Annotated in this window: 53 protein-coding genes (2 of these 53 only partly in view); 19 read left to right on the top strand and 34 right to left on the bottom strand. The window is 70.5% G+C overall.

Going from position 1 to position 57,671, the window contains the following annotated elements; translation table 11 throughout:
* A protein-coding gene (locus tag VM938_01090; GenBank protein HVF73614.1) for a transglutaminase-like domain-containing protein crosses the window boundary here: on the bottom strand, positions 1-695 show its 5' portion. Its footprint begins 91 nt before the window's first position; 695 of the gene's 786 nt are visible here — the first part of the coding sequence; its start codon is at positions 693-695; its stop codon lies off the left edge, out of view.
* 21 nt (positions 696-716) lie between these two features.
* Here VM938_01090 and VM938_01095 point away from each other — a divergent pair, with 21 nt between their 5' ends.
* Both VM938_01095 and VM938_01100 read left to right on the top strand, forming a co-directional pair.
* Complete coding sequence (locus VM938_01095; protein ID HVF73615.1) at positions 717-2,267, top strand: gamma-glutamyltransferase; 1,551 nt, start codon at positions 717-719, stop codon at positions 2,265-2,267.
* Between the two features lie 29 nt (positions 2,268-2,296).
* On the top strand, positions 2,297-3,979 hold the full coding sequence (locus VM938_01100; GenBank protein HVF73616.1) for an EAL domain-containing protein: 1,683 nt from the start codon (positions 2,297-2,299) through the stop codon (positions 3,977-3,979).
* Between the two features lie 35 nt (positions 3,980-4,014).
* Here VM938_01100 and VM938_01105 read toward each other — a convergent pair whose 3' ends face one another.
* Positions 4,015-5,034 carry a PHP domain-containing protein gene (locus tag VM938_01105; GenBank protein HVF73617.1) on the bottom strand — a complete coding sequence of 340 codons (1,020 nt, stop codon included), beginning with the start codon at positions 5,032-5,034 and terminating at the stop codon, positions 4,015-4,017.
* Positions 5,035-5,046: 12 nt separating this feature from the next.
* Positions 5,047-6,465, bottom strand: coding sequence for a protein kinase (locus VM938_01110; protein HVF73618.1), 1,419 nt, complete (start codon positions 6,463-6,465; stop codon positions 5,047-5,049).
* Positions 6,466-6,528: 63 nt separating this feature from the next.
* Here VM938_01110 and VM938_01115 point away from each other — a divergent pair, with 63 nt between their 5' ends.
* The 4 genes from VM938_01115 to VM938_01130 are packed head-to-tail and all read left to right on the top strand — an operon-like array spanning position 6,529 to position 9,300.
* Positions 6,529-7,725 (top strand): PQQ-dependent sugar dehydrogenase, encoded by a 1,197-nt coding sequence (locus VM938_01115; GenBank protein ID HVF73619.1) that lies wholly within the window; start codon positions 6,529-6,531, stop codon positions 7,723-7,725.
* 17 nt (positions 7,726-7,742) lie between these two features.
* On the top strand, positions 7,743-8,249 hold the full coding sequence (locus VM938_01120) for an NTP transferase domain-containing protein (GenBank protein ID HVF73620.1): 507 nt from the start codon (positions 7,743-7,745) through the stop codon (positions 8,247-8,249).
* On the top strand, positions 8,246-9,061 hold the full coding sequence (fdhD, locus tag VM938_01125; GenBank protein HVF73621.1) for a formate dehydrogenase accessory sulfurtransferase FdhD: 816 nt from the start codon (positions 8,246-8,248) through the stop codon (positions 9,059-9,061). The genes VM938_01120 and fdhD overlap by 4 nt, the downstream gene beginning before the upstream one ends.
* Before the next feature lie 2 nt (positions 9,062-9,063).
* Positions 9,064-9,300 (top strand): ribbon-helix-helix protein, CopG family, encoded by a 237-nt coding sequence (locus VM938_01130; GenBank protein ID HVF73622.1) that lies wholly within the window; start codon positions 9,064-9,066, stop codon positions 9,298-9,300.
* 36 nt (positions 9,301-9,336) lie between these two features.
* On the opposite strand, the gene VM938_01135 is transcribed toward VM938_01130, so the two are convergent.
* Together VM938_01135 and VM938_01140 are read right to left on the bottom strand one after the other, a co-directional pair.
* On the bottom strand, positions 9,337-9,747 hold the full coding sequence (locus VM938_01135; GenBank protein ID HVF73623.1) for a PPOX class F420-dependent oxidoreductase: 411 nt from the start codon (positions 9,745-9,747) through the stop codon (positions 9,337-9,339).
* 4 nt (positions 9,748-9,751) lie between these two features.
* On the bottom strand, positions 9,752-11,944 hold the full coding sequence (locus VM938_01140) for a SpoIIE family protein phosphatase (GenBank protein HVF73624.1): 2,193 nt from the start codon (positions 11,942-11,944) through the stop codon (positions 9,752-9,754).
* A gap of 64 nt (positions 11,945-12,008) precedes the next feature.
* Between VM938_01140 and VM938_01145 the strand changes: the two genes are divergently transcribed.
* Genes VM938_01145 through VM938_01155 form a run of 3 tightly spaced genes read left to right on the top strand, consistent with a single transcriptional unit; the run spans position 12,009 to position 15,674 of the window.
* Positions 12,009-13,448: an NCS2 family permease gene (locus VM938_01145; protein ID HVF73625.1), complete on the top strand. Its 1,440-nt coding sequence runs from the start codon at positions 12,009-12,011 to the stop codon at positions 13,446-13,448.
* A 24-nt stretch (positions 13,449-13,472) separates the two neighbouring features.
* A complete protein-coding gene (locus VM938_01150) occupies positions 13,473-13,937 on the top strand; it encodes an SRPBCC family protein (GenBank protein HVF73626.1) in 465 nt (154 codons plus the stop codon).
* Between the two features lie 45 nt (positions 13,938-13,982).
* Positions 13,983-15,674, top strand: a complete 1,692-nt coding sequence (locus VM938_01155) for an ATPase, T2SS/T4P/T4SS family (protein HVF73627.1) — start codon at positions 13,983-13,985, stop codon at positions 15,672-15,674.
* 18 nt (positions 15,675-15,692) lie between these two features.
* Here the strand turns inward: VM938_01155 and VM938_01160 are convergent, their stop codons facing one another.
* Positions 15,693-15,962 (bottom strand): hypothetical protein, encoded by a 270-nt coding sequence (locus VM938_01160; GenBank protein HVF73628.1) that lies wholly within the window; start codon positions 15,960-15,962, stop codon positions 15,693-15,695.
* Positions 15,963-16,035: 73 nt separating this feature from the next.
* Positions 16,036-16,218, bottom strand: a complete 183-nt coding sequence (locus tag VM938_01165; protein ID HVF73629.1) for a hypothetical protein — start codon at positions 16,216-16,218, stop codon at positions 16,036-16,038.
* A 33-nt stretch (positions 16,219-16,251) separates the two neighbouring features.
* Here VM938_01165 and VM938_01170 point away from each other — a divergent pair, with 33 nt between their 5' ends.
* Positions 16,252-16,422 carry a hypothetical protein gene (locus VM938_01170; protein HVF73630.1) on the top strand — a complete coding sequence of 57 codons (171 nt, stop codon included), beginning with the start codon at positions 16,252-16,254 and terminating at the stop codon, positions 16,420-16,422.
* 5 nt (positions 16,423-16,427) lie between these two features.
* Here VM938_01170 and VM938_01175 read toward each other — a convergent pair whose 3' ends face one another.
* The gene (locus VM938_01175) at positions 16,428-18,755 is read right to left on the bottom strand and encodes a hypothetical protein (GenBank protein ID HVF73631.1); all 2,328 of its coding nucleotides are present in this window, start codon (positions 18,753-18,755) and stop codon (positions 16,428-16,430) included.
* Positions 18,756-18,861: 106 nt separating this feature from the next.
* On the opposite strand from VM938_01175, the gene VM938_01180 reads away from it, so the two are divergent.
* On the top strand, positions 18,862-19,998 hold the full coding sequence (locus VM938_01180) for a FecR domain-containing protein (protein ID HVF73632.1): 1,137 nt from the start codon (positions 18,862-18,864) through the stop codon (positions 19,996-19,998).
* Between the two features lie 13 nt (positions 19,999-20,011).
* Here the strand turns inward: VM938_01180 and VM938_01185 are convergent, their stop codons facing one another.
* A complete protein-coding gene (locus VM938_01185; GenBank protein HVF73633.1) occupies positions 20,012-21,838 on the bottom strand; it encodes a hypothetical protein in 1,827 nt (608 codons plus the stop codon).
* A gap of 43 nt (positions 21,839-21,881) precedes the next feature.
* On the bottom strand, positions 21,882-23,846 hold the full coding sequence (locus VM938_01190; protein ID HVF73634.1) for a hypothetical protein: 1,965 nt from the start codon (positions 23,844-23,846) through the stop codon (positions 21,882-21,884).
* Between the two features lie 173 nt (positions 23,847-24,019).
* Here VM938_01190 and VM938_01195 point away from each other — a divergent pair, with 173 nt between their 5' ends.
* Together VM938_01195 and VM938_01200 are read left to right on the top strand one after the other, a co-directional pair.
* Positions 24,020-24,955, top strand: a complete 936-nt coding sequence (locus VM938_01195) for a sigma-70 family RNA polymerase sigma factor (GenBank protein ID HVF73635.1) — start codon at positions 24,020-24,022, stop codon at positions 24,953-24,955.
* A 102-nt stretch (positions 24,956-25,057) separates the two neighbouring features.
* Entirely contained in the window at positions 25,058-25,648 is a 591-nt protein-coding gene (locus tag VM938_01200) for a GNAT family N-acetyltransferase (protein ID HVF73636.1), read from the top strand.
* 7 nt (positions 25,649-25,655) lie between these two features.
* On the opposite strand, the gene VM938_01205 is transcribed toward VM938_01200, so the two are convergent.
* The 5 genes from VM938_01205 to VM938_01225 form a co-directional block, all read right to left on the bottom strand.
* Complete coding sequence (locus VM938_01205) at positions 25,656-28,892, bottom strand: patatin-like phospholipase family protein (GenBank protein ID HVF73637.1); 3,237 nt, start codon at positions 28,890-28,892, stop codon at positions 25,656-25,658.
* A 219-nt stretch (positions 28,893-29,111) separates the two neighbouring features.
* The gene (gene bioB / locus VM938_01210; protein ID HVF73638.1) at positions 29,112-30,122 is read right to left on the bottom strand and encodes a biotin synthase BioB; all 1,011 of its coding nucleotides are present in this window, start codon (positions 30,120-30,122) and stop codon (positions 29,112-29,114) included.
* A complete protein-coding gene (locus tag VM938_01215) occupies positions 30,109-30,702 on the bottom strand; it encodes a dethiobiotin synthase (GenBank protein ID HVF73639.1) in 594 nt (197 codons plus the stop codon). Before VM938_01215 ends, bioB begins: the two co-directional genes overlap by 14 nt.
* Entirely contained in the window at positions 30,699-31,766 is a 1,068-nt protein-coding gene (locus tag VM938_01220; protein HVF73640.1) for an 8-amino-7-oxononanoate synthase, read from the bottom strand. Before VM938_01220 ends, VM938_01215 begins: the two co-directional genes overlap by 4 nt.
* The gene (locus tag VM938_01225) at positions 31,763-33,001 is read right to left on the bottom strand and encodes an aminotransferase class III-fold pyridoxal phosphate-dependent enzyme (GenBank protein HVF73641.1); all 1,239 of its coding nucleotides are present in this window, start codon (positions 32,999-33,001) and stop codon (positions 31,763-31,765) included. Before VM938_01225 ends, VM938_01220 begins: the two co-directional genes overlap by 4 nt.
* Positions 33,002-33,060: 59 nt before the next feature.
* Between VM938_01225 and VM938_01230 the strand changes: the two genes are divergently transcribed.
* On the top strand, positions 33,061-33,954 hold the full coding sequence (locus tag VM938_01230; protein ID HVF73642.1) for an SGNH/GDSL hydrolase family protein: 894 nt from the start codon (positions 33,061-33,063) through the stop codon (positions 33,952-33,954).
* Here VM938_01230 and VM938_01235 read toward each other — a convergent pair.
* From VM938_01235 to VM938_01290, 12 genes are all read right to left on the bottom strand, one after another.
* Positions 33,944-35,158 carry a PP2C family protein-serine/threonine phosphatase gene (locus VM938_01235; protein ID HVF73643.1) on the bottom strand — a complete coding sequence of 405 codons (1,215 nt, stop codon included), beginning with the start codon at positions 35,156-35,158 and terminating at the stop codon, positions 33,944-33,946. The two genes, VM938_01230 and VM938_01235, sit on opposite strands and share 11 nt — an antisense overlap.
* A gap of 63 nt (positions 35,159-35,221) precedes the next feature.
* Positions 35,222-36,055 (bottom strand): hypothetical protein, encoded by an 834-nt coding sequence (locus VM938_01240; protein ID HVF73644.1) that lies wholly within the window; start codon positions 36,053-36,055, stop codon positions 35,222-35,224.
* Positions 36,056-36,117: 62 nt separating this feature from the next.
* Positions 36,118-36,894 (bottom strand): ABC transporter ATP-binding protein, encoded by a 777-nt coding sequence (locus VM938_01245; GenBank protein HVF73645.1) that lies wholly within the window; start codon positions 36,892-36,894, stop codon positions 36,118-36,120.
* On the bottom strand, positions 36,891-39,017 hold the full coding sequence (locus VM938_01250) for a branched-chain amino acid ABC transporter ATP-binding protein/permease (GenBank protein HVF73646.1): 2,127 nt from the start codon (positions 39,015-39,017) through the stop codon (positions 36,891-36,893). The genes VM938_01245 and VM938_01250 overlap by 4 nt, the downstream gene beginning before the upstream one ends.
* Positions 39,014-39,919 (bottom strand): branched-chain amino acid ABC transporter permease, encoded by a 906-nt coding sequence (locus VM938_01255; protein ID HVF73647.1) that lies wholly within the window; start codon positions 39,917-39,919, stop codon positions 39,014-39,016. Before VM938_01255 ends, VM938_01250 begins: the two co-directional genes overlap by 4 nt.
* A gap of 4 nt (positions 39,920-39,923) precedes the next feature.
* Positions 39,924-41,504 carry an ABC transporter substrate-binding protein gene (locus VM938_01260; GenBank protein ID HVF73648.1) on the bottom strand — a complete coding sequence of 527 codons (1,581 nt, stop codon included), beginning with the start codon at positions 41,502-41,504 and terminating at the stop codon, positions 39,924-39,926.
* Complete coding sequence (locus VM938_01265; protein ID HVF73649.1) at positions 41,491-44,094, bottom strand: hypothetical protein; 2,604 nt, start codon at positions 44,092-44,094, stop codon at positions 41,491-41,493. The genes VM938_01260 and VM938_01265 overlap by 14 nt, the downstream gene beginning before the upstream one ends.
* Positions 44,095-44,302: 208 nt before the next feature.
* Positions 44,303-44,890 carry a hypothetical protein gene (locus tag VM938_01270; GenBank protein HVF73650.1) on the bottom strand — a complete coding sequence of 196 codons (588 nt, stop codon included), beginning with the start codon at positions 44,888-44,890 and terminating at the stop codon, positions 44,303-44,305.
* Between the two features lie 398 nt (positions 44,891-45,288).
* On the bottom strand, positions 45,289-47,034 hold the full coding sequence (locus tag VM938_01275; GenBank protein ID HVF73651.1) for a hypothetical protein: 1,746 nt from the start codon (positions 47,032-47,034) through the stop codon (positions 45,289-45,291).
* 78 nt (positions 47,035-47,112) lie between these two features.
* The gene (locus VM938_01280; protein ID HVF73652.1) at positions 47,113-48,411 is read right to left on the bottom strand and encodes an AMP-binding protein; all 1,299 of its coding nucleotides are present in this window, start codon (positions 48,409-48,411) and stop codon (positions 47,113-47,115) included.
* A complete protein-coding gene (locus VM938_01285) occupies positions 48,351-48,788 on the bottom strand; it encodes a hypothetical protein (GenBank protein HVF73653.1) in 438 nt (145 codons plus the stop codon). The genes VM938_01280 and VM938_01285 overlap by 61 nt, the downstream gene beginning before the upstream one ends.
* Positions 48,785-49,909: a Vms1/Ankzf1 family peptidyl-tRNA hydrolase gene (locus VM938_01290; GenBank protein HVF73654.1), complete on the bottom strand. Its 1,125-nt coding sequence runs from the start codon at positions 49,907-49,909 to the stop codon at positions 48,785-48,787. The genes VM938_01285 and VM938_01290 overlap by 4 nt, the downstream gene beginning before the upstream one ends.
* 325 nt (positions 49,910-50,234) lie before the next feature.
* On the opposite strand from VM938_01290, the gene VM938_01295 reads away from it, so the two are divergent.
* The 5 genes from VM938_01295 to VM938_01315 are packed head-to-tail and all read left to right on the top strand — an operon-like array spanning position 50,235 to position 55,337.
* Positions 50,235-51,335, top strand: coding sequence for a glutamate-cysteine ligase family protein (locus tag VM938_01295; protein HVF73655.1), 1,101 nt, complete (start codon positions 50,235-50,237; stop codon positions 51,333-51,335).
* Positions 51,336-52,586, top strand: a complete 1,251-nt coding sequence (egtB, locus tag VM938_01300; GenBank protein HVF73656.1) for an ergothioneine biosynthesis protein EgtB — start codon at positions 51,336-51,338, stop codon at positions 52,584-52,586.
* Between the two features lie 2 nt (positions 52,587-52,588).
* On the top strand, positions 52,589-53,329 hold the full coding sequence (egtC, locus tag VM938_01305) for an ergothioneine biosynthesis protein EgtC (protein ID HVF73657.1): 741 nt from the start codon (positions 52,589-52,591) through the stop codon (positions 53,327-53,329).
* Entirely contained in the window at positions 53,326-54,276 is a 951-nt protein-coding gene (gene egtD / locus VM938_01310; protein HVF73658.1) for an L-histidine N(alpha)-methyltransferase, read from the top strand. The genes egtC and egtD overlap by 4 nt, the downstream gene beginning before the upstream one ends.
* Positions 54,273-55,337, top strand: coding sequence for an aminotransferase class V-fold PLP-dependent enzyme (locus VM938_01315; protein ID HVF73659.1), 1,065 nt, complete (start codon positions 54,273-54,275; stop codon positions 55,335-55,337). Before egtD ends, VM938_01315 begins: the two co-directional genes overlap by 4 nt.
* On the opposite strand, the gene VM938_01320 is transcribed toward VM938_01315, so the two are convergent.
* The 7 genes in view from VM938_01320 to VM938_01350 are tightly spaced (at most 43 nt apart) and all read right to left on the bottom strand, a layout consistent with a single transcriptional unit that may run on beyond the window.
* Positions 55,319-55,702, bottom strand: coding sequence for a DUF695 domain-containing protein (locus VM938_01320; GenBank protein ID HVF73660.1), 384 nt, complete (start codon positions 55,700-55,702; stop codon positions 55,319-55,321). The genes VM938_01315 and VM938_01320 overlap by 19 nt on opposite strands.
* Positions 55,591-56,538 (bottom strand): hypothetical protein, encoded by a 948-nt coding sequence (locus VM938_01325; protein HVF73661.1) that lies wholly within the window; start codon positions 56,536-56,538, stop codon positions 55,591-55,593. Before VM938_01325 ends, VM938_01320 begins: the two co-directional genes overlap by 112 nt.
* 43 nt (positions 56,539-56,581) lie before the next feature.
* Complete coding sequence (locus tag VM938_01330) at positions 56,582-56,713, bottom strand: hypothetical protein (protein ID HVF73662.1); 132 nt, start codon at positions 56,711-56,713, stop codon at positions 56,582-56,584.
* Between the two features lies 1 nt (position 56,714).
* Complete coding sequence (locus VM938_01335; protein HVF73663.1) at positions 56,715-56,846, bottom strand: hypothetical protein; 132 nt, start codon at positions 56,844-56,846, stop codon at positions 56,715-56,717.
* A gap of 1 nt (position 56,847) precedes the next feature.
* On the bottom strand, positions 56,848-56,979 hold the full coding sequence (locus VM938_01340; protein HVF73664.1) for a hypothetical protein: 132 nt from the start codon (positions 56,977-56,979) through the stop codon (positions 56,848-56,850).
* Between the two features lie 14 nt (positions 56,980-56,993).
* Positions 56,994-57,512 carry a hypothetical protein gene (locus VM938_01345; protein HVF73665.1) on the bottom strand — a complete coding sequence of 173 codons (519 nt, stop codon included), beginning with the start codon at positions 57,510-57,512 and terminating at the stop codon, positions 56,994-56,996.
* A protein-coding gene (locus VM938_01350) for an HIT domain-containing protein (protein ID HVF73666.1) crosses the window boundary here: on the bottom strand, positions 57,497-57,671 show its 3' end. 305 nt of this gene lie beyond the right edge of the window; only the last 175 of its 480 coding nucleotides appear in the window; the start codon falls outside the window, past its right edge; its stop codon occupies positions 57,497-57,499. Before VM938_01350 ends, VM938_01345 begins: the two co-directional genes overlap by 16 nt.

The following is a 57,671-nucleotide window of genomic DNA, read 5'->3' on the forward strand; positions in this document are numbered from 1 at the left end:
TCGGCCGCGGCCCGGAAGTGGCCGATGGCCGCCTGCGCACCGGCCAGTTCCCCCAGTTCCCGGGTGTCGACCTCGGGGATGGCTGTGCGCAGCCGCAGCGCCCACTCGGCGCCCATCACGTCGCCGGTCAGGGCGAAGCGTTGCTTCAGGTTGGCCAGCATGCGGGCCAGGATGGCGCGGGTGCCGACCGGTTGCAGCATGTCGGGCGTGAACGCCACGGCGTCGCCGTAGATCGACGCCACCCGCTCGGCGCAGTCCTCCGGCGTGAGGAGGCGCCCGCCTTCGAACGGGTCGAGCAGCACTCGGGGCACCGCCTCGTGGCGCACCACGAAGTGGCCCGGCAGCCCGATGCCGACGAACGGCACGCCCAGCCGCCGTCCTACCTCGAGCACGAGCACCGACAAGGTGATGGGCAGGCCCACCCGACGGTCGAGCACGTCGTTGAGGTACGAGTTGCGCGGGTCGCCGTAGTCCTCGACGTTGCCCCGGAACCCGAGGGTGCCGAACAAATGCGTGCGCAGCGCCTCGAACGTGGGCGCCGGACAGGCCGCCGCCAAGGCATCGATGCGCGCCACCTCGGCATCGACGTCGAGGCCTGGATGCGCGTGGGCGGCGATGAGCAACGCGCCCTCGTCAAGCCGCACCCCCGATTCGGAGCCCTGCACCAGCCGTTGGAAACGGGCCGCGGGGTCCATGGGCCTGCCAGGCTACTGCCCGTGTACGCACCTTTCGTCACCACCTACGCCCCGCGGGGCATGGTGTGCGCCGTCGACCACTTGGCGGCGGCCGCAGGGGTCGAGGTGCTGCGCCACGGCGGCTCGGCGGCCGACGCTGCCATCGCCACCAACGCCGTCCTGGCCGTCACCACCCAGCACATGTGCGGCATGGGCGGCGACCTCTTCGCCCTGGTGCACGACGGCCGCGGTGACCCCGCCGCGCTCGTCGCCTCGGGCCGAGCCGGGTCGGGCGCCGACCCCGAACGGCTGCGCGCCGAAGGCCACACGGCCATGCCGGCTCGCGGCGACATCCGCAGCGTGCCCGTCCCCGGGTGCGTGGACGGCTGGCTGGCCCTGCACGAGCGCTTCGGCCGCCTCGCCCTTCGCGACGTGCTCGCCCCCGCTCGGGCCTACGCGATGGACGGCTTCCCGGCCAGTGCCACCTTGCCCGCAGCCGTTGCCCTCCTGCCCGACCCGGCCGACTACGCCCATGTCCGCCGACCGGGCGAGATGGTGCGCAGGCCGGGCGTGGCCCGCGCCCTCGACGCCATCGTCGAGCACGGCCGCGACGGCTTCTACGGCGGGGCCTTCGGCGAGGGCCTGCTCGCTCTAGGCGACGGCGAGTACAGCGCCGACGACCTCGTCCGCTCACCAGCCGAATGGCGTCGGCCCCTCACCCTCGACGCGTGGGGCCACCGCCTCTGGACGGTCCCGCCCCCGTCGCAGGGCTACCTCAACCTGGCGGGCTCGTGGATCGCCGAGGGGCTCCCCCTACCCGCCGACCCCGACGACCCGCAGTGGGCGCACCTGTTGATCGAGGCCGCCCGCCAAGCGGGCTACGACCGCCTCGACGTGCTTTTCGAACACGCCGACGGCCATGCCCTGTTGGCCGAGGAGCGGCTCCGCCCCCGGCGCGCCGCCGTCGACCCCGAACGCGCCGCCGTGCTCGGCGACCCCTACCAACGGGGCGGCACCATCTACCTGTGCGCCGTCGACAGCGACCGCATGGGGGTGTCGCTCATCCAGTCGAACGCCAACGGCTGGGGTTCGCACCTCTACGAACCCAACACCGGGATCTTCCTGCAGAACCGCGGCATCGGGTTCTCGCTCACGCCGGGGCATCCCGCCGAGTACGGCCCCGGCCGCCGCCCGCCCCACACGCTCAGCCCCGCACTGGCCACCCACCCGGCCGACGACACCCTCACCGCCGTCGTCGGCTCCATGGGCGGCGACGCCCAGCCCCAGGTCATCCTCCAGCTCCTGGCCCGGTGGCTCCACGCGGGCCAGTCTCCCGGCGACGTCGTCGCCGCCGGACGTTGGGTGCTCGGCATGGGCTTCGACACGTGGGACGCAGGCGGCGACGTCACCGTGCACGTCGAGGGCCACGCACCGCCGTGGGACGACGACCTGCGCCGGCGCGGCCACAGGGTCATAAGGGACGAACCGTTCGGGCACGGTTTCGGCCACGCGCACATGATCACGGTGGGCGACGACCGCTTGGCCGGCGCGTCCGACCCTCGCGCCCGGGGCGGTGCAGCCACGGGCTGGTAAGTACGCCATCCTGGTACCTCATGGAGGGAATGAGTCGGGCGCTGCTCGACGCATTGCCGGCACATACGGCGGTGCTCGACCACACCGGCGGCGTGTTGGCAGTGAACCGGGCATGGGTGCGTTTCGCCGACGAGCACCCCGACGATCCTTGGCGCCCGCCGGTCGGTGCCGACTACCTGGCCGCGTGCGAGGAGGCCGCCCGGGCGGGCTCGGTGCAGGCCCCGCTGGTGGCTGACGGCGTGCGTGCCGTGCTGACCGGCCGCACCCGCGCCTTCCACCTCGACTTCGCCGAGACGATCGCCGACGACGAACTGTGGTTCAGCTTCCGGGTGAGCCCGCTCGACACCGACGGCAACGGCGGCGCCCTCGTCTCCTATACCGACATCACCAGCCGCAAGCGGGCTGAGACGCAGTTGGCGCACCAGGCCCTGCACGACCCGCTGACCGGGCTGCCCAATCGCACGTTGTTCCTCGACCGGCTGAGCCTGTCGTTGGCCCGGCTGGACCGGCGCTCGACCACCGTCGCCGTGCTCTTCCTCGACCTCGACCGCTTCAAGATCGTCAACGACAGCATGGGCCACGAGGTGGGCGACCAGCTCATCACCGCCATGGCCGGCCGCCTGCGCGGCGTACTGCGCCCCGGCGACACCGCAGCGCGTTTCGGCGGCGACGAGTTCACCGTGTTGTGCGAGGAGATAGCCGAGCCCCAGGACGCCATCGCCATCGCCGACCGCATCATCGCCGCGGTGGCCAAGCCCTTTCAGATGGAGGACGCCGAGGCCTACCTCAGCAGCAGCGTCGGCATCGCCTTGGCCACGAGCTCGGCCGACCAGCCCGAGGCCTTGGTGCGCGATGCCGATGCCGCCATGTACCAGGCCAAGCAGCGGGGCAAGGCCCGCTGGGTGCTGTTCGACGACGAGATGCGGGCCGGGGCGGTAGCCCGCCTGGAGATCGAGAACGCCCTGCACCGGGCGCTGGAGCGCAACGAGTTCACCGTGCACTACCAGCGCATCGTCGAGCCCCTGTCAGGACGGGTGGTCGGGGCCGAAGCCCTGGCCCGATGGCAGAACGAGTCGCTCGGGTCGATGGCCCCCGATGTGTGGTTGCCGCTGGCCGAGGAGATCGGGCTCATCGTGCCCATCGGCGCGTGGGTGCTGGCCGAGGCGTGCCGCCAACTCGCCACCTGGCGGGCCGAGGGCGTGGCCGACGACAGCTTCTACATGGCCGTGAACCTGTCGGCTCGCCAACTGGCCCAGCCCGACCTCGACGGCATGGTGCGCCGCACGCTCGATGCCGCTCGGTTGTCGGGCCGCGACCTGTGCCTCGAAGTGACGGAAGGCGCGCTGCTGGTCGACGTCGAGCACGCGGGCGGTCGCCTGCAGGAGCTACGCGACTTCGGCGTGCGGGTCGCCCTCGACGACTTCGGGACGGGCTATTCCTCGCTCGCCCACCTGCGCCACTTCCCCATCGACTTCCTGAAGATCGACCACACCTTCGTGCACGACCTCGATCGGGAAGGCGCACCGGCCGCCGTCGTGTCCGCCGTGGTCGAACTGGCCCACGCCCTGGGGTTGCGGGCAGTGGCCGAAGGCGTCGAGACCGACTTGCAGCGCAAGCTGGTGGAGGCCATGGGCTGCGACGCCGCCCAGGGCTCCGCCTACGGCTCGCCGACCCCCGCCGAGTCGTTCTGGTCCGGGAATCCCGCGCTCTGACGCGGGATTCCCGGACCAGAACTAGTGCCCCGTCACTAGCCGGCGCGGTGTGACTGGGTCCAGGCCACGAGCTCGTCGGCCGGGAGTGTGTTGACCACCCGATCCTCGGTCACCCCGCATTCGGCGGCCCGGTCACAGCCGAACGGCTGCCATTCCAACTGGCCAGGCGCGTGGGCATCGGTGTCGATGGAGAACCGGCACCCGACCTCGACCGCCTGTGAGAGCAGCCGCCGCGGCGGATCGAGGCGCTCGGGCCGGCAGTTGACCTCGACGGCCTTGTCGTAGGCGGCGGCCACCGTGAAGACGGCATCGGCGTCGAAGGTCGACTCCGGCCGCCCCCGGCCGACGACGATGCGCCCGGTGCAGTGGCCGAGGATGTCGACGTAGGGGTTCTCCAGCGCCCGCACCATCCGGTACGTCATGCCGATGGGTTCCTGGCGCAGCTTGGAGTGGACGGAGGCCACCACCACGTCGAGGCGGTCGAGCAGTTCCGGTGACTGGTCAAGGCTGCCGTCCTCGAGAATGTCGACCTCGATGCCGGCGAGGATGCGGAACGGCGCCAGCTTCTCGTTGAGCTCGTCGATGACGTCGAGCTGTCGTCGTAGGCGGTCCTCCGACAACCCGTTGGCGATGGTCAGCCGGGGCGAGTGGTCGGTCAGCACCACGTACTCGTGGCCCAGGTCGCGAGCGGCCTCGGCCATCACCTCGATGGGGCTGCCCCCGTCGGACCAGTCCGAATGTGTGTGGCAGTCGCCTCGCAGGGCGGCCCGCAGGGCGGCGCCGATGCCTTCGGCCGGGTCGGGGCTGTGCTCCTCCAGGCGGGCCAGGTAACTCGGTACGTCCCCCGCCAAGGCCTGCACGATGACCCGTTCGGTCTTCTCCCCCACCCCCGACAACGACCGCAACTTCCCCGCCGCCGCCAAGGCTTCGACGTCGGCCCGGGAGAGGTCACGGATGGCGTCGGCCGCGCCACGGAAGGCCCGCACGCGATAGGTCGGCTCTCGCGATCGTTCGAGCAGATAGGCGATGCGGTCGAGGGCTTCGACGGGTTCCAACGGCGTCAGAGGCTAATCGTTGCCCTTGCCCCTGCCCTTCTTCTCACCTTGGTCGTCGTCCTTGTCGGTGTTGTCTGCGGGCGGCGGCACCACCACGGGCGCGGCAGTGGTGGGCGGCGTCGTGGCGACCGTGGGCGGCGCCGCGCCGGGGATCTGACGCAGCAGGTCGATGGTCTCGTTGGCCGCGGTGTCAAAGAGCTGGCGCTGTTGGTGCCACGTGGCCACATCGACGAGCAACCGGTTGGCAGCGTCGGAGCCGCCCCCCGCGTCGACATCGCTCGCCACCTGGCCGAGCCGCTGGCTCAGTTCCGGTCCCTTGGGCCCGTCGCCCACCTTCACGCGTTCGGCCAGGTCGCGGATGCGTCCCGCCAGCGACCCGCGGTCGACGCCGCCGTCGTCGCCGTTGCGGCCCGCGGCCATGGCGAGGAACAGGATGAACAGCACCACCGCTGCCGCGCCCAGGAGCATGGTGGGCGACACGACGGGGTTGCGCGACTGGCGATGGCGGACCCCCGCGGCGGCGGGGGCAACCGGCACCACCGTGGTGGCGTCGCCCGTGGCCATCATGGTCGTGGCGTCCATGCCGACGCCCTCGGCGGCCAAGCCCGCTCCCAACGCGTCGGCCATCTCGGCGGCGTCGCTGAACCGGTCGGCGGGCTCCCTGTCCATGGCCCGTTCCACGGCGGCCACCAAGGCAGGGTCGAGGTCGGGTCGTAGGGACGAGAGGGCGGGGGGCTCGGCGTGGCGGATGGCGCTGGCGACGGCGAGGGGCGTGTCGGCCTCGAACGGCTTGCGGCCGGCCAGCGCCTCGTAGAGCACGATTCCCAACGAGTAGAGGTCGGACTGCGGCGTGGCCGGCTGGCTGTCGATGCGTTCGGGCGCCAGGTAGGCCGGGGTGCCGAGCAACATGCCGGTCGCCGTGGTGTCGTTGCCCGTCGCCGCCTCTGCGCTCTTGGCGATGCCGAAGTCGGCCACCTTGGCGCAGCCGTCGGCGCCGAGGAGGATGTTCCCGGGCTTGACGTCACGGTGCACGACCCCTGCGGCGTGGGCCGCGGCCAGCGCGCCGAGCACGTCGCCCGCCACCCGCACCACCCACTCGGGCTCCTGTGGCCCCCCCAAGCGGTCGGCCAGGGTCTCGCCCGGCAACCGCTCCATCACCAGGTAGGGCAGGCCGTCGTCCTCGCCGGTGTCGAAGATGGCGACGACGTTGGGGTGCGAGAGGCGGGCGGCGGAGCGGGCTTCCTGCTCGAAGCGGGCCCGCACGTCGGGGTTGCGCAGCAGCGGGCGGCGCAGCATCTTGACGGCCACCGGCCGACCCAGGCGTTCGTCGACGGCCTCGAACACGTCGGCCATCCCGCCCCGGCCGAGCGGCGGGCCCAAGCGGTAACGGCCCCCCAGCAGCCGCGGCGCAGTTGTCGACGTGGTCTCCACGAAGCGCTCCTACCCCTCGTCCGCCTCGACCACGCCGGGCCGCGTTTGCCATCCTTCCCGCCCATGCCGCTTCCCCGCCTGCGCATCCTCCTCGTCGTGGCCGCCCTCGTGGCGGGTGCCTGTGGCGGCGGGGGTGACGACGACACCTCGTCCGAGACCACCACGTCGACCACCGGCGGGCCACCGGCGGCGCCCGCGGGCCCTCCCACGCAGCAGCAGCTCGACGGGCTCAACGTGCAGTGGACCCACATCGCCACGGCCAAGTTCCCCACGGTGGTGACGCATCGCCAGGGGGCGTTGTACGTCGGTGAGCGGGAGGGCACGGTGCGGGCCATCAAGGACGGCAAGCCCGTCGACCCGCCCGCCCTCGACATCGCCTCCGAGGTGGGCACCACAGGGGAAGGCGGCTTCCTGGGCCTGGCCTTCTCGCCCGACGGCACCACCATGTACGTCAGCTACACCGACAACAAGACAGACAGCCGGGTGGCCGCCTACACCATGGCCGGCGAGCGGGCCGACCCTGCGTCGCGGCGCGAGTTGCTGTTCGTCGACCAGCCCGCGTCGGTGCACAACGGGGGCAACCTGGTCGTCGACGGCAAGGGGCTGTTGTGGGTGTCGTTCGGCGACGGCGGCGTGCGCACGCCGACAGGGCGCCAGGCGGCGCAGGACCTCGGCAACTTGTTGGGAACCATCGTGCGCATCGACCCCAAGCCGTCGGGCGGCAAGCCCTACACGGTGCCCGCCGACAACCCGTACGTGGGGCGGGCGGGCGCCCTGCCCGAGATCTACGCCTACGGCTTGCGCAACCCGTGGCGCTTCTCGCTCGACCGGGCGACGGGCGACCTGTGGATCGGCGACGTGGGCGAAGCCAACGCCGAGGAGATCGACTTGCTGGCCGCCTCGGCCAAGGGCGCCAACTTCGGCTGGCCCGCTTTCGAGGGCGCCGTGCGCTTCACAGGCTCGCCGCCCGCCGACCACGTGCCGCCGCTGAAGTCGATCGCCCGCAGCAAGACGTTCTGCGCGGTGACGGGTGGCTACGTCTACCGAGGCAAGGCCATCCCCGACCTGGTGGGCACCTACGTCTACGGCGAGCTGTGCGGCGGCAACGTGTCGTTGCTCAGCCAGAAGGACGGAAAGGTGGTGGCCGAACGCCCGCTCGGCGTGTTGCTCGACCAGTTGGTGTCGTTCGGCGAGGACGCCGACGGCGAGCTCTACGCCATGTCGCTCGTCGGGCAGATCTGGAAGCTGACGCCGGGCTGACCCGCGACAATGGCGGGGTGACCGTTGCCGGGGTGCTGCTGACCGGGGGTGCCAGCCGGCGCCTCGGGCGCGACAAGGCCCGGCTGCCCGTGGCGATGCGCTTGGCCGCGGTGCTGCAAGAGGCGCTCGACGGACCGGTAGTGGAGGTCGGTGCAGGAACCACCGGGCTGCCGTGCATCGACGACGTGGGGCGCGAGGGGCCGCTGGCCGCGCTGGCCATGGTCCCGGCCGCGGACACGGTGGTGCTGGCCTGCGACCTGCCGTTCGTGTCGGTCGACTTGGTGCGTCGGCGCGCCGCCCGGGCGGCGACGGCGGTCCCGGTGGTCGGCGGTCGGGCGCAGCCGCTGTGCGCTCGGTACAGCGCGGCCGCTCTGGCGGCGGTGCCCGCGCTGGTGGCGGCCGGTGAGAGGCGCATGACGGCGCTGCTCGATGCCGTCGAGGTCGAGTGGCTCTCCGACTTCGCGCCGGCCGGCGAGTTCGCCGACGTCGACACGCCCGACGACCTGGCGCGGTTGGGCCTGTGACCCGTCGCACCGTCACGTCCACCCGCATGACGGCGGTGCGCGACGGACGGGCCGTGGAGTTGCCCGACACCCTTGTCACCGAGGAGCCGCTGCAGATACAGGTGAACGGCGAGGCGCTGTCGGTGACGATGCGCACGCCCGGCCACGACTTCGAGCTCGCCGTCGGGTACCTGTTGAGCGAAGGGCTGATCGCTTCGGCCGACGAGGTATCGACGATCAAGTACTGCGAACTGGGGGCCGACGAGCCGCAGGAGTTCAACGTGGTGTCGGTGCGGCTGACGCACGAGGTCGAGCTCGACGGCATCGCCCGGCGTACGACGACGACGGCCAGTTGCGGGGTGTGCGGCACGACCACGCTCGACCGGTTGCAGCTTCGGTGCGGCGTGCTGCCGCCGGGGCCGCCGGTGGCCATGTCGACGGTGTTGGGGTTGTCGGACAAGCTGCGTGCCGCGCAGGCGCTGTTCGACCGCACCGGTGGGCTCCATGCTGCGGGGCTGTTCACTCGTGACGGCGATCTGGTCGAGGTGCGCGAGGACGTGGGGCGCCACAACGCCCTCGACAAGCTCATCGGGCGGGCGGTGCTCGACCACCGGTTGCCGCTGAGCGACCACGTCGTCGCCCTGTCGGGCCGCGTCAGCTACGAGCTGGTGCAGAAGGCCGCCGTGGCAGGCGTGCCGGTGCTGTGCGCCGTCTCCGCGCCGTCGAGCCTGGCGGTGGAAACGGCCCGCCGCGTGGAGATGGGCCTGGCCGCCTTCGTCCGCAACGGCACCGCCAACATCTACGCCACTCCCGCCCGCTTCGAGGTTGAGTGAAAGTGCCCAAGGTCCGCATCGAAGCCCGGCTCACCGACGACCAGGCACGCGCCGTACAGGTGGCAGCCGCGGCCCGCGGGATCTCGATCGCCGAGGTCATCAGAGAGGCGCTCGACCAGCACCTAACAACGCACTCCCGGCGCCAGCGCGCCGTACGAGCGATCGGCGGCTACCGGTCAGGCCGGACCGACATAAGCATCAGCCACGACGACGCCTTCGAGGCCGTCCCGAGTACATAGCTCACCGAATCGGTGAGCTATGTACTCGGGAGTGGCCTAGCCGGCGCGGGTGGGGCCGGCGGAGTCGACGGCGATCCGGAGCACCACTCGCTTTTCTCGTCCCATGGCGGTGCGGTACTCGTCCCAGTCGGGGTGTTCGCCTGCCATGCGCCGGTACAGCGCCACCAGCCGGTCCATGGCCTCGGGCAGAGACACCACTGAGGCGACGCCGTCGACCTGCACCCACGAGCCGAAGAACCCGTCGGGGAACACGCACAACGACACCGCCGGGTCACGCCGGGCGTTCAGCACCTTCATGGCCGTCTCCCGGCTGCTGATCTCGACGAAGCCCTCCTCGTCGACCCCCGCCATCACGGGCGACATCTGCGGCCGCCCGTCGGCCCGGCGGGTGGCCAGCACGGCTCGGTGGTTCTCCCGGATGAAGTCCAGTGCCTCGGCGATCTCCATGGGATCAGCCTGGCACTCGCAGGCACACGAGCGCGAGGTCGTCGCCCGCCTCGCCTTCTTCGAACTCCGCCACGCTTGCCACCACGGCCGCCACCAGCTCGTCGGCCCGCATGCCGGCGCACGACGCCAGCAACGCCTCCAGCTTCGCGTCACCGAACTGCTCGCCCGTCCGGCGGGCCTCGACCACGCCGTCGGTGAAGAACAGCAGCGCATCCCCCGGCCCCAGGTACACGCCTTCGTCGTGCAGCTCGACCTCATGGAACAGCCCGATCAGCGACCCGGCCCGCCCCACCTGCTCGACCCGGCCGTCGACCCGGAGCACCATCGGCAGCGGGTGCCCGCCGCACGCCACCGTGCAGATCACCCCGTCACCATCGGGCACCACCAGCCCGTACACCGCGGTGCAGAACCGCTCCCCCGTCTCGGCCGTCAGCACCGCCTCGTTCAACAACCGCAGCACCCGGCTGGGCAGCCGCTCACGAATAGCGGCGGCCCGCACCGTGTAGCGGGTGAGTGCGGTCAGCGCCGCGGCCTCGGCGCCCTTGCCGCACACGTCGCCCATGACGACGCCCCACCCGTCGAGCCCCACCTCGAACAGGTCGTAGAAGTCGCCGACCACGTCGACGCCGTGCCCGGCGGGCCGGTAGTGGGCCGCCACCTCCAGGCCGAAGATCTCGGGCAGGTGCGGCGGCAGCAGGCTGGCCTGCAAGGTCCGCGCCAACTCGGCGAACTCGGCCCGGCTGGCCCGCAGCTCGTCTTCCCACTGGCGCCGCTCGGTTACGTCGACCATGAGCCCGAGCAACCGCTCCGACTGGCTCTGCTCGTCGGCGGCCACGTAGACGATGTTGCGCAGCCACCGCACCCGCCCGTCGGCGGCCAGCATGCGGTACTCGAACTCGTAGTGGTCGCCCGCGTCGGTGGCCGCCCGCCAGAAGTCGGCCACCCACTCCCGGTCGTCGGGGTGCACGTGCGAGGACCAGAAGTCGACCTCGTCGACCCAGCGCGATGCCGGGTAGCCGAGCATGGCTTCGGCCTGCTGGTTGACGAAGGTGAAGCGCAGCGTGGCGGGCTCGGCCTCCCACACCACGGCGCCGAGGCTGTCAACGAACGAACGGAACCGTTCCTCGCCCTCGCGCACCTGGCGGTGCAAGCGGGCGTTGTCGACGGCCACCGCAGCCCGCCGGGCCAGCTCCTCGGCCAGCGCCAGGTCGGCGGGCACATAGGCCACGCTGTCGTCGCCCCGCACGAAGGTGATCGCCCCGACCGTCCGGCCGCGGGCGTTCATGGGCACGATCATGGTGGAGCGGAACCCCAACGTCCGCAGGGCTGCGAGGTACTCGTCGCCCATCGACGTCGACACCAGCAACGAATCGGGCACTTCGGCGATGAACTCGGCTTGCCCCGAACCCACCACTTTGGCCACCCCGGTGGCGGCAGTCGGGTCGACGGGGAAGCGGTCCTCCAACGACGCCGCCAGCGCCGCCTTGGCCGGATCGGCATGGGCCACCGCCACCCGTGTGATCGCGCTGTCGTCACCCACCACGCTGACTGCGCACCAGTCGGCCAACGCCTCGACGGCCAACGCCGCCACGTTGCGCAGCGTGACCGTGTAGTCGAGCGACGCCGCCAGCAACTCGCCTGCTTCGGCCAGGAAGGCGAACCGCTGCTTGCTCGCCCGCTCGCGCACCAGCAACCCGGCGGTGTTGAACGACGCCGTCACCACCGACATGAATGCGGCCAGCACGTCGGCCACCTCCACCGGGATGGGAACCGCCGAGTAGGCGACGACCACCGCCTGCAGTTCGTCGTCGAGCGCGATGGGCGACAGTGCGGCGGCCCGGTGCGGCCCGCCCAACTCGTTGACGACCACCGGCAACTGCGTGCGCGCCGTGTCGGCCACCAACGTGGCGCCGGTCTCGACCTCGACGGTGTCGCCCACCACGCCGGTGCCGGTGCCCGCAACCGCCACGAGCCGCAGGCGTACCGCCTCGCCATGCTCGGCCAGCCACACCTCGGCGCCGTCGAGGTCGAGGTCGTCGACCACGGCGTCGGCCGCCACCCGGGCCACTTCCGCCAGGTCGCGCACCGGCGCCAGGCGAGCGGCGACCTCTGCGGTGGCCCGCAAGCGACGGGCCACGGCCATCTGGCGCTCGAGCTCCGCGCGGTCCCCGGTGGGCCGGTCCTGTCCTTGCTCCAACGCCGTCCTTCCGCCGTCTCACAGTCCGCGGGCGACATGGTAGGGCGCCGTACACTTCGCGGCCATGGCCCCCACCCTTGATCGCTGGTTCGGCGTCTCGGCCCAAGGGTCCGACGTGCGCACGGAAATCCGTGGCGGCGTCGCCACCTTCTTCACGATGGCCTACATCGTGGTCCTCAACCCGATCATCCTCTCCAGCGGCCAGGACGCCGACCAACGGCGGTTGGCCTTCGCCGCGGTGGCCGCGTCGACCGCCCTGGTGGCCGCCGTCATGACCATGCTCATGGGCATCGTCGGCCGCTACCCCTTCGCCCTCGCCGCAGGCCTGGGGCTCAACGGGGTGGTCGCCTTCCAACTGGCGCCGCAGATGACGTGGGCCGCAGCCATGGGCATCGTCGTCATCGAAGGGCTCGTCATCACCGCCCTCGTCCTCACCGGCTTTCGCGAAGCGGTGTTCAACGCCATCCCGCTGTCGATCAAGCGGGCCATCAGCGTGGGCATCGGCCTGTTCATCGCCCTCATCGGCTTCGTCGACGCGGGCTTCGTGCGCCGCAACCCCGACGCCCTCAACACCCCCGTGCCCGTCAACCTCGGCATCGGCGGCCGCCTGCTCGGGTGGCCCACCGTGGTCTTCGCCTTCGGCCTCATCCTCACCGCCGTCCTGGTGGCCCGGCGCCAGAAGGGCGCCATCCTCATCGGCATCCTGGTGACGACGGCCTTTGCCATCGCCCTCAACGCCGTTGTCGACGTGCCCGCCCAGATCGGCGCCGACGGCACCATCACGCCGACCGGTTGGGGCCTCAACGTGCCCGACGTCCCCAAGTCCGTGTTCGACATGCCCGACTTCTCGCTGCTGGGCGAGTTCAGCCTGGGCGGCTCCTTTGCCCAAGTGGGCGTCGTCAGCGCCCTGCTGTTCATTTTCACCCTGATGCTGGCCGACTTCTTCGACACCATGGGCTCGGTCGTCGGCGTCGGCTCCGAGGGCGACCTGCTCGACGAGAACGGCCGCCTCCCCGGCGTGCGACGCGTGCTGCTGGTCGACTCGCTGGCCGCCGTCGCAGGCGGTGCCGCCTCGGCCTCGTCGAACACCACCTACATCGAGTCCGCCGCGGGTGTGGGCGACGGTGCTCGTACCGGCCTGGCCTCGGTGGTCACCGGCGTGCTGTTCATCGGGGCGCTGTTCCTCACACCGCTGGCCGCCGTGGTGCCCTACGAAGCGGCCTCGCCCGCCCTCGTGGTCGTGGGCTTCCTGCTCATGACCCAGGTGCGCGACATCCCGTGGGACGACTACGACCTGGCCATCCCCGCCTTCCTCACCATCATCCTCATGCCGTTCACCTACTCGATCACCAACGGCATCGGCGCAGGCTTCATCAGCTTCGTCGTCATCAAGCTGCTGCGGGGCCGGGGCCGCGACGTGCATGCGCTGCTCTACGTCATCGCCGCCTTGTTCGTCGTCTACTTCGCCATCGAGCCCGTGGAGCAATTGCTCGGCGTCAAGTGACGGCGCACGGGGAAGAACTCCCCTATGGCGAGCATCGAACAGAGCATCGAAGTCGACGTGCCCGTGCGCACGGCGTACAACCAATGGACCCAGTTCGAGTCCTTCCCGAAGTTCATGGAAGGCGTGGAGTCGGTGACGCAGGTGACCGACACGACGAACCACTGGGTGGCCGAGATCGGCGGAGTCAGCCGTGAGTTCGACACCGAGATCACCGAACAGACCCCGGACCAGCGCGTGGCCTGGAAGACCGTCGACGGCCAGGCGCACGCCGGCGTCGTCACCTTCCACCGCCTCGACGAGAACCGCACCAAGGTCATGCTCCAGATGGAGTACGAGCCTGAAGGCTTCGTCGAGACCGTGGGCGACGCCCTCGGTTTCGTGGAGCGGCGCACCAAGGGCGACCTGGCCCGGTTCAAGGAGTTCATCGAGTCCCGCGGCACCGAAGAGGGCGGCTGGCGGGGCGAGGTCGACCAGTCGGCCACCAACTGAGCCTCCCTACAGCTACGCCCGTCCTGCGCCAGGCAGAATGGGGACATGCAGGGTGAAGACATCGAGGTGACGCGCACCTCGCCCCGCCTTCGGCTGGGCGAGGTGCTGCTCAACTCGGGCTTGGTGACCGAGGACCAGCTCATGCTGGCCTTGGCCGAGCAGAAGCGCACCGGCGACCGGCTGGGGCGCATCCTGGTGGAAAAACGCGTCATCACCGACGGCCAGCTCACCCGCATCCTGGCCGGGCAGTTGGGCGCCGAGTTCGTCGACCTCGACGACCGCGCCCTCGACTTCACCGCCGCCCGCTTGGTGCGCGAGTCGTTCTCCCGTCGTCACCAGGCGCTCGGCATCGGGTGGGAGGACGGCCGCTTGGTGGTGGCCATGGCCAACCCGGCCGACGTCTTCGCCGTCGACGACATCCGCTCGATGACCGGCCAGGAGATCAAGCCGGTCATGGTCGAGGCGGCCCCATTGAAGCGGGCCATCGACCGAGTGTGGTCGACCAAGGCCGAAGACATCATGAAGCTCGTCGAGGTCGACGACGTCGACGATGCGCCGGTGCAGAACGCCACCGAGGACGCCCCCGTCGTCCAGTTCGTCAACGAGCTCATTACCCGGGCCGTGCACGAAGGCGCCTCCGACATCCACCTGGAGCCGGGCGAGTCGGAACTGCGCATCCGCTTCCGGGTCGACGGGGTGCTCCACGACATCATGCGGGTGCCCCGCTCGATCCAGGCCAGCGTGATCAGCAGGCTCAAGATCATGGGCGACATCGACATCGCCGAGCGCCGCCTGCCCCAGGACGGCCGCATCACCGTGCCCCTCGAAGGGCGCCGGGTCGATTTCCGCCTGGTGACCCTGCCCACCGCCCAGGGCGAAGCGCTGGTCATCCGGGTGCTCGACCGCAAGAGCGGCCTGGTGGGCGTCGACGAGATGGGCTTCCTGCCCGAGACGGGCGACCGCTACCGGGAGGCGTACCGCCGCCCGTGGGGGGCCATCCTCGTGACCGGGCCTACCGGGTCGGGCAAGTCGACCACCCTCTACGCCACCTTGGCCGAGATCAACGACCCCCAGAAGTCGATCATCACCGTCGAAGACCCCATCGAATACCGCATGGCGGGCATCAAGCAGGTGCAGGTCAACCGCAAGGCGGGACTGACCTTCGCCAACGCCCTGCGTTCGATCCTCCGGGCCGACCCCGACATCGTGCTGGTGGGCGAGATCCGCGACCAGGAGACGGCCACCATCGCCGTCGAGGCGGCGCTGACCGGCCACCTGGTGTTGTCGACCCTGCACACCAACGACGCCGCCTCCACGCCGGCCCGACTGCTCGACATGGGGGTGGAGCCGTTCCTGGTGACCTCGGCCGTGTCGTGCGTGGTGGCCCAGCGGCTGGCCCGCGAGCTCTGCCAGCGGTGCAAGGCCGCTTACACGCCCACCGAGGCGGAACTGGCAGCGGCCGGGTGGCGCGATGACTGGCCGCTCGAGGGCACGACGTTCTTCCGTCCCGAGGGCTGCGGGACGTGCGGCAAGACCGGCTACCGAGGGCGCTTCGCCGTCCACGAGGTCATGCCCATGAGCGAGGCCGTCAGCGGCCTGGTGCTGCAGCACGCGCCCACCGAGCGAGTGCGCGAGCAGGCGCGGGCCGAGGGCATGCTGACGATGCGGGAGGACGGCCTGCGCAAGGTGGCGCAAGGTCGCACGAGCTTCGAGGAACTGTTCCGGGTCGTCGCCTGAACCGGCGACGCCTCGGCGTCAGGCTTCGAGCGCGTCGGTAAGCAGCGAGAGCTCGTCCATGAGGGCGGCCGACCCGTCGCGGCGCACGTAGGTGACCGGGGTGGCGTCGGCGCACCAGCGGCGCAGGAGCTCGGCACGCTCACCCAACTCGACCGGATCGGTGAACCGGTAGATCAGGGTGCCGCACACGCAGTCTTCGCCGCCGTAGATGTCGACCCGCAGCTCTTCGCCCTCGGTGTCGACGCCGTACACGAGCAGGTTTTGGATGACTTCGATGTCGTTGTTCATTGTTGTCCCGCCCCCTTGCTGCTGTCTGGATCGGCAGTCCACACCAGAAGATGAGGACTTATCAGCAACCCGGTTACTCCTTCGTGGCCACCGCATTGGGCGTGACGTTCATCTTCGGCTCGTAGGCCGCGACCTCGACGTCGCGGGCGGTTCCGCCCATGGCACGCAAAGCGTCCCGGCACTCGACGCAGGGCCCGTAGAAGCGGGCGGTTACGTCGGACGAACAGCGGGGACAGGTGAAGGCGAGCACGTCCACACCCCCAGGATGGCCTACCAGCCGGAGGTTTCGATGGATCCCACGATCCGCTTTCTCTTCTACCTCGCAGCGGCAATCTGCTTCGCCATCGCCGCCTTCGCCGCGGGGCGGGCAGGCCGCGGGAACTCCATCGGCTTCCTGCCACTGGGCCTGCTGCTGTGGATCGCCCCCAGCGTCTGGGACGCAGGCTCCGCCGCCTTCTAGACCGGCTAGACCGGCTCTTCCTGGCGGCGGAGCAAGTCCAGGTTGCGGGTCAGCGCCCGCACCCCGTCGACGATCTCGTGGAGGCGGGCGTCGAGCCTGCCGATGACGTCGGTCATCGAACCGGCCCGTCCTGCCACCTCGGCCACTTGGCCCCGGAGAACTGTCTCCAACCGGGCCATGTCGTCGCGGGTCCCCGCTGCGTGGCGGGCCAACAACTCGGGCACTTCAGGGCCGTCGAGGTCGGCTCGCACCGCCTCGATAGCCTGAGCGAGCGACGAGACGCCGCCGTCGTGGCGCTCGGCCAGCACGACCATGGCCTCGTCGAAGGCCCGACGTAGGGCTGCTTCGGCCTTCGCCACCTCCGACGACAGCGACCGCACGGACGCCTCTTGCACCGAGGTGAACGCGGCGCGTACCCGGTCGCCTTCGGCGGCGACCACGGCGGCCACGTCGACCTCAGGTTCGTCGTCGGCCTGCAGCACGTCGGTGAGCGACGACACGCCGAAGGCGATGGCGTCGACCGAGGAAGCCAGTTCGGCGAGGCGGGCCAGCACGGCATCGGTGCTTTGGCTGATCGGCCCCCGCACGGCGTCGGGCAGCGCCGAGGCCACGGCCACGCTCTCGCGCACAGCGGCTGCCAACTCTTCCTGGGCGGCGGCCATGCGGCCCGCGGCGTGTTCGGCCACCTGTGCGGGCAGCCATCCGGCGAAGGCGCCCACCACGTCGGCCACCCGCTCGGTAACCAGTTCGTTGGAGGCCGACAGTTGGGCAGCCAGTTCCTCGCGCACCGATGCGGCGACCTGTTCGGCCACGCCCGTGCCCAACGGACCGGCGAGGCTGTCGACGTGGCCCCGCAAGGCGCCCGCCACTTCGTCGGGCAGGAAGGCGGCCAGCCCTGTGACCTGTTCGGCCACCACCCCACTGACCGACGCCGCCACCTGGTGCGCCATGCCCTCGACGTGTTGCCGGACAGCACCTTCGAGCTGTGCCGCCGTCGTGCCGCCCACGCTGTCGAGATGCGAATGGAGTTGGGCGGCCTCCTCGGCCACCTGGCCCGCGACGGCTTCGACGTGCTCGCGCACGGCGGCGGCCACCTGCTCGGGGAGGTGGGCGGCGACGCCCGCCACGTGTTCGCCGACGCCCGCCACCTGCTCGCGCACCGCGGCCGCCACTTGTTCGGGAAGGAAGGCAGCCAGCCCGGCCACCTGTTCGGTCACCGACTCGTGGACGGCGGCGGTAACGCCTGCCACCTGCTCGCGCAACGCCCCCGCCACCTGCTCGGGGAGGAACGCAGCCAGGCTCGCCACCTGGTCGGCCACCGCGGCGTTGACGACACCGGGCATGGCCTCGGCCTGCCGGCGCAACGCATCCCCCACCTGGTCGGCCACGAGGGCGTCGACGGTGCCGGGGATGGCGGCAACCTGTTCCTGCAGCGCGCCCGCCACTTGTTCGGGCAGCAGCGCGGCCACGCCCGCCACCTGTTCCCCCACGCCTGCGACCTGCTCGCGCACGGCGGCGGCCACTTGCTCGGGGAGGAAGGCAGCGAGGCCTGCCACCTGTTCGGCCACGCCTGCACCCAACCCGGCGGCCAGGTCGTCGACGCGATGGTGCAGGGCGGCGACCACCTGTTCCGACATGGCATCGAGCCGCTGGCGAACAGGCCCGCTGACCTCCTCGGGCAGGTAGGAGGCGAGGCTCGTCACCTGTTCGGCCACGGCGGCGTTCACCGACGCCACCATGCGGGCCGTCTCGTCGTGCAGCGCAGCACCGATGCCGTCGACCTGGGTGCGAAGGGCCGCGGCCACCTGTTCGGGCAACGAGGCGGCGATGTAGGCCACCTGCTCGCCCAAGGCGACGGCCACCTGCTGGGGCAGGGCCACCACGGCGGGGGCCAGGCGTTCGGCCACCTCTTCGGCCAACCCGCCACGCACGCCCTCGATCCGTTCCACCAATTCGGCCCGTTCCGCCGCCTGACGGGAAGCGTCGGGCACCAGCGAGTCGAGCACGGCCAGCCGATCGTGCAAGCGCTGGACGACCGCCCCGGCCACGGCGTCGAGGTCGATCGCCGGACCGTCGTCGTCGGCCGACGCCAGTTCCTCGAAACGGTGCGTAAGGGACGAGACGCTCACCCCCAGGGCGGCGACGGCGTCGGCGGCGCGGTCGCGGCTCCCCACGACCTGGTCGAGGCGGGCCTCCAGGCGGTCGAGGCGGGCGTCGAGGCCGCCCAACACCTCCGAAAGGGTGGCCAGCATCCCCTGGAGGACGGCCGTGGCTCCCGACCCCCCGTCCGCGTCGATGACGGCAACCTGCTCCCCGGCGTAGTAATCGGGCACGGCGGCGCCTCCTGTGACGTCCCTGCTCGGCGTCCCATTGTCCCGCGCCGGCCCCCCGGAGCGGAGGATGGTCAACCTCGCCGCTCGACGCGCCGATAACCGGAGGATGGCCGGACCGCGCGCGCTGCACGAAGGGGACGATGTCCTCGCCGGTGCGGAGTCCGTCGCGGAGCTCGAGCACTTCGACGGGTCGTCCACCAGGCTCGATGCCAACGCCACCGCCGCCCTCGACCGCATCGCCGACCCCGACGGCCGGCCCCACCTGGTGCTGCGCCTGGGGCCGGGCAACAGCTTCCACCGCACCGCCCCCGACCGCTCCCGCCGAGGCCAGTACGAGGCCCGCACCCCCACCGCCGCCGCCCTGGCCCGCAACGCCACCTTCGTGGCCCGCTGCGCCGCAGACGGCGCCAGTGAGTTCACCGTGCTGACCGGCACCGTCGTGGTGCGGGGAACCACAGGCGGGACCGTCGTCCTGCGGGCCGGCGAGGCCGTAACTGTGGCCGCCGACGGGGCCGTGGGCGACGTCAGCAGCGCAGGCGACGACGCGCTCGCCGACGACGAGTGGATCGCCGTCAACGCCTGGCTCGACGCCGAGGCCGCTCCCCCGCCCGAGCCTGAGCCCGCACCCGAGCCCGAGCTTGAACCGGAGCCCGAGCCGGCCGCCGCCGCTCCCGAGGACCGCCCCATCTTCATCCCCGAGCCCGACGACCACCCCTGGAAGGTCGGCGTGGCTGCGGCCGTGGCCATCAGCATCGGCATCTTCTCGGTGATCATCGGCCGGGCGGGCTCGGCCCGGCCGGTGGACAACTCGGCCGACCCCGACATCGCCGTGCCCGGTCCGCCTGCCTTCTCCAGCCCCGCCTACACGGCGCCAGGCCCGGCGATGACGGCACCCCCGACCACCGAAGTGGCGGCCCCGCCGACCACCACGGCGCCGGCAGTGCCGGCCGCCGCCGCCTCGGTCGACACCGGCGCCTACGACGTGGCCAGCAAGTCGTGTTCCCGAGGCGGCACCAACGTGATCACCTTCACCGGCGCCTTGCGCAACAAGTCGTCGGCCCCGCACACCTACTCGGTGCGGGTGAAGTTCTCCGGGCCCCGCAACGACACGGTGACGACAGTGACCACCACCGTCGAGGTGCCCGCAGGCACCACCAAGACCTTCCGGGTCTCGACCCCGCCGCTGCGCAACGCCGCGGCCGCCACGGCCTGCGACGCCGACCGCGTCGACGTCGTTTCCTGAGCAACCCTGGACGCTAGGGGCGCTGCGCCCTGAACCAGCCGGCCCACCCGGCCGTGCGGTCGAGGTAGACCCGGCGGGCGGCAAGCCCTGTGGCCCCGTAGTCGCCCTCGTAGCCCGACGTGCAGAAGCCGTCGGGGAAACACCACGGCATGGCGGGCTCGATCTGGGTGCCCTCGTGCCACTCGTTGTAGCTGGTGATGGCCACGGTGTCGGCGTCGGCGGCGATGGCGTCGAGCCATGAGGCGTCGTAGCGGCGGCCACCGCCCCGGCCCACCTGGGTGCGGCGCGGGAAGGTGCGCTGGGTGGCGTGGCCGGGCGAGATGGCCGGCGCGCACAACAGGCGGAACCGATGGGCATGGCCGCAGGCTGGGACCAACTGCTCCCGGTTGTAGCGGATGGGGTTGTACGTGTAGATGCCGTCAAACCCGCTCTGGCGGGCGTACCAGGCGAAGTCGCCGTCGAGCACGTCGGCGAAGCGCGAGGTCTCCATCCACAAGCGCATGCCGGGGAACCGCTTGGCCACGCCCAGCCAGTCGCCCACCGGCGGCCCCATGCCGTCGTAGACGTAGGCCTCGTTGATCCCGAGGCGCGACAGCCGGGCGAGGTCGTCGCCCACGGACCCGGGCGAGCGGCCCGCGTAGGGCTCGATGTGGGCGGCCACCCGCAGCCCGTGCCGCCGGGCCGAGTCGACGACGACCGGGAGCACGCTGTCCTCGTACGTCCCCCGGCCCCACCATGAAGCCACGACCACGTTGATGCCACTGCGGGCCATCTCGGTCATGTGGGCGTCCACGGTGTCGGGGTCGCCACTGTTGTACACCCCGCGCTCGGGATAGAAGTCGGCGGGGATGTCGGCGGGCGGCGTCTCGTGCCCGTAGCCGGTCCAGTGGCGCCACGGCCCCGGGGGCGTCTCGTACCACGGGTAGTAGAAGATCGACACCTCGGCCGGGTAGCGAACAGGCCGGGCGGCCATGCCCACCACGGGCTGGTTCAGGGGGAGGTGGTTGGCGCTGCCCGAGTACGGGGCTTCGCCGAAGGTGAACACGCCCCCGTTGGAGGTGGCGATCCAATAGCCGTTGCCCCGAGGCGTGGGGGTGATGCCGACGACCTGCCCGCCGACGTTCACGCCCGCCGTGGAGCCGTAGAACACAGCATCGCCGTAGGAGTAGACGGCACCGTCGGCGCCCACCAGCCAGTAGCCCAGCCCCGAGGGCGACGACGCCATGCCCACCACGTGCGAGGACAGGCGGATGCCGCCCGCGTCGCCATGCCAGCGGGCGTCCCCGAAGGTGAAGACCCGGCCGTCGGACGAGACCAGCCAGTACCCGTAGCCGGTCCCGGTGGGCACCATGCCGACGATGGGCTGGCTGTGCGGGGCGCCGCCCAGTGAGCCGAAGAAGAGGGCGTCGCCGAAGGTGAAGATGCCGCCGTCGGACGCCACGAGCCAGTAGCCCCCGCCGGTGTTGGTGGGTGCCATGCCGACGATGGGCCGGTTCAGGGGCGCCCCGCCGGTCGAGCCGTGGAAGGGCGCGTCGCCGAAGGTGAAGATGCCCCCGTCGGTGGCGACGGTCCAGTAGCCGTTGCCCTTCGGCGTGGGCGCCATGCCGATCATGGGCTTGTTCAGGTGGCGTCCGCCCATGGAGCCGTGGAACGGGGTGTCGTAGCTGAAGATGCCGCCGTCGGTGGCCACCAGCCAATAGCCGTGGGCGATGCCCGTCCCCGGTCCCGCCGCTTGGGCGCCGACATCGCTGGAGCGCGCCGAAGTCGGTCCCAAGGTCAAGCTGGTCGCCACCACGCTGATGGCCGCCACTATCCGCCGTGCCCGCGTTCGCCGTTGCATCTGCTTCCAGGGTCGCGCACGGCGGCCCTCGAAGCGGACGCGATCAGGGAGCGGCGGCCGCCATGCCGTCGACGGAGACGTGCAGGGCGTTGCGCAGGGCTTCGACCGTGGCAGCCAGGGCGACCACCCGCTGGGCCACCAACGCCGTCTCCCGCTCGACGACCTCGGTCACGCCCGAAGCCACCTGGGCCATGCGGGCCTGGTCGTGCTGCTGGCGCTTCACGCTGTCGAGGTGCAGGCCCGACTCCAGCCGTTCGACGTCGCTGCGCATGGCGGAACGGGTTTCGAGCACAAGCTCGGCCACCCGACTGCCCACCGCGGCCTGCTGCTCGACCGCCCCGACGACCGACTGGCACAACGACTGGACGGTCTCCAGCCGACGGTGTTCGTCGTTGAGGGCGGCGGCCACCTGCTCCAGCAGGCGGGTGGCGCTCGCCTGGCGGTCGGTGAGGTCGGTGGCCAGCTGGTCGACGTCGATGGTGTCGAGCTTGTGGGCGAGGGCTGCGGTGCGGCCGTCGATGCGGCGGATCAACGACGTGTGCAACGAGTTGAGGGCGTCCTGCTGCTCTCGCGAGGCGTTCTCGACGGCCGCCAGCACGGGACGGCTGCGGTCCTCCGCGGCCAGGCGGGCCACGGCGTCGGCCATGCCGTTGACGGTGGACGAGAGCGAGTCGAGGTTGCCCGCCATCTCGCTGAGCCTGCCCAGCGACGAGCGGACGTCGGCCGCCACCAGGTCGTCGTGGGCGGTGGCGTGCGTCAGCAGCCGCTCGAGCCCGGCGCCGAGGGTGGAGTGGATCTCGCTGGCCAACGTGGTGGCCCGGGCTTCGTCGTGTTCGAGGCTGGATGCCAACAGGGCCTCGATGCGGGCCAGTCGGGCCCCGGCGTCGTCGCCCTTGGGAACGTTGCCGTTGCCCGAAGCGTTGGCTTGGGTATGCGCCACGACCGCCTCGACCGCAGCCACGGCGCGCTGCAGCGCGTCGCCTTGGTCGGCGCGCGAGGCGAGCAGCGCCTCTTCCAGGCGCTCGGCCACGGCGTGCACGGCCATGGTCGATTCGGCCCGGGCTTCGGCCAAGTCGGCCTCCAGGCGGGCCAGGCCCAGGGCCACGACGGTGGGGTCGGCGGGCGGGGTGCCCGCTGTGGTGAGCAGTTCGGCGATGCCTGCGGTGACGGCGGCCAGACGCTCGTCGAGCAGGGCGCCGAACTCGGGGCCGACAGACGGGGCCGTGGCTTCGGCCATGGCCTCGGCCATGGCGGCTCGGACTTCGGCGGCGACCAGGCCGGGCGACACCGAGGTAGCGGCAACCGCACCGGCCAAGGCGTCGAGCCGGGCTTCCAGGGCCGACATGTCGGGCTGCGGGAGGCTCGCGACAGCGGCGGCCAAGCTCTCGACGCGGGCTTCCAGTACAGCCGTATCGGGCGCGGGCAGGCCGGCCAGGGCCTCGACCGCCTCCGTGAGCCCGTCGAGCCTGGCCTGCAAGGAACCCAGGTCGGGCTGGGGCACGGCGTCGACGGCGTCGGACAATTCCTCGAACCGGGCCTCCAAGGCGGAGGTGTCCGGGGCGGGCAGCGAGGCGACGGCCTGCGCCAACGCGTCGAGCCGGGCTTCCAAGGCGGAGGTGTCGGGGGCGGGTGCCTCACGAACCGCCTCGGCCAGAGCGTCGATGCGGGCCTGCAGCGCCGAGGTGTCGGGCTTGGTCACGGCCGCTTCCACCCCGGCCAGGCGGGCGTCGAGCCCGTCGAGGCGCTCCAATCGTCCGCGGAGGGGCTCGATCACCGCTTCGGGCAGTTCCGTGGCCAGGCGCTGGGCGGCCGTGCGGGTAGCCGTGGTCTGGCCCACTACGGTGGCTTCCAGCGTGGAAAGCCGGTCCTCCAGCCGTTCCAGCACCTCGGCCATGGTGGCCAACATGCCGTGCACGACCGCGCTGGTACCGGGGTCGGCCTGCCAGTCGGGCGGGCTCGAATCCTCTCCGCCGTCCATCACCAACGCCTGGGGACCGGTTCCGGACACGGGACCATGATCGCCCTGGCGGGCAGAAAAGTGGCGGATACCACACTTTCCGTGGGACAGAACGGGTCCACCTGTTTTACACTGGACCTTCGGTCTTTGCCGCTTCCGGCGCGCGCCCAAGCGGCCGTCTTCCCCCTTCCATCCCCCAGTCCAGCACCACAAGAGGTGACGTAGTGCCCAAGCAACGGCCTGAACGTGAGGAAGAAGACCTCGTTCGGCTCTACCTCAACGACATCGGGAAGCATGGCCTCCTGACCAAGGACGACGAGGCTCGCCTCGGACAGGCCATCGAAACGGCCACTGCGGCGCGGGACGAGCTCAACTCGGGCAAGACCCTCACGGCGGCCGAGAAGCGCAAGCTCCGCCAGGCCATCCGGGAGGGCGAGCGGGCCACCCAGATCTTCATCGAGTCCAACCTGCGGCTGGTGGTGTCGATCGCCAAGAAGTACCAGGCGTCCGACCTCCCGCTGCTCGACCTGGTGCAGGAGGGCAACCTGGGCCTGATGCACGCGGTCGAGAAGTTCGACTACCGCAAGGGCTTCAAGTTCTCCACCTACGCCACCTGGTGGATCCGCCAGGCCATCACCCGGGGCATCGCCAACACCGGCCGCACCATCCGGCTGCCCGTCCATGCGGGCGACCTGCTGTCGAGGCTCAAGAAGGCCCGGGTGCAGCTCGAGCTGGAGAAGGGCCGTCGCCCCACCCTGGGCGAACTGGCCAAGGAGCTCGACCTGCCCGAGCGGCAGGTGGCCGAGATCCTGCGCTACGCCTCCGAGCCCATGTCGCTGTCCGACCCCCTGCGGGAGGACTCCGACACCGAGCTCGGCGACATCGTCGAGGACCGCGGTGCCGTGTCGCCCTTCGAGGCGGCTGCCGAGGCCCTGCTGCCCGACGAGCTGTCGCGGCTGCTGGCCCCCTTGGGCGAGCGGGAGCGCGAGATCCTGCGGCTGCGCTTCGGCCTCGACCGGGGCGAGCCCCGCACCCTGGAAGAGGTGGGCGACAAGTTCAACCTCACCCGGGAGCGCATCCGCCAGATCGAGGCCCGGGCCATGTCGAAGCTCCGGCACCCCTCGGCCGACACCGGCGCCCGCGAACTCCTCACCGGCTGAGGCGGCGCACCAAGACGCAGACCACAAGGGCGGCCTCCGGGCCGCCCTTCGTCGTACGTAGGCGGTGTGCCAGCATTGCCGGCCGTGGCGCAGCCTCCCGCCTTGACGATCGTTGCGGCGAACGAGGCGTCGTGGGACGACGTCGCTGCTGTGGTCCAGCCCGCGAGGTGCCATGGCGGGCACTGTTTCTGCCAGCGCTTCAAGGTCGGCGTACGCGACTGGGGCTCGGTGAGCGACGAAGAGCGGGCGTGGCTGCTTCGAGAGCAGACCGATTGCGGGAACGCCGGGTCGGCGACGACGAGCGGGCTGTTGGCGTACCGCGACGGCGAACCCGTGGGCTGGTGCAACGTCGAGCCCCGCAGCGCCTTTCCCGGCCTGCGCGGCTCGCGGGTGGTCTGGGCGGGACGCAACGAGGACACGTCGGCCGACGACGTGTGGGCGGTCACGTGCTTCGTGGTGCGGGTGGGCCATCGCCGCTCGCGGATCACCTACGCGCTGGCGGAGGCCGCTCGCGACCATGCCTTCGCCCAGGGGGCGCGCGCCGTCGAGGGCTACCCGATGGTCACCACGCCCGGACACGACGTCACGTGGGGCGAGTTGCACGTCGGCAGCCACAAGGTCTTCGCCGCCGCGGGCTTTGTCGAGGTCACCCGCCCGAGCGTCCGGCGGGCGGTCATGCGCATCGACCGCTGAAGACGCCTCAGTCGCAGTCGAGGGCGTCGCCGACGCAGCGGGCCGCCTTCTTGACCTTGTCGAGGCAGGTGGGGTCCTTCGGCGGCTTCGACAGGGCTACCGCGGCGGCGGCCTGGTGGTGGCCGAGCGCCCGGTACGACTCGAACTGGCGGTGGTTGAAGACCTGGTCGCTGGTGGGGTCGTCGGGGAAGTCGGGCTCGGATTCGGCGAAGGCGTGCACGTCGAAGGGCATGTCGGCCGTCAGGTCGGCCTCGACGTAGTAGATAACGCCTTCGGCGGCCTTGGGGTGCCTGGTGTAGCGGAACGTGCCCTTGACCGCGCTCGCCGGAGCGAACGGCGCCACCTTGCTGTCGTCGGGCCTGCGGCGCAGCTCCCGCGTCGGTGCCGGGCTCGATGCCGCTGTCGGCCCTCGCAACGGCGAGGGGTCGAGTGTGAACTCCACCCCCAGTTCCTCGCGTGCGAGGGCCATGGCCTCGCCGATGGTGCCGAACGACATCGGCCCGTCGCCCGCACCCGAGATGCAGTAGATCTCGGTGCACCCGCGGCGGAGCAGTTCGACCAGGCCGAGGTTGTCCCAGTGGCCGCCGTCGGTCACGTAGAGGTAGCGCCGGTTGAAGGCGTATTTGTTGGTCAGCTCTCGCAGGAACCAGACCCAGTGCGGCCGGCGGAAGCGCCACCAGTCCCACTCGCTGTTGGCCTTCTCGGGCACGCGCACCCGGCACGGGTGCGGGATCCACACGCCGAGGCGGAGGTTGGCCAGGGCCAGCACGGTCCCGATGGGCCCGAGGTTGAACTTGCCCACGGCAGGCGAGAAAGCGGCGCCGGAGATGGCCATGGCCGATGCCAAGGTGACGTCGCGCTGGCGGCTCAGCGGCAACTGGTCGTAGTCGGTGGGCCGGTTGTAGCCCACCAGTGGCCCGCCGATCTCGGTGCTGCTGAACGTGAACGACGCGGCGCGTCGGCCCGGTGGCACCCTGCCGTACTCGTTGAGGTTGACCGCGCAACAGGCGACGAGCTGGGGGCCGCCGGACGCTCCCAGGTCCTTCAGCTTGACCAGGGCGTCGTAGCGGCGGGGTGTGGCCTCGTCACCGTCGCGTCGGAGCAGGAAGGCCGACGACAGGCGCTCCTTGTAGAACGGGAACAGCGACCACGAGTGGGCGTCGGCGGCCAGCGCGAACACCACCAGGCCGACGACGATGACGAGGAGCTCTTGCCAGTCGGTGAGGAAGGCCCACCACGGCAGCAGGTCGCGGATGAAGGCCAGCCCCATGAGCCGCCCGTTCGGCCCGTTGGCCGCCGCGAACTGGAGCGAGTTCACGAAGATCACGACGACCGAGACCAACGAGCCCAAGGCCACCGCGATCTTCATGGGGCTGGTCTCGTACCACTTCAGCTCTTTCTTCTTCTTCGACAGGCGCTCCCACGCCCGCTTGTAGAACGGCTTGGTGTCACCGGTCCCCGAGCCGTCCTTGCTCTTCGACGACGCCATGTACTGCCGGGCCGCGGTGAGCATCAGGGCCGCCAGGCCGCCGCCGGGGAGCAGGTAGTCGTAGAAGGCCGACCCGGCCACCGACTCGGCGGTCGCCTCGCCCGGCGATGCCAACGCCCGAGGCAGCCAGATGACGAGCCACGGCAGGGCCACGATCACCACGAAGGCGACCAAGGCGGCCCCGCCCAGTGCCCGGCCGAGCGCACGGGTGACCTCGCCGTTGCGTCCTCGGGGGCGGAAGGCGGTGGCGCCGAGCGAGACGAGCAGGGCCGCGCCCACCAGCCCGCCGACGAGCCCCCACATCCAGCCCTCGTACCCCGGGTACTTCATGGCCGCCGTCCCGCTGTGCACGCCGACCAGCGGCTGGCGGGCCACCTTGAACTGCCCCGGGCCCGGCACGTCGTTGCCGGTCACGAGCTCGTCGACGACGGCGACCTCGGGCTGCGTGTCGATCTCGGCCTTGCCCTCCAGCGCGGGGGTCCTGGCGGCGGCGACCACCACCTTGGGCTGGCGGACGACCTTCGCCTTGCCTTCCTGCACCTCGACGATGCCGGGCTCCTCCGGTATCTGTGTGGCGCCCACGCACAGGTCGACCTGCGTGGCCCGGTGCGGCTCGTAGAAACAGGCGGTGTCGCCCTTGTCGGTGGGAACCAGGGTGATCGCATAGCGGGTGATGCCGGGCTTGTCGGCACCGGTGTCGACCGTGCCCTGGCGGGTGAGCGGGGCCACTGCCATCTCGACGTCGGCGTTGCGGGCAAGCAGGGCGGGCTTGCCACCCCGCAGCTCGGGATGCAGGCCGTGCATGGCCCATCCGACCGGGCGCGACACGCCGGCCACCAGGACAACGACGAGCAGGAGGTTCACGATCAGGCCCGAGAGCAAGCGCGAGACCCCGGCGATGCCGCCCTTGGTGTCGGGCACCAGGTACGAGGAGTGGTTGCGGAACCACCGCTCCTCCGGCGACCCCGGTGCCCAGCGGGGCGGGTCCGCGGGCGCCGTCTCTGTCTGCGACAGTGCCCAGCCGGCGGCCAGGTAGCCGCCACCCGAGGCGGCCGTCAGGTACTTGGCCTTGTCGAGCTTGCCCTCGGCACGGAGGAGTTGCAGGGCGCCGAGGGAGAACGCCGCCGAGCGCACGCCGCCCCCCGACAGGCAGACGCCGACGCGAGGCTCACCGGCCTTGTTGGCACACCGGCACCCATCGGCGCACTTCTTCTTGGTGCACTTCTCCGGCGGGTCCCAGTCCTTGGCGTTCAGGTGCTCAGGCCTGTCGGTGGAGTGGCCCAGCCGCAGAGGGGCGCGCCACGAGCGCACCAACGCCAGGGTCAGCAACGTCAGGATCGCGGACCCGAGCAAGGCCCACTTCACCAGCCCTGCGGCCAGCATCCAGTCGAGGTTCTGCTCGATCGCCCTGCCGTCGACGGCGGCCAGGAGGTAGCCGTTCTCCACGACGTCGGCCAGCACGCCGCCGGTCAGGAGCAGCGCGCCCGCCGTGGCGCCCGGGTGCCGTCGGCTCCGATGGCGGGGGTCACGCACGAGCGAGAACAAGGCCCAGCCGAAGGCGAGGTAGGCAGCCATGAAGGCGAAGTCGACGGTGGCCGCCCGTCGCAGCTTCACCTGGTCGAAGGCGCCAAAGGCTTCCGGCGATGTCGTCAGCTGTGCCCGGGCAAGGTCGGGTGACGCCTTGGCGAGGACGACGAGCACGACGACCGTCACGGCGCCGAAAAACGCCGCGGTGGCCACCCGGTGCTTGCTCATCAAGGTCCGCATCGGCTTCGCCCCCTCTGTGCGCTCGGCTGGCGGAAGGGTAGTGCCGACGCCCTACGCGACATCACCATGGTCGCGGCAGCGCGAGGTCATCGACCCGGGGGTGACGTAGACGGTGAGGCGGCGGCCGCACGTCGGGCAGAAGCGCGGCGGGTCGAGCTCGCGGCCACAGCCCTCACACGACGCCGAGCCGCACCCTGTGCAATGCACCTACAACACCTTGGAAAGCACGCCCACTGGCATGCGCAGGTCGGCCAGCATCTGCAGGTCCTCCTCGGGCTTGCGGCCCAAGGTGGTGAGGTAGTTGCCCACGATGAGGGCGTTGATCCCCGACGTCATGCCCAGCGCCTGCAGTTCCCGCAGGGTGATCTCGCGCCCGCCCGCCAGCCGCAGGATGACGCCGGGCAGGGCCAGGCGGAACAGGGCGATCCAGCGGATGGCCTCAAGCGCCCCCACCGGGCGGCGCACCTGCAGCGGCGTGCCGGGTCGCGGGTTCAAGAAGTTGATCGGCACCTCGGCCGGGTCGACGGCCCGCAATTGCTCCAGCAACTCGATGCGTTGCTCGTCGCTCTCCCCCATGCCCAGCAAGGCGCCGCAGCACAGCTCCATGCCGTGCTCGCGCACCAGGGCGCAGGTATCGAAGCGCTCCTCCCACGAATGGGTGGTGACGACCTGCGGGAAGAACGAGCGAGCCGTCTCCAGGTTGTGGTTGTAGCGGTGCACGCCCGCATCGGCCAGGCGCTGGGCCTGCGAGCGGTCGAGGATGCCCGCCGAGACGGCCACGTTGAGCCCGGTCTCCTCCCGCACCAGCGGGACCATCTCCAAGATGTTGGCCAGTGTGTGCTCGTCGGGGCCGCGCACGGCGAGCACGATGCAGAACTCCGACGCGCCCAGCTCCTTGGTCTCCTCGGCCGCCCGCAGCACTTCTTCCTTGGTGAGCAGCGGCGTAGCCTTCACCGGCGACTCGAACTTGGCCGACTGCGAGCAGAAGTGGCAGTCCTCGGGGCACCCGCCGGTCTTGGCCGAGAGGATTCCTTCCACCTCGACGGCGTCGCCGCACCAGGCCAGGCGCACCTCGTGCGCCAGCGCGGCGAGCGCGGGCACCGAGGCGTCGGGCACGGCAGCCAGCGCTCGCAGCTCGTCGCCCGACAACTGGCGGCGTTCGTCGAGCAGGGCCGTGGCGGCGGCGGCGAACAAGTGGCGGGGGTCAGACCCTGACATGCAACAGCCTTTCCAGGTCGGCGACGTCGACGGCGACTTCGAAGCCGTCGCGGCGCAGGTACACGAGGTTGCGGCGACAAGCGAGGTCGTTGTCGTCGTAGCGGTTGAGGAACACGACGACCGGGCCGGGCAGCACGCCCGCCGAGAGGCGCACGTCGTTGATGGCGCCGAGGCCCCCATGCGCGACCAGCACGGTGACGTCGGGGCGCACGGCCTCGACCAGTGCCACGGTGTCGCCGTCGCTCGCCAACGGCGAACGCACGCCGCCCGCGCCCTCGACCAGCAACGCGTCGGCCGTCGGTTGTTCGGCCACCAGGTCGGCCAGGGTGAACGGCGGCTGGCCCAACTCGTCGGCTGCCTCAGGCGGCGCCAAGGGCACGGGGTACCACCGGTGCGGCGGGCATACCTCGTGCGGCGACTGGCCGGTGGCGGCGGCCAGCACCTCGGCGTCGGTGAGCCCGTTGCCGGGCACGAACGACTGGGCGGGCTTCCACGCCGTGGCACCGAGCAGCGGCGCCAGTTGCGCTGCGAGCCACGTCTTGCCGACGTCGGTGCCGGTGCCTGCCACCACCACCTTCATCGCGCCACCGCGGCGAAGTGGGGCGCCAGTGCGGCCACCAGGCGGCTGACCTGCTCGTCGGTGTGGGCGGCCGACAGGGCCACGCGCAGTCGCGACGTGCCCGGCGGGACGGTCGGCGGCCGGATGGCCGGCACCACCAGGCCCTCGTCGAGCAACGCGGCCGAGGCGGCCAGCGCCGCCTCTTCGGAGCCGAGCACCACGGGCACGATGGGCGACGGGTTGCCGGGCGCCACTCGCTCGACCGAGGTGCGAAGGCGCGTACGCAACGCCTCGCCTTCGGGCGACCGGACGATGCGCAATGCGGCGCCCGCCGCCGCCGCCACTGCGGGGGGCAGTGCGGTGGAGAAGATGAACGGGCGGGCCCGGTTCACCAACAGGTCGACGAACACGCGGGGGCCGACCACGAAGCCGCCCACGCTGCCCAGCGCCTTCGACAACGTGCCCACCCGCAGCACGTGCGGCGGCACCGAACGGCCGAACACGTCGTGGGCTTCGTCGAGCACGAGGAGGGCGCCCGCCCGGTCGCACAAGGCGACCAGCCCGTCGACATCGGCCACGTCGCCGTCCATGGAGAACACCGAGTCGCTGACCACGATCGAGCGCGGGCCGATCATCGACGCCAGGTGGTCGAGGTCGTTGTGCCGGTAGACCGCCACCTGGGCGCGGGCCAGGCGGGCGCCGTCGACGATCGACGCGTGGTTGAGCTCGTCCGACAGCACTCTGGCGTCGGCGGCGCCGAAGGTGGCCAGCACCCCAACGTTGGCCGCATAGCCGGTCGGGAACAGCAGAGCCGCCTCGGTCCCCTTCCACGCCGCGAGTTCGGCTTCGAGCTCGTCGTGAACCGGGCGTGAACCGACCACCAGGCGAGAGGCGCCTGCGCCGGTCCCCCATCGAGCCGTGGCCTCGCAGGCGGCGGCCACCACCGCAGGGTGCGACGACAGGCCCAGGTAGTCGTTGGACGCAAACGAGACCAACGAGTCCCAGTCGTAGGTGCGCACCTGGCGCCACCGGCCGGCGGCACGGATGGAAGCGGCCTCGGCGGCCGCCCACGACGCCCAGCTCATGGCGCGAGCGCGGCGGCCACGCGGTCGAGGTCGTCAGCGGTCGAGGTCAACGGCGGCACCAACACCACGCACTCCCCCAGCGACCGCAACAACACGCCGCGTTCCACGGCGCGGGCGCACACGGCGCGGGCATCTCGTCCGGACGGCGCGTCGAAGGCGGCCAGCAGGCCACACGTCCGGGCGCCCGGTCGACCCGCGAGCAACGCGGCCAGTTCCACCGAACGGGCGCGCACGTTGGCGAGCACGTCCCACTCGTCGAGCAGTTGCAGGTGCCGCAGGGCCACGGCGGCGGCCAGTGCGTTCCCTCCGTAGGAGTGCCCGTGGTACAGCGTCTTGGGGCCGAGGTCGTCGCCCACGAAGGCGTCGAACACGCGCTGCGAGGCGACGGTGGCCGACATGGGCAGGTACCCGCCGGTGATGCCCTTGCCCAGGCACAGCAGGTCGGGGCGCACGCCGCACTGCTCGGAGGCGAACAGCGTGCCGGTGCGGCCGAAGCCCACGGCCACCTCGTCGCAGATCACCAGCACGCCCGCCCGTTGGGCCGCGTCGACCACTCGTCGCACGTCGTCGGGGGCAGCCATGCGCATTCCGGCCGCCCCTTGTACCAACGGCTCCAGCACCACCGCCGCCAGCGTGGAGGCGTGCGCGTCGATGGCGGCGACGGCAGCGGCGGCCCAGTCCGGTGACGCGTAACCAGGGGTGCGCACCACGGGGAAGCGCAGCGGGTCGAAGAGGTCGACGCCGAAGCCGTCGTCGCCCACCGACATCGAGCCCACCGTGTCGCCGTGGTAGGCGCCGCCGAGGGCGAGGTAGCGCGTACGCCCGCCGACCCCGCAGTTGACCCAGTACTGGAAGGCGATCTTCAGGGCTTGCTCGACCGCGGCGGCGCCGTCGGAGGCGAACAGCACATGGGCGCCGTCGACCGGCACCCGGGCGGCCAAGGCTTCGGCGAACTCGACCACCACCCGGTTGCCGTTGCCCAACATGGTGGAGTGCGCCACTCGGCCCACCTGCGCCACCAAGGCGGCGTCGAGCTCGGGCACGCGATGGCCCAAGGTCGTCACCCACAACGACGAGATGGCGTCGAAGTACCGCCGGCCGTCGACGTCTATCAGCTCACGGCCTTCGGCTCGTTCCACCATCAACGGGGCGTTGTCGGCGTAGGCCGCCATCTGCGTGAAGCCGTGCCACACCACGGCGGCGTCCCGCTTGATCCACTCGTCTCCGGACTCCACGAGCGGCGATGCTTACGACCGCGCCACCTCGCGGGCAACTCGGCCCGGCGGTGGCTACGATGCCCCGACCGGTCGCCGCCCTCTTGTCGTCCTTGCCCGCCGGCATCCATACCTACGACAAGGGGGGAACCTTGCGACGTCACCTGTACGGCCTTGCGGCCGTCGTCCTGCTGCTCACGCTTGCTCCGCAACCTGCGGCGCACGCCGTGCCACCGATCCCGAGCTCCATGGCTTCGCTCGGCGATTCCATCACCCGCGGCTTCAACGCCAACGGCTGGTTCGTCGACCATCCCAGCCGCTCGTTCTCGACCGGCGACAACAGCACCGTCAACAGCCACTACCTACGCATCAAGTCGAAGAACTCGGCCATCACCGGCAAGAACTTCAACTACGCCACATCGGGCGCCGAGATGATCGACCTCAACGCCCAGGTGCAGAACGCCGTCAACGCCGGCGTGCAGTACGTCACCATCGAACTCGGCGCCAATGATGTCTGCGCCTCGACCGAAGCCGGGATGACGCCGGTGGCGACGTACCGCAGCCAGCTCGACCAAGCGCTGGCGACGCTCAAGGCGGGGCTGCCAAACGCTGCCGTCGCCGTCATCAGCATCCCGTCGGTGTACCGCCTCTGGGACATCGGCAAGAACAGCTCCTCGGCCCGTTCGGCGTGGAGCGGCTACAACATCTGCCAGTCGATGCTGGCCAACCCGCAGTCGACCGCCCAGGCCGACGTGGACCGCCGCAACCGCGTTCGCCAGCGCAACATCGACTTCAACACCCAGTTGGAGCAGGCGTGCACGGCGTACGGGGCCAACTGCGACTTCGACGGCAACGCCGTTTTCAACTACCCGTTCGCGCTCAGCCACATGAGCAGTTGGGACTACTTCCACCCCAACACGAGCGGCCAAGCAGTGCTGGCGCAGCAGTCGTACGCCAACGGGTTCAACTGGTAGTCACGGATGCGTGGGGCGGTCGGTCGGAGCCGGCCGCCCCCATCCACCGCACGGCCAGCAGGGTGGCGTCGTCGCGCAGCTCTGTGCCCTCGTGGGCGAGGATGGCGTGCACCAGGCGTCGCATCATCTCGGGCAGCGGCTCCCGCGACACGGCAGCGCGGGTGAGGTGGTCGACCAAGCGCCACTCGCCGAACAGTTCCCCGTCGGGTGAGCGCGCTTCCACCACGCCGTCGGTGAAGAACAGCACGGTGTCGCCCGGCTCCAACTGCGTCTCGGCCACCTCGGCAGGCACGTCGCCGAGGCCGATGGGAAGGCACGTCTCCGCTTCCAGCTCGCCGATCACCGAGGCGTCTCGCAGGAGGAGCGGCCGGGGGTGGCCGGCATTGGCCCACCGCAGCACCCCGGAGATCACGTCGAGGCGGGCGAGGTGGCCGGTAACGAACTTCTCGGGCCCGAACTGGGAGGCGATCGTCTCGTCCATGCTGCGGAACATGTCGATCAGCTCGTAGTCGTGCCTGCGGGCGTGCCGGTACGTGCCGATGGCCAGGTTGGCCATGCGGCTGGCTTCGAGGCCGTGGCCCATGGCGTCGATGACGGCCAGGTGCATGCAGTCGCCGTTGAGGGCGTAGTCGAAGGCGTCGCCCGCGATGTCGTAGGCGGGCTCCAGCACGCCTGAGACGGCAACCTGCTTGGTGCTGAACGTCAACGGCGGCAGCAACGCCCAGCGCATCTCGGAGGGTATGCCCATGGGACGGGTGCGTTTCAGCAGTTGCAGTTGATCGCCGTAGGCCAGCTTGCTGACCAGTAACTCGCCCACCAACGAGGCGATGTGGCCGGCGTCGGCGACGGTTTGGGGGTCGGCCGCCTCCACGTCGACCGACAGCACGCCCATGCGTTCCGACCCGTCGAGGATCGGCACCCACAGCCGGCCCAGGTCGCCTTCCTCGTTGCGTGCCGTGACCACCTCGACATGACGGAAGGCCCGGCCCCCCATGGTGCTGTCGATGTCGAGGGAGGCGTCGCCGGGCGGGAGCGCTCGCATGCTGCGCTGCTCGTAGTCGACGACGTAGATGGTGGCGTTGGCAAAGCCCGCTTCGGCCACGACATCGCGGACCGTTGTTCCCAGCGCATGGGGAGCGAGGTAGTGCGACAGTTCGAGGAGGGTGGCCAGCGCATTGCCGGCAGCCGGGCGTGTCTCAGCCATCGTCGACGCGCAACGCTAGTGCAGGCTGCTGCGCTCGGAACCGCCGTGGTAGACGGGGGATCGTCACGGACAGGTGGCGCCCGCAGTGAACGAGGCCGACACCACTACGCCTGCCACTGCGGCGACGACAGCCGTCGACCCAGGCGGGACGTCGGCAGGGACCCGCCACTCGATGCCGAAACGGGCATCGAGGTCGGCGCGACCATGGCCCAGTCCGCCGGCATGGCCACGGCTGAGGGCGCTGCTCCCATCGGCGTAGTGGGTGGCGTAGACGACCAGTGCTCCCGCGGGCGCCTGGTGCACGTCGAGCCGTTGTGCGCTTCCTCCGACGACGCACGTTTGGGCGAGGTCGATGCGAGCCGCCGTCGAGCGTTCCGAGACGGGCGCGGCAGCGGCCTGTTCGGGCCACTCGGGGCTTGGGCCGAGGCCGAGATCGAGGCGGGCCCGCTGCACGCGTGCACCGGCTTGGTCGTACAGGGCATCGCCCCGGTTGCCCAGGTCGGCACCGAGCGACACCAGCTCCTCACGTGCGGGCCCCTCGACGCCGCCCGCCTCGTACAAGGCCACGACCGCCAAGCGGTACAGCACAAAGCTCCGGTCGAACTCGGCCGTTGCGACCTCAAGGCGGCGAGGGCGCGGGGCGCCGCGAAAGGCGGCCGCGCCCCGTTCGAACTGCGAGGCGCGGGCCACCATGTCGTTGCGGAAGACCGCGGCGGTGATGCGCCCTTGGCGGAAATCGGTGATGTCGGGGCGGATTCCCAGCACGATCCCGGTCCCCACGTCGCGAGCCGCAGGCACGGCGGCGGCTTCGAAGGCCTCCAGGGCACGCCGGTCGTCTCCCTGTGACGACTCGCGCCGCTCGGTGGCCACTTGAAGCGCCAGCAGCAGAGCGAACAACCCGGCGAAAACGCCGGCGACAACCGGAAACGAGGCGCGGCGGTGACGGCGCACCGCCGGGGTCAGCGTCCCGCTCCCTCGGCCGCCCGCCGGCGGCGGCGGGGTCGCTCCTCGTCAGGCTCGGCGTCGGCGCCGAGGTAGCTGGCGGTGAGGGCAGGGTCGTCGAGCAGGTCACCGCTGCGGCCGTCGAGCACAACTTCACCTTTCGCCAGCACGTAGGCGCGGTCGGTGCCGCCGAGCGCCATGTGCACGAACTGCTCGACCAGCAACACCGCGGTGCCGTCGTGGTTGATTTCCGCCAGGATGTCGAAGATCTGGGCGACGATTTTGGGCGCCAGCCCCAGCGACAGTTCGTCGATGACGAGGAGGCGGGGCGACGACATGAGGGCGCGGGCCACGCCGAGCATCTGTTGCTCGCCGCCCGACAAGGTCCCCGCCGCCTGGCCCGCCCGGGCCGACAGGATCGGGAAGTGGCTCATGACTTCGTCCATGCGGCGACGCAAGCCCGCCTTATCCTTGCGGTGGGGCCAATAGCCGAACTTCAGGTTCTCCTCGACGGAGAGCTCGGCGAACAGGTCGCGCCCCTCGGGCAGGTGGGCGATGCCGCGCCGCACGACCTCCCACGCAGGGAGGCCGGTGATGTCCTCGTCGCCGAAACGGATGCGCCCGGACTTGGGTGCCATCAACCCGCTCACCGTGCGCAACGTGGTCGTCTTGCCGGCCCCGTTGGCCCCGATGAGCGCCACCCGCTCGCCGGCGTCCACCGAGATCGACACCCCTCGCAGCGCCTGCACCGGCCCGTAGAAGACGTCGATCGCTTCGACTTCGAGCAGGCTCACGAAGACACCGCTTCCTTCCGCCGGGCCGAGGCCGTGGGCGCCTCCATCGGCTGGCCCAAGTATGCGGCGACGACCCGAGGATCGCGGCGGACATCGTCGGTGGGCCCGGCGGCGATGAGCTTGCCTTGGTCAATGACGTGCACGAAGTCGCACACCGACATCACCATCTCGACGTCGTGTTCGATGAGCAGGATCGACACGCCGAACTGCGCCCGCAGGCCGAGCAGGAAGTCGGCCAACCGCTTCGTCTCGCGGTTGTCGAGGCCGGAGGCGGGCTCGTCGAGCATGATCAACGGCGATCGGGTGACGAGGGCGCGGGCGACTTCCACCATGCGGGTGATGCCGAACGGCAGGTCGCCGACGCGCCGGTGGGCGACCTCTTCGAGGCCGAGCAGGTCGATGACACGGCGCACCAAGGCCCGGCTGCGGTCCTCGGCCAGCAAGGCGGCTCGGGTGACGGTGATGTGGGCGAGGAAGCCCGTCTCGTTCTGCAGGTGGGTCGCCACCAACAGGTTCTCGAACACCGTCAGGTCGCGCAGCAGCTGAATAGCCTGGAACGTGCGGCCGACGCCGAGGCGGGCCCGGGCGTGCACGGGAAGGCCGGTGGCGTCCTCGTCGAAGATCTTCACCGTGCCCGCCGTCGGGCGGTTGAGACCGGCGATGGCGTTGAAGAGGGTGGTCTTGCCGGCGCCGTTGGGCCCGATGAGGCCGACGATCTCGCCTTCCCGCACCGAGACCGACACACCGTCGACGGCCGTGAGCGACCCGAACTGCACGGTGATGCCCTCGGCTTGGAGGACGGGGCGACGGTCTTCCCGCGCTCCGGCGGGACGAGCGGAGCTGCGGTCGTTCGTCGACAGCACCAACGGCAACTCGACCGGCGCGCTGTGCCCGTTGGTCGATGCCACCGGTGCAGGCACTGCACCGAGGCCGAGAGCTTCGAGGGGAAGCAGTCCGGCGGGGGGCGAAGCGCCACGTCGGCCGGGGAACAAGGAACGCAGCCTCGTGGCGGCGCCTGACCGTGGTGCGGGAGCGACTCTCGCGACGGCTTCACCGGCACCCTGCATGGCAAGCAGCACGGCCGACACCGGAGCGGAGCGCCGCACCCGGTCGATTGTGGGCGACATGTCGTCGAGCCAGCCCTGCAGGGTGGCGGGGAACGCCGCCAACCCACCCGGGTAGGCGAGCAGCACGGCCATGAGCAGGCCCGCCGACACGATCTCGAGGTAGCCGTTGAGGGCCTCGACGCGGAAGAACAGATCGGCTAGCGCACCGAAGAGCAACGACGCCGCCACCGTGCCCTTCAGGCTTTTGAGCCCGCCCACCACGGGGATGGCCAAGTAGAAGAACGAGACGGTGAAACGGAACTGGGCGGGGTTCAACGCGCCTTGGTAGACGGCGGTCAGGTTGCCCGCCATCCCTGCCACAAAGCCCGCCAACGCGAAGGCGAGCAACTTGTAGCGGGTGACGTCGATGCCCACGGAGGCAGCGGCGACCTCGCTGCCGCTGAGGGCGAAGAAGGCCCGTCCGGTCTTGGAGTCGCGCAGGTTCGACAAGGCGAAGAAGACCATCGCGGCGATGCCCAGTGCGACGTAATAGAACGTGCGCCGGTTGGTGAAGTCGAAGTACGGGAAGGCGCCCTCCGTGCCCACGGCCACAGGCTCGACCGACACGGTGCCGCCGCCGCCGGTGAGCCAGGGCGACAAGAACAGGTACGTGTCGCACATCCAGGCGAAGATCAGGGTGGCCACGGCGAGGAGCAGGCCGCGCACGCGGAGGGCGACGATGCCGAGCAGGGTGGCGGCCGCCGCCGAGGCCGCCGCCGCCAGGACCAGACTCAGCGGGAAGCCCAAGTGGAGGTTGCGGGCAACCACCGCGGTGGCGAACGCGCCGATGCCCACGAACGACGCCTGCGCCAGTGAGATCTGGCCGACCCAGCCTGTCAGCAGCACCAGCGACGAGGCCACAATGGCGTAGACGAGGGCCACGTTGGCGTCACCCAACAGCACGAAGGTGTTGCCGTACCAGGGCCATGCGACGAGCAGGGCCAGCACGGCGTAGCGGAAGATGCGCCCGGCCAGCGCCCGCGTCTGCTCAGGGGTACGGGCGTGCGCTGGGCTCATGCGCCCTCGGCGCGGGCGTCGCCTGCCACCAGGGTCTCCCCGCGGCGGGCCAGCACGATGAAGGTCACCACGGTGAGGAACACCTGTGGGGCGCCCGACTGGCGGGCCAGCTCGCCGAGGATCGGCAGTTCGCCGAAGGCGGGAACCGCACCCAGCACGCCGCCGACGATGATCGACCCGATGAGCACGCCGGGCAGGTTGCCGAGGCCCCCGATCAGCGCGGCCACGTAAGCGGGCAACACCTGGAGCGACAGGTTGTAGGGCTCGAGGTTGTTGGCAGCGCCCACGAGCACCCCGCCCAGGCCGGCCGTCGCACCGGCCAGCAGCCACGCCATTGTCGTGGTGCGGTTGGGGTTCACGCCCATCAACGATGCCGCCCGGCGGTTCTGCGCCGCTCCTCGCATGGCCATGCCAAGGTCGGTGAACCGGAAGAGGGCGAAGAAGGCGGCGGTCACCACGATGGCGGTGAAGAACAAGCCGATCTGGGCCGAGTGCAACGTGCTCTCCCCCACCTCGATGGAACCGGGCGGGAAGGGGCTCGGCGTGCGGGTGGCGGTGGTCCCGAAGAGCTTGGCGGCGATGGCGATGAGCATGCCGAGCACGGCGACGGTGCCTACGGTCTGGACGGTCGGGCCTCGGCTACGCAAGGGCCGCAGAACGAAGCGTTCCACGAGGAGCCCGAGGGCGGCCCCACAAGCAGCGCCGACCGGGAGGCCGAGCACGACCGGCAGGCCACGCTTGGTCGCCTCGTAGGCCAGGTAGGCCGGGAACATGGCCATCGCACCGTGGGCCAGGTTGAGCACCCGGCTGGCTTGGTAGGTGACGACGATGCCGAGGCCGAACACGGCGTACGCGCCGATCAGCGGGAGCGCGAGAACCAAGTCGACGAGAAGGAGCTTCACGAGGTCAGATCCGGCGAGGGTCGGGGTCGTCGATTGTCGAGCCCTGCACGAAGTGCCAGCCACCGAAGCCCGCCGGATAGCTCTCGTCGAAGGCGTGCACGGTGGCCTGCGGAAAGTGGTTGCCCTTCGACCAGGTCAGGGGGCGCACGCTCAAGCCGATGTCGTAGTTCGACGTCGAGTCGAGGATGCGAACGACGTTCTCCCGGGTGAGGCCTAGGGCGCTCGCCTTGGTGAGCACGTCGACGGTCAGGCGCATCCCCAGGTAGGCCCCTTCGGCGAACTGGTTGTCGACGTCGACCGACGACGAGAAGGCCTTCATGTCCTGCATGTACTGCTGCACGCCGGGGATGGAGGCGAACTGCTCGATGGGCGGGTTGAAGCCGGTCCAGAGCCTGAGGTTGTCGCACTTGCGCTGACAGCCGTCGGCGAACGAGCGGGCGAACAAAGGCTGGGGCGCTGCACCGGCGCCGCCGCTGGGGTCGCTGACGCCGCCGAACGCCCCGCCCGAGGAGAACCAGGTGAGTGCGGTGGCGGGCTCGAGCAGGACGGCGCCAGCGTCGCAGCCCGGTGCGTTTGTGCAGGCGCTGTTGATCGTGTTGGCGTTGGAGCCGTAGGCCTGCTGGCTGGCCACGATGCCGCAGAACCGACCTGCGCACTGGGGGTTCTTGTCGGGGTCGGAGTAGCCCGGGATGTTGTTGCCAGTGAGCTTCTTGACCGTGTTGTTGTAGGCGTTGGCGCCTTCCCGCCCGAACCGGTAGGTGGTCTCGTAGACGAGTGAGAAATGGCGCTTGCCGCTCTTGTGCTGCGACTCGGCGATGGCGTGCATGGCTGAGACGGTCGAGGTGGCGATGGGCCAGATGTAGGGGTCGGTGTACTGGCTGTAGAGCAGGCCGTCGGTGCCGATCACCGGGACCTTCTGCTTGCCCAGGTACCCCGAGCTCGACGCCTTCTCCAGGCCCTCGGAGTCGGGGTTGACGGCCAAGGCGAACACCTTGTCGCCCTCGACCATGTTCTGGATGTACTGGGCGCCGACGGAGCCGTCCCAGCCGCTGTCGCGCAGCTTCAACTGGATGCGCCGGCCGCAGATTCCACCCGCCGAGTTCACCTTGGAGACGACTGCCTGCATGGCGACCGTCTCCGGCTGCAGGAACGAGCGCCCAGGGCCCGATTCCACGGTGACGGCGCCCAGCAAGATCGAGTTTCCCGTCACCCCGGTGTCGGTGTTGCCCCCGTTCTTGCCCGTCTTGCAGTCGATGTTGGGGAGTGCACCTGCGCTGCCGCCTCCTCCCGAGGTGCCGCCACCGGAGGTGCCGCCACCGCCACCGCTCGACCCGCCTGCTCCCCCGGGGCCGCCGTCGGCCGCCGCAGGATCGGCACCGAGGCCGAAGTCGCCGCCCTCGTCACTGCCGCCACCGCCGCCACCGCCGGACGCAATGGGGCGGCCGTCGGGCCCCGACCCGCGGGGGACGAAGGTGATGATCGAGAGCAGGACCACGACCAAGGCCAGTACGGCGAGGGTGAGCAACGTGCCTTCCGCCGAGGGACCGACGCGGGGCGCTGCATGCTGCTCGTCAGGCAACGACATCCTGCATCCTTTGGAGTACGAGGCGGCGCCGTGACGCGAGATAAACAGGACAAGCGAGGACGCTCCACACCAGCAGGACCCCGCCCAATTTGCCCGGTGAGGTGAAGACGACTTTGAGGCCGTCGACGATCTGCTGCAGCGGGGTGCGACGGTCGCGGTAGCGGATGACCGGCTTGCCTTCGATTGTCGTATGTCCGCCGAGTTCGGGAAGCGTGGCGCCGATCGCCGCGAAACCTGGCGCTGCCCCGCCCCCTCCGCCGCCTCCACCGCTGCCGTCACCGCCAGAGCCGCCGCAGAAGGCACACGGCTTGACGCCGAGATGCGCTTCGGCTTGAGGGGCCGCGAGGTCGATGAGGATGGCAGAGTGCTGGTACGCGTCCTCTTGCACCGCGAGGCGAAGGGCGGGCACCTGGAGGTCGTAGTTCGAACGCTCGTTCAGCACGGCATCATCGAGTTGCTCCCACCGATCACGGATGACCGCCGCCTGGTAACCGCCGCGGGTCGGCGTGAACGCCTCGGCGTCGTAGTTCGGGAGGCTGGCACGGACGTGCGATTGCGGGAGGCTGTTCAGGAAGTGCACCACGGATTCCGGGATGCACGGGCCGCACGCCTGCGCACCGTTCACCAGCAGTCGGCCGATGCTGCGCTCGTAGCGGCTCTTCGCGGTGCCGACCGCACCTTTGGCCGACGTTTCTGCCAACGACGTGACGTTCTCCAACACGATGTGCGCGCCGCCCGTACGCAGTTCGACGCTGCGGGCGCGGGCGCGGGCTGTGGTTACCACCCCGAGTACGGGGTCGGTGCGCGACGTCACCTCCGACGAGGCCTCTGCCACCTTCAGGCCGAAGGGCAGGCCACCCGGCGCGGCGGCTTCACTGCCGGGCACGAAGAGCGCGCCGTTGCCGTGCGCAGTGCCCGTCGCCAACGGCCCTTCGGCCCGATCAGGATCACACACGACTGTCGCACCGTGGCCCTCGACGGCCTCGGCGCCAAGACCAGGTCCCGTCGAACACAGGAGTTGGCGGAACGGCCACACCTCGGTAGGGGTATCGCTCGGCGCACGTTCGGCGACCTTGGCCGCGCGCCCCATGTCGTTCTCCGTGGCGGCGTCGCGATCGCCCCCGTTGGCGGCCGCGCCGACGGTGAAGTTGGAAACTCCAACGGATGCCGACTCCCCGGGATCCCCCACAGCACCGAAGACGAAGTCGCGCGAACTCGGGGAGACGTTCGACTTGATGCTGCTGCAACTCAAGCCGGCGTCGTCGGGAGGGCACGCCGGAGGCACCGTCGTCATGGCTGTGTCGACGAGCTCGATGTTGACATAGTTGAGCGCGAGGTTCGAGTACCCGCCTACGAGGGTCACCCGCGCGCCGAAAGCACGGCCGAGGGCCTGGTAGTTCACTTCTGCACCGCGCGCGTCGGCTGGCGTGTCGCTGGTGTATGTGTCGGGGTCGGGTGGAGGCGACGGGGGGATGTACACCGGGATGTCGTCGCGGACGACGTCGTACGAATACCCCTTGGTCCCCGACTTCTTCAGGAACACATGGCGACGAACCGGGTCGCACGAGACCCGTCCCGAGACACTGTCTCGGGCGTACTCGGGGAAGCCGTACCCCTGCGGCGACGGGGTGGCGCGTGCTTCGCCGATGAGCAGGCCCATGTTCTGGTTCGATCCGTGGCTGGTCGTGTAGCCGTAGAAGCGACCGGTCTTGACGTCGACGCAGCCGCCCGAGAGGTTGCCCAGTTGGCCGATGAGGCCGACCATCGCCTGGTGCTTTCCGTCGAAGACGAAGGCACCCCTAGGGCCGAAGTCTCGGGTCATGAGGATGACCCGCTCGCTCACCGCGTCGAAGAGCCCCCATCCGAACTGGAAGCCCCCCGGAACTGCGAAGAAGCGGGCCTGCTCGCTCTGCGGCGGCAGGTGCCCGTCGACCAGGGAGATCGTGTAGACGCCCTGAAACGAAGCCGGGCGGTGCAAGTTCGACGTGTCGAGGCCGTTGCACGACACATACGCAGCAGTGCGGGACGCCCCGAAGGCATCGCCCGCGGCGATGCCGTCGCACGGTTGCGTGAGGTTGTAACGGCCGACGACGCCGACGCCCGTTCCCCTCACCACGGCCATGGGGTCGAGTTCGGCGATGACCGGCAACCGCCTTCGCTCGCCGCTTACCCCTGCGATCACGAACAAGCGGTTCTCCGGCGTGACTGCAAGGCTCACGACCTCGTGTCCGACGGGTGCGAACGACTTGATCGACCCGACGTGGGCCCGCTTTCGGGCATCCACGATCTCGATCGACGGACCGTCTATCGAGGTGGCGGCCAGAAAGAGAAGCCGGTTCACTTCATCGACTTGGCCGACGAGGGGCGAACCCGTCGGTGCGATCGGAAGGGCCAGGTCGTCGCCCGGCAACGGTTGCAGCGTGTCAGCGTCCAGAAAACGGACCCCCGGGCTGCCGTCGAATGTCTGCTTGCCGTTGACCCGACGGCCGCGAAAGCCGTCGACGCCGAGGAGCGGATCGACGTCGTACACGATGCCCGCCGGAGCATCGACAAACAACGCGGACGACGGGCCGGCAGAGACTGTTGCCACGGTGACGACCCCTCCGGTGGCAGCAGGTGCTGATTGCCAGGACTGGCCGAAGACAACAAGGGCAAACAGCACGATGTACGTCATCACCCGACGCCGGGACGCGAGGAGGCCCCCCGAGAGCGAACGCTCCCGGGGGGCAGGCGGTAGGACTCTTTGCGCCGGACCAGAGCCCGGGTCGTCAACCGCCATGTTTCTCCTCAGTCAGTGGTTACGGCGCGGTGCTAAAGGAACCCACGAACAGGGCGCCGGTGATGTGCGTCCCATTTGTGGTCGTGGGGATGAACTCGGCCTCGACGACTGCTGTCACACGGGCGGTGCAGGATCCCGTGGGGCCGGTGATTGTCACCCGCAGCCCGAGCACCACACCCACGTGCGTGCCAACGCGGACGAATGTGTTCTCGCCAACGTTGCCGACTGTGGGAAGTGTGGCGACGACCAGCGTCGGCGCAGCGAGGGCGACTGTGATGCTGACGGGCCCCGTGGTGCCGCTGCCGTTCAGGGCGGTGATAGGACCACTGCCATAGGCGTTGGTGTCGGTGGCTGTCGCGCTGGCGGTCACATTGATCGTGCCGGCGTACACACAGACGCCCACCTCGATGGTGCCTAGGATGGCGGTCGACGAGAACGACACGTTGCTTGTGGTCGTGACCAGAGGCGCCAAGGGCACGCCGGGGCTGCTGTTGACGGTGCCTGTGACAGCGCCGCTGCCGGCAGCGTCGGCGGGCGACATGCCGCTCAACATCATGACGGCGGCCGCCACCGGTACTGCGAGCAGACGAAGCTTACGAATCTTCACTGATTTCTCCTTGGTCGCAACGACCCCCGCGAGGGGGTCGGAAACGTCGACGTCGGACGACGACGACGGATGCATCGACAAGGGACTGCGCGATGCAGCGGAGTGTTGCGACGAAAGATTGCGATTACCCCCGGGTCACCTACGACGTCCTGTTCAGACGTTGCAGCCGGCCCCCCTGTTGTGTTGCTCACTGCACCACACCGGAGAGCTCGAACATCGGCAACTCCCCCCGTAGCCGGAAAACGCTGGTAGGCGCCTCCGGAAGTAATTACGTCGGAGAGCGAGATTCGTGTCGGTTTTTTCTTGCTTTTTTTCAATGGTGCGCCATCGGCGTGCGTCGCGCCAGTGGTACGGCCCTCATCTCGAGCCGTACCACTGGTCTTCGACGTCGTGAAGGGTTACGCCTCTGCCACGGTGTAGAACCAGATGTCCCACGCCGATTGCGCAGTACCGGTCCAGTTGGTGCGGCCCGAAGCCATGGAGCCGACGTTGCCGGTGGCGTAGTACATGCCACCCGAGTCACGCGACGACCAACCGCCGTCGTCGTCGAAGTACTCGGCGTCGAAGCGCCACGTGGCGCTTTTCAGCATGCGGCCCCGCCACACCACCTCGGATTCCACCACGCCGTTTGTCTTGGCGTCTGTACCGATGTTGGCGTAGGTGTTGCCGGAGCGGGAATAGTGCGAACCGTCCTCCGGCGAGCCCCGGTAGAACGTCCCCGCGTAGCCGTCGCGACCCGCATGCAGGGTGAACTGCGCTTCGGCGTTGCAGCAGGGCTCCAGCGTGCTCTGGATGAGCGCCTTGTCGAAGCCGAAGGTCACCATCCTCGTCTCGCCCACCCGGCTGGTGGCGCCGTTGAGCGACAGGCGGAAGGTGTTGGTGCCACCCTTGGAGTCGGCTGCCGTCTTCGTGTAGTAGTCCATGCCGTCGAGGTCGTCGCTCAGCATGAGGTCGGTGAAGTAGACGGTGCTGACGTACTCACGGGCGCCGAACGGATCGGACTCCCACACCTCGAGCTTGATGTCCATGCGGGGGCTGGTGCCGGGCAGGTTGACGCTCACCGACGACGGCCCGCTGTTGCCCCAGTTCTGTGAGAACGGCGCATCCCGGTCGTAGTTGATGGTGTTGAGGAACGTGTAGCCGTCGTTGTTGCCGTTGGTGTCGGCGTACACGTCGAAGCGGAACTCGTCGGTGGTGCCGCCGTCGTGGTCCTGCACGATGTTGGCCAGTTCGAGCTTCACGCTGGCCGATCCGGCCAGGTTGGCCTGGCCGATGCCGGTCTGGCTCGACGTGTAGCCCAGGTGGCCGATGACGAGGTCGAGGGGCTGGTCGGCGGTGACGAGCTCGCCGTGGTGGAAGTCCACCAGTGTCTGGTCGGAGCCGGTGAGGAACGGCGACTCGGCGGGGACGACCCCGTCGAAGCCGTTCTGCACGCCGTCGCCGTTGTAGTCGTACTGCAGCCACTGGAGGTACCAGGGGTCGCCGCCGATGGTCTTGTAGTACTCACCCGCCTTCTCGGCATAGCCCATGCGGGTGAGGAACTTGGAGTTGGGGGCCATGTCGCCGCCGGTGGCGTTCCAGTTGCCGAAGCCGCCGAGCGTGCCGGGGACCCAGCCCTCCCAGGTGCCGTGGTTGGGGGTGCCCAACATGATGAGGTCGTCGACCCGCGACGCCCAGTCGGTGCGCACGTCGGCCACGCCGTCGCCGTACCAACCGGAGGTGGTGGACCAGTAGTCGACGTCGGCACCGGGTTGCTCGATGAGGAACCGGGAGACGAGGCCGCCCATGGAGTGGGCCACGATGTCGATGTTCTGCGTGGCGGCGTAGCCGTTGGCGGCGAGTGCCGCTTGGATCTTCTCTTCCACGACCTTGCCAGCGACGTAGGAGATGTGCTGGCCCGCAGCGGTCGGCGCGTAGCCGAGGGCCTGGGTGCCGGGGGTGGCGCTGTCGAAGTCGAGGACCGTCAATCCCTGGGCCTGGAGCTTGGGGATCATCTCGTTGAAGGTCGATGCTGCCCCGTGCCAGCCGGGGATGAGGACGATCGGGTAATTCGCCGTATGGGCTGCGGCAGGAGGCGGCGTCGGTACAACGGCTACGAGACAAGCGGCCAACAAGGCTGCGATGAGCAGGACGACTTTTCGCATGGTTCCCCCCAAGCGGTAGTCAGGATGAAGGTCGGGACCCTAGACCTATTCGTCCCGTTGATGCCGCGTCGTCCGAAATCAGGCGATGCCGAGTGCCTCGGCAATGGCGGTGCGGCGCACCTTGCCGGTGCTCGTCACGGGCAACGAATCCACCACGTACACGTCCTTGGGGCACTTGTAGCCCGCCAGGTGGGCGCGGGCATGGGCCATGACCTCGTGGAGGCGCACGTCGCCCACCACGGCGGCACACACCCGGTGGCCCCACTGCTCGTCTTCCACACCGAACACCGCCACCTGTTCGACGCCGGGCAGCGTGGCGATGGCGGCCTCCACCTCGGCCGGGTAGACGTTCACCCCGCCGGTGATCACCAGGTCGTCGCGGCGGCCGTCGAAGAACAGGTAGCCGTCGTCGTCGAGCCTGCCGAGGTCGCCCACGGTGAAGGCGTCGCCCCGCCACGCCGCCGCCGTGCGTTCCGGGTCTCGCCAGTACTCGAAGCGCGCGTAAGGCGGCGCATGGCACCAGATCACGCCGTCGTCGTCCACTTCCAACCGCCGGCGCGGGCGGGCCCGCCCCACGGTGCCGGGGCGCTCCTCCCATTCCGCCGACGAGCAGTAGGTGAACTGGCCCTCGGTGGCGCCATAGAACTCCCAGACGGTGCCGACCGGGAACATGTCGATGGCCCGGCGCTTCAGCGGCGCCGGGCAGGGGGCGCCCGCGTGCGCCAGCAGGCGCAGCGTCGGCGCGCTGACGTCCCGGCCCAGCCGGTGCAGGTGGACGGGCACCATGAACGTGGTCGTCACGCCCTCGTCGGCCAGCGCTCGGCGGGCCTGGTCGGCGTCGAAGCGCTCGAGCAGCACGACCGAGCCGCCCCGCAGCAACGCCGAGGTGGCGAAGCGAACCGACGCCGAGTGGTGCAACGGCGAGCACACCAGGTGCACGTCGTCGGCGCTGAAGCCCCACACGTCGGCCTCGTCACGGAACATGGCGGCGGCATCGTCCTCGTCGAGCACGCCCGCCCACACGCCCTTGGGGCGGCCCGACGTGCCCGACGTGTAGTGCATGGGCCTCGTCAACGGCACGTCGGCCAAGGGGACCGGTGCGGCCTCGTAGAGGGCGGCCAGTGCACCCTCGTCGTCGACCACCAACGACGGCTCGGCGTCGTCGACCACCAGTTGCCGCTCGGTAGGCAACAGGGCCGAGTTGAGCAGCACCGGCACCACCCCGATGCGCAGGGCACCGAGGATGGCGTTGAGGTAACGCGGCGAGGCGTTGAGGGCGAAGGCGACGCGGTCGCCGGCAACCAGGCCTGCCGCCGTCAGTCCTCCGGCGGCACGGGCTTGGTCGGCTTCCGCCTCAGCAGCCTCGATCCTCCACATCGCTCAATTCTGCCGCTCGTGTACAGGGCCACGACCACTCCGTACAAGAACCACTCCGACAGCGGCACGAAACCGTAGGAGGTCCCGCACAAGGCGTCGATCCGGCAGTCATACGTTGTTGTCTCCAGGGTTGCGTACACCGCGGCCGGCACCGACCCGACGATGCTCACGACCCGGGCGACCACGAGGTGGCGACGAGGGCGGAGCAAGACGTAACCCGACAGCGCCAACCCGGGCCCCACGGCCAGGGCCAGGGCCAGGGCCAGCGCAGAGCCCCCCTGGTCCGTGAATGTGAAGTAGCGCTCCACGATCCACGCCACGAACAGCGGCCAGGCCACAACGATCGCCTTGAAGGCGCTCGGCGTGCGCGGCGTCAAGACCAGCGGAGGACGGCGCCGATGCCGTCGGCGGGGCCTGCGCCGTGCGGCACCACCCTGATGCCGGCACTGGTTCCGAGCGCAGCCCGCACGAGCACGTCGTGCAGCCGCGCCTCCTGCACGTGCTCGGCGCCCAGGCCGCGCACGTCGTCGGCCGACAAGCCGAGCATGGTGGGGCCGTCGCCGAACCAGGCGGTGCGGTCGGACTCCAGGTCGTCGTTGATCAACAGGACCTCGACCTGGCCCTGGCGCAGCGCCTCGATGGTGCGCGCCGGCCCGTCGCACGCCCGGTCGCCTTGGCCCAGCTCCTCGCGGAACTTCTCCACGATGGCCACCGTGTCGCTCGCCACTGCGGTGGCCACCGCACGAGCCACCCCGACCGAGAACTCCTCGTCGGACCCATCTGCGCCGCGCCCGCCGTCGACCTCCACGAGCATGTCGAGCACCTCGCGCGGCAGCGCCTCACGCAGCACCGTGAGCGCTCGTGTGTCGCCCGCCGCCACCACCAGCCGGGCGCCGATGCGCTCGACCAGCTTGGTGACCTCGGCCGCGGCGGCCTCGGCGTTCTCCTCCCAGGTGTTCTCGGCCCGCTCGTGGTAACGGCGCTGCGACCAGCCGCCGGCTTGCACCTTGTGCACGGCGTCCTTGTTGCCCGTCCCGGCCTCCCGATAGAGGTCGGGCAACTCTCGCCGGAAGCCGATGATGTCGGCGCCGCTGCGGTCGGCCAGCACGGCCACGTGCGGCGGCGACATCTGCCGCCACTCCAACAGCGGCACCAGCGAGGGCAGGGCCGCCCAGCGCCCGTTGTCGTGCTTGAGCACCTCGGGATGGTGCTCAACATGGAGCACGCCCTGCTCGGTGCCCACCACGGCCAGCGACTGGCCCTCGCGGTGCGCGTCGGGCACCAGCCCGTCAATCTGTTCGAGCAGGCTCTCGGGCGCACCTTGGCCAGCCAGCTCGTCGCGCACTTGGCGCCAACGTCGCTCGTTGCGCTGGGCGGCGTTGTCGATCCCGGCCTCGGTCGTCAGGTACACCGTGGCGTACGGCCCCGGGTCCTGCACAACTTCAACGAGATCGGGGGCGCTGACGGCAACGTGCGGGGTAGTTCCGGCACTCTCCATGTCCCGGTCCTTCCCATATGCCGGACTGCACAAAAACCGCGTTTAGGAGCCGAGCCGATAGGCGAGGCGACCAGTGAGCACAGCGCCTGTCTCGGCGGCCGCAGGCCGTCGAGAACGACCTACGGCGTGCGGCGGGTGACCTATCCGCGCAACTCCTTAGCCCCGCAGCATGCCGTTGGCCGGCACGTGCTCGACCGAAAGCGTCTTGGAGCCCGCCTCTGCTTAGCCGGGGCGCAGCTGCGCCGGCCCAGGGCGTCGGCAGCGATGGCATCCATGGGCCAGCGACGTTGCCCCAGAGCCCAGGCAGGCAAACTACGGTCGAAGCGTGCCTGGGCCGAGATCGCGCCTCACCGTCGCCAGTGCTCGCGACTGGATCGTCGAGCGCTGCCTGACGGCAACGGGCGACGGTCGCGTCGGACTTGAGTTGGAGCTGCTGGTCTCGGGCTCGCCCGATCGTGAAGCGCTGGCGGCGATGACGTTCCCGGGCGGCAGTCGGGTCACCTTCGAGCCCGGTGGCCAGGTCGAACTGAGCGGCCCGCCGTGTGCAGGCGTGGGCGCCGCGGTGACCGCCATGTCGGCGGACCTGGCCGTGCTGCGGGCCCACGTCGACGTGACAGCTCGCGGCCTCGACCACCGTCCGCCGCGGCGAGTGGTGCACTCGCCTCGATACGACGCCATGCAAGCGTTCTTCGACGCCGACGGTCCTGCCGGCCGGCTCATGATGTGCAGCACCGCCTCGTTGCAGGTGAACCTCGACCTCGGCCCGCCCGAGCGGTGGGACCTCGTACACCGCATCAGCCCGGTGCTCGGCGCCGCCTTCGCCAACTCGCCGCGGGCCGACGGCACCCGCTCGGCCCGCCTGGCCACGTGGTGGGACATCGACCCCACCCGCACCGCTCCGTGCCGGGGCGACTGGCCCGACTACGTGCTCGACGCCCGCGTGATGATCATTCGAACGGAGCCCTACCTCGCCGTCACCACGCCGCTCACCTTCCGCCAGTGGATCGAGCACGGCCATGAGCTCGGGTGGCCGGACAGCGACGACCTCGCTTTCCACCTCACCACCTTGTTCCCGCCGGTGCGGGCGCGAGGCTGGCTGGAACTGCGCGTGCTCGACGCCCTGCCCGACCCGTGGTGGCAGGTGGCGTCCGCCGTCACCACTGCCTTGGTCGAAGACGACGACGCCGCCGCCGTGGCCTGGGCCGCCGCCGAACGGGGATCGGAGTGGTGGCGGGCGGCAGGCGAGCAGGCCTTGTCGCACCCGGGTCTGGCCGCCGCGGCCCAGGCCTGCTTCGCCGCCGCCCTCGACGCCCTCCCCCGCGTGGGGGCCGACGCGGCGACAGTGGCGGCCACCGAGGAGTTCGTCGAGCGCTACGTGGCCCGAGGCCGCTGCCCGGCCGACGACGAACTGGCGCGGGTGGGCTGAATGTCGTTGCACGACACGCTGGCCGACGCCCTCCACGAAGCTCGTCGCCGCTCGCTCGACCTGCTCGACCCGCTGACCGAGGCCGCCTTGGTGGCCCAGCACTCGCCACTCATGTCGCCCTTGGCATGGGACCTGGCCCACATCGGCAACTACGAGGACCAGTGGTTGCTGCCGTCGCGGGTGGGCGCCCGCTACGACGACGTCTACGACGCCTTCCGCCACCCGCGCCGCGACCGCCCGTCGCTGCCGCTGCTCAACCCCGCCGCCGCCCGTCGCTACCTGGCCGAGGTGCGTGGACGGGTGCTCGACGCGCTCGCCGATGCCCCGCTCGACGACGGCGGCTTCCTCTACGCCATGGTCGTGCAGCACGAGCACCAGCACGACGAGACGATGCTGGCCACCCTCCAGCTCATGGCGGGCGAGGGGTACCGCCCGTTGGCCCCGCCGCCGCCGGCCGCGCCGCCGCGCACGTGGCCCGACGACGTGCTCGTCGAGGGCGGCCCGTTCCCCATGGGCAGCGACGACCGGGCGTGGGCCTACGACAACGAGCGGCCCTCCGTCGAGGTCGACGTGCCGTCGTTCCGCATCGACACGACGCCGGTCACCAACGCTGCCTATGCGGCGTTCGTGGCCGACAGCGGCTACGACGAGCCCCGCTGGTGGAGCGACGCGGGCTGGGCGTGGCGCCAGGAGGCGGGACTGGCCATGCCGCAGTTCTGGGACGGTGCAGGCGGGCGCCTTCGTTTCGGCATCGCCGAGGCGCTGCCTCCGGAGCAGCCCGTGCAACACGTGTGCTGGTACGAAGCCGACGCCTTTGCACGGTGGACCGGCAAGCGCCTGCTCACGGAGGCCGAGTGGGAGAAGGCGGCGTCGTGGGACCCGGCCACCGGCACCAAGCGCCGCTACCCGTGGGGCGACGAGGCCCCCACCGCCGACCACGCCAACCTGGGCCAGCGCCACTTCGGCCCCGCGCCGGTCGGCGCCTACCCCGCTGGTCAAAGCGCCTACGGGTGCCTGGCTATGGTCGGCGACGTGTGGGAGTGGACCGCCTCCGACTTCGCCCCCTACCCGGGCTTCCGCGCCTACCCCTACCGCGAGTACTCCGAGGTCTTCTACGGGCCTGAGTACAAGGTGCTGCGGGGCGGGTCGTGGGCCACCCATGCCAGCGCGGCGCGCACCACCTTTCGCAACTGGGACTACCCCATCCGCCGCCAGGTCTTCGCCGGTTTTCGCTGCGCCCAGGACGCCTGACCATGTGCCGCCACCTCGCTTACCTCGGACCCCCCGTCACCCTCGACGCCCTCGTCATCAGCCAACCGTGGTCGTTGCGGCGCCAGAGCTTCGAACCCCGCCACCAGTCGCACGGCCGCTTCAACGGCGACGGCTTCGGCGTGGGCTGGTACGCCTTCGAGCACCGTCGTGAGCCCGCCCGCTTCCGCACCCCCACACCGATGTGGGCCGACCGCTCGTTCACCTCCATCGCCGGCGTCGTCACATCGGAGGCGGTGCTGGCCGCCGTACGCGCCGCCAGCGAAGGCCTGCCCGTGGAGGAGAGCGGCAACGCCCCCTTCGTGCACGACCAGTGGCTGTTCTCGCTCAACGGCACCGTCGACCACTTCCTCGAGGGCGTGGGCGTGGCCCTGCGACGCATGGTGCGCGACGAGTTCCTCTCGACAATTCAGGGCGTCACCGACTCCGAAGTCCTCTTCGCCATGACGCTCGACCTGCTCGACAAGGGCGCCTCGTTGGCCGACGCCTTTGACGACGTCATCGACGCCGTCACCCGGCTGACGACGGCGCGCATCAACCTCTTGATCACCGACGGCGGGCAGATCGTGGCCAGCGCCTACGGCAACTCGCTGTTCGCACGCCGCACCGACGACAGCGTGATCGTGGCGTCGGAGCCCTTCGACGACGAACCCGGCTGGGAGGCGGTGCCCGACAACTCGATCGTCGAGGCCGCAGTGGGCGCCTTCTCCGTCCGTCCTCGATGACAGTCGACGTCCACCTCGGCCCCACCGACATGGCCGAAGCGTTGCGGGCGGACGTGCAGCGGGGGCTCACGGCGTCGCCCAAGTGGCTGCCCCCCAAGTGGTTCTACGACGAGCGCGGATCGCGACTCTTCGACGACATCACCCGCCTCCCCGAGTACTACCCCACCCGGTGCGAACAAGAGATCCTCGCCGTGCATGCGAGCGACATCGCCGCCGCGGCGGGGGCCGACACCTTGGTGGAGCTCGGCTCGGGCACCTCCACCAAGACCCGCGTGCTGCTCGACGCCATGCAGGCCCGTTGTTACGTGCCCTTCGATGTGAGCGAGGCCACCTTGCGCGAAGCGGGCCAGTCGATCGAGGCCGACCACCCGGGCGTCTCCGTGCACGGCGTGGTGGGCGACTTCGAGCGCCACCTCGGGTGCGTCCCCGCGGGCGGCCGCAAGCTGGTGGCGTTCCTGGGCGGCACCATCGGCAACCTGCGACCCACTGAACGGAAGCGCTTCCTCGCCGACGTGCTGACCACGATGGCGCCGGGCGACGCCTTCCTGTTGGGCACCGACCTGGCCAAGGACGAGGCCCGCTTGGTGGCCGCCTACGACGACAGCGCAGGCGTGACCGCCGAGTTCAACCGCAACGTGCTGCACGTGCTCAACCGCGAGCTCGACGGCGACTTCTTGCCCGAGCGCTTCGACCACGTGGCCCGCTGGGACGGCGACAACGAATGGGTGGAGATGCGCCTGCGTTCGCAGACGGCGCAATCGGCGCGCCTGGCCGCCCTCGACATGGATGTGGCGTTCGAGACGGGCGAAGACCTCCACACCGAGATCAGCACCAAGTTCCGGCGCGAGCGGGTCGCCGAGGAACTGGGCGACGCGGGGCTCGAACTGCGCAACTGGTGGACCGACGCCGCTGGCGATTTCGCCTTGTCGCTGTCGTTCGTGCCGTGAAGCTCGACGGCCTCGCCTCGCCCGAGGTGATCCACCTGGAGGCGGCTTCGGCGGCGCTCGTCTCCCAGGCCACCCTCGACGCCCAGGTCGCCCACCTGCGTCGGGAGGCCGCCGTCGGCCCCTCGGTGGCGGCGGCCGAAGTGGCCGATGTCGTGGCCGGGTTGCGGGACGGGCTGGGGGCGCTGCTCGGCCTACGCGGCGACCAGGTGGCGTTGATCGAGAACGCCACGCGCGGCATGGCCTCGGTGCTCGACGCCTTCCCCTTCCGCCCCGGCGCCCGAGTGGGGGTGCTCCGCTCCGAGTACGGCTCGACGCGCATGAACCTGGAGGCCGCCGCCGCCCGTGGCGAACTGGTTGTGGTCGAGGTCGACACCGTCGATCAAGCAGGCGACTGCGACCTGATGGTGGCTTCGCCGGTGCCGAGCCATCGCGGGGTGCTGCAGTCGGTGCAGAGCGACGTTCCCGTCGTGCTCGACGTGGCCCAGGCCGCAGGCCATGTCGCCGTGCACGGCCTGCGCGCCGTGGCCTGGGTGGGCACGTCGCGCAAGTGGTTGCGGGGGCCGCGAGGGGTGGGCCTCGTGGCCGTCTCCGACGAGTGGGCCGATCGGCTGGCGCCCCGCTTCCCCGACCTCGACTCGGCCTCGTGGGAGACGGGTTTCGCCCCCGGCGCCGCCCGCTTCGCCAAGTACGAAGCGACCTACGCCGGGCAGGTCGGGCTGGCCAACGCGGTAGCGGAGTTACACGCCGCCGGCGTCGAGTACGTGACAGGCGAGATTTCCGCCCTGGGACGACGGGCGCGAGCTCGCATCGCCGAGGTGGCCGAGGTGCACGAGCCCCTCGACTCCCCCACCGGCATCGTCACCTTCACGGTGCCGGGGCGCGAGCCCGCCGACGTCCGGCGCGAGTTGCGTGCGGCGGGGGTCGTGGTGTCGCTCATCCCCTCCAGCCGAGCGCCGCGCGACATGGAGGGGCCACTGTTGCGAGCTTCGTTCCACACCTACAACGACGACAGCGATGTCGAGGCTTTGGTCGCTGCGTTGGCTCAGACGAACGCCGTGTAGACGCTCCACTCCGGGTCGTGCTCGGCGAACACCTGCACGTCGTAGCCAGGCGTGGCGTCGTCGAGGGCGTGGTGGAAGGGCTCGATCCACTCGCCTGCGTCGGTGTAGAGCACCCATTCGCGTGTGCCGTTGGTGGTGATGACGCCCACGAGCACGGCATGCTCGGCTGCCATCTCGATGATCCGCTCCTCCAATGCCTCCAGCCGATCGCCTTCGTCGGGCGCCGCCGGAAAGCCCCGTTCGTCGGGGGCTGTCACCTCGACGGCGACGCCGACACGGATGGGACGGCTCCGGCCGGCCTGCTTGCGAAGCCCGTGGTCGAAGCGGGTGATGATCGGCCGGCCCTCGTACTCGCCGGTGGCCAGGGCCCACTGCTCGCCCTCGGGCTGTCGTCGTCTGCGGAGCATGGGGCAATTGTCGTCGCCCCCGCCACGGCGCGCTCGACGAGGTGCAGGCCCGCCTGCCCCGGCAGGGCGTCGATGCGCCGGTCGATGCGCCGGGCCACCTGCAGGCCGTCGGCGTCGCCGAACAGGTAGCGCACGAGAAAGTCGACCTCGGCGGCAGGCATCACTCCGGAGCCGACCGGTCCCCACATCCGCTTCAGAGCGGCCCGGGTGAGGCGCTGGGCCCTGCGGTCGCCGTCGAGGCGGCGGTGCGCTTCCGCCGCGTAGAAGTCGATGTGGCGGCCCTCTTGGCGCATGATGCGCCGCAGCAGTTCGCTGAGCACGGGGTGGCCCGCCCGGGCTGCCACTCGGCTGTAGCCCGCTTGGGTGGTCCACTCGTTGACCGCGCCCCACGTCATGTGGACGGCCAGGAACGACTCGCCCACCACCATGGAGCCGAAGCCGTGGGCGGCCAACGCCAGTTGGTCACGCCACAACGGGCGCTGCCGCATGGGGCCGATGCGCTCGGCGCCCGAGGGTTCGCCCGAGGCGGCCAGCACCATGCCCAACGCTTCGCCGTGCCACAGCTCCTCGAAGTTCCACAACGTGAGGAACGTGGTCATCTCCGGGTCGCGGTGCGCCCGGGTGGCCAGGAGGTCGCGGAGGTAGCAGACGGTGTGCGACTCCACGTCGTGCATGTAACGCAGGCAGCGCAGCACGTCTTCGTCGAGCGGTTGCGTGCGGAAGGCGTCGAAGTCGATGCCGTCGAGGTCGAGACGGCCGGTCCGCTGCTTGTAGGCCTCGATGTCCATGCGCACGCCTCACCTACGGCGCCCACGGACGATCTGGATTGGTGACGGGCTAGAAGTAGCACCCCGCTGAGCGGAAGCCGCCCTTCACGTCGTCGCCCTCCTCGGCGGCGTCGAGATCCTTGATCTCCTCGGGGTCGACTTCGAGGGCTTCGTCCTCGACCGGGAGGTCGTCGTCGCTCATGTCAGAGCTGGCAGCCCATCGAGCGGAAGCCGCCCTTCACGTCGTCGCCCTCCTCGGCGGCGTCGAGATCCTTGATCTCCTCGGGGTCGACTTCGAGGGCTTCGTCCTCTGCGGGGGTGTCGTCGCCGGTCATGTCACATGCAGCGTCCGGAGGTGTTGCCCCCGCCGCCCTTGACGTCGTCGCCACCGTCAACCGGGTCGAGGTCCTTGAGCTCTTCGGGCTCCACGTCGAGCTCGTCGCGCTCCGTGCTGTCGTCGGTGCTCATGGTCCCTCCCTCTCTTACTGGTACTCGGACCAGTCCTCCGGGTTGTCTTCGACAAAGTGTCCCACGACCTCGCCGTCGATGCCGTCGACCAGGACGAGGCCTCGCTTGGTGGGCGGCTCGTCGGCCGAGTACAGCAGGATGCGCCACGTGGGGCGGCTGCGCAGGCCGCGCCAGCCGAGTTGCGCCGAGGCATGACCCACCGGGAACCCGACGGCGGTGGCCGCCTTGGCCAAGGCGTCGGTCTCTCGCACCTTGAGCGTCCAACCCGCTGTGAGGTTGTAGGCACCGATGGCCGCCAAGGCCACGCCCACCCACAGGAACCCGTCGTTGACCAGCACGGCGTCGTCGCCCGCCGTCAGCCACAGGGCGAGGCAGGCCGCGGCGACCACGAGGTAGAGCACACCGGGGATGCGGCGGCGGTTGTTGTCGGGGAACTGGTAGGGCCCGACGTAACCGGTGACGTCGAGGTCGGCGGGCAGTTCGTCGCGGTAGTCGTCGTCGACCATCGCCGCCGACGCTAGGCGCCGGTCCACGCGGCGCGCACCTTGTCGAGCGTCGTCGGCAGCGACTCAGGCAGCACCCGGGCCTCGGCCACCGTGGTCATGAAGTTGGTGTCGCCGTTCCAGCGCGGCAGCACGTGCACGTGGAAGTGGCCCGGCACGCCGGCACCGGCCGAGCGCCCCAGGTTGGCC

The organism is Acidimicrobiales bacterium, assembly GCA_035536915.1.
Classification (GTDB): Bacteria; Actinomycetota; Acidimicrobiia; order Acidimicrobiales; family JAHWLA01; genus JAHWLA01.

Excerpts from the sequence above, each read along its gene's own strand:
- VM938_01185 (HVF73633.1), bottom strand. The coding sequence starts at position 21,838 with ATGCAACGGCGAACGCGGGCACGGCGGATAGTGGCGGCCATCAGCGTG.
- VM938_01155 (HVF73627.1), top strand. The coding sequence starts at position 13,983 with ATGCAGGGTGAAGACATCGAGGTGACGCGCACCTCGCCCCGCCTTCGG.
- VM938_01160 (HVF73628.1), bottom strand. The coding sequence starts at position 15,962 with ATGAACAACGACATCGAAGTCATCCAAAACCTGCTCGTGTACGGCGTC.
- bioB (HVF73638.1), bottom strand. The coding sequence starts at position 30,122 with ATGTCAGGGTCTGACCCCCGCCACTTGTTCGCCGCCGCCGCCACGGCC.
- VM938_01250 (HVF73646.1), bottom strand. The coding sequence starts at position 39,017 with ATGAGCCCAGCGCACGCCCGTACCCCTGAGCAGACGCGGGCGCTGGCC.
- VM938_01235 (HVF73643.1), bottom strand. The coding sequence starts at position 35,158 with ATGGCTGAGACACGCCCGGCTGCCGGCAATGCGCTGGCCACCCTCCTC.
- VM938_01330 (HVF73662.1), bottom strand. The coding sequence starts at position 56,713 with ATGAGCGACGACGACCTCCCGGTCGAGGACGAAGCCCTCGAAGTCGAC.
- VM938_01220 (HVF73640.1), bottom strand. The coding sequence starts at position 31,766 with ATGAGCTGGGCGTCGTGGGCGGCCGCCGAGGCCGCTTCCATCCGTGCC.
- VM938_01180 (HVF73632.1), top strand. The coding sequence starts at position 18,862 with ATGGCCGGACCGCGCGCGCTGCACGAAGGGGACGATGTCCTCGCCGGT.
- VM938_01290 (HVF73654.1), bottom strand. The coding sequence starts at position 49,909 with ATGGAGAGTGCCGGAACTACCCCGCACGTTGCCGTCAGCGCCCCCGAT.
- VM938_01115 (HVF73619.1), top strand. The coding sequence starts at position 6,529 with ATGCCGCTTCCCCGCCTGCGCATCCTCCTCGTCGTGGCCGCCCTCGTG.
- VM938_01335 (HVF73663.1), bottom strand. The coding sequence starts at position 56,846 with ATGACCGGCGACGACACCCCCGCAGAGGACGAAGCCCTCGAAGTCGAC.
- VM938_01340 (HVF73664.1), bottom strand. The coding sequence starts at position 56,979 with ATGAGCACCGACGACAGCACGGAGCGCGACGAGCTCGACGTGGAGCCC.
- egtC (HVF73657.1), top strand. The coding sequence starts at position 52,589 with ATGTGCCGCCACCTCGCTTACCTCGGACCCCCCGTCACCCTCGACGCC.
- VM938_01100 (HVF73616.1), top strand. The coding sequence starts at position 2,297 with ATGAGTCGGGCGCTGCTCGACGCATTGCCGGCACATACGGCGGTGCTC.
- VM938_01205 (HVF73637.1), bottom strand. The coding sequence starts at position 28,892 with ATGAGCAAGCACCGGGTGGCCACCGCGGCGTTTTTCGGCGCCGTGACG.
- VM938_01145 (HVF73625.1), top strand. The coding sequence starts at position 12,009 with ATGGCCCCCACCCTTGATCGCTGGTTCGGCGTCTCGGCCCAAGGGTCC.
- VM938_01215 (HVF73639.1), bottom strand. The coding sequence starts at position 30,702 with ATGAAGGTGGTGGTGGCAGGCACCGGCACCGACGTCGGCAAGACGTGG.
- VM938_01260 (HVF73648.1), bottom strand. The coding sequence starts at position 41,504 with ATGTCGTTGCCTGACGAGCAGCATGCAGCGCCCCGCGTCGGTCCCTCG.
- VM938_01275 (HVF73651.1), bottom strand. The coding sequence starts at position 47,034 with ATGCGAAAAGTCGTCCTGCTCATCGCAGCCTTGTTGGCCGCTTGTCTC.
- egtB (HVF73656.1), top strand. The coding sequence starts at position 51,336 with ATGTCGTTGCACGACACGCTGGCCGACGCCCTCCACGAAGCTCGTCGC.
- VM938_01135 (HVF73623.1), bottom strand. The coding sequence starts at position 9,747 with ATGGAGATCGCCGAGGCACTGGACTTCATCCGGGAGAACCACCGAGCC.
- VM938_01170 (HVF73630.1), top strand. The coding sequence starts at position 16,252 with ATGGATCCCACGATCCGCTTTCTCTTCTACCTCGCAGCGGCAATCTGC.
- VM938_01230 (HVF73642.1), top strand. The coding sequence starts at position 33,061 with ATGCCCCGACCGGTCGCCGCCCTCTTGTCGTCCTTGCCCGCCGGCATC.
- VM938_01280 (HVF73652.1), bottom strand. The coding sequence starts at position 48,411 with ATGTGGAGGATCGAGGCTGCTGAGGCGGAAGCCGACCAAGCCCGTGCC.
- VM938_01150 (HVF73626.1), top strand. The coding sequence starts at position 13,473 with ATGGCGAGCATCGAACAGAGCATCGAAGTCGACGTGCCCGTGCGCACG.
- egtD (HVF73658.1), top strand. The coding sequence starts at position 53,326 with ATGACAGTCGACGTCCACCTCGGCCCCACCGACATGGCCGAAGCGTTG.